Annotated in this window: 84 protein-coding genes and 2 pseudogenes (1 of these 86 running past the window's edge); 5 read left to right on the forward strand and 81 right to left on the reverse strand. The window is 37.4% G+C overall.

Annotation, left to right across the window (positions count from 1 at the left end; genetic code table 11):
• The 3 genes from LFX25_RS19325 to LFX25_RS19335 all read left to right on the forward strand — a co-directional run.
• Positions 1–48 carry the final stretch of a long-chain fatty acid--CoA ligase gene (locus tag LFX25_RS19325; protein ID WP_238731884.1) on the forward strand. Its footprint begins 1,890 nt before the window's first position, so only the last 48 of its 1,938 coding nucleotides appear in the window; its start codon lies off the left edge, out of view; the stop codon is at positions 46–48.
• 173 nt (positions 49–221) lie between these two features.
• Positions 222–641, forward strand: coding sequence for a DoxX family protein (locus LFX25_RS19330; RefSeq protein WP_238731885.1), 420 nt, complete (start codon positions 222–224; stop codon positions 639–641).
• Between the two features lie 51 nt (positions 642–692).
• A complete protein-coding gene (locus LFX25_RS19335) occupies positions 693–932 on the forward strand; it encodes a hypothetical protein (protein ID WP_118957189.1) in 240 nt (79 codons plus the stop codon).
• A gap of 5 nt (positions 933–937) precedes the next feature.
• Here LFX25_RS19335 and LFX25_RS19340 read toward each other — a convergent pair whose 3' ends face one another.
• The 3 genes from LFX25_RS19340 to LFX25_RS19350 form a co-directional block, all read right to left on the reverse strand.
• Complete coding sequence (locus LFX25_RS19340; RefSeq protein WP_238731886.1) at positions 938–1,390, reverse strand: transporter; 453 nt, start codon at positions 1,388–1,390, stop codon at positions 938–940.
• A gap of 178 nt (positions 1,391–1,568) precedes the next feature.
• Positions 1,569–3,125: an NAD(P)/FAD-dependent oxidoreductase gene (locus LFX25_RS19345; RefSeq protein WP_238731887.1), complete on the reverse strand. Its 1,557-nt coding sequence runs from the start codon at positions 3,123–3,125 to the stop codon at positions 1,569–1,571.
• 46 nt (positions 3,126–3,171) lie between these two features.
• Positions 3,172–4,353: an MFS transporter gene (locus tag LFX25_RS19350; RefSeq protein WP_238731888.1), complete on the reverse strand. Its 1,182-nt coding sequence runs from the start codon at positions 4,351–4,353 to the stop codon at positions 3,172–3,174.
• Positions 4,354–4,678: 325 nt separating this feature from the next.
• Between LFX25_RS19350 and LFX25_RS19355 the strand changes: the two are divergent.
• Positions 4,679–5,848: pseudogene (locus LFX25_RS19355) on the forward strand (IS256 family transposase).
• Positions 5,849–5,986: 138 nt separating this feature from the next.
• Here the strand turns inward: LFX25_RS19355 and LFX25_RS19360 are convergent.
• Complete coding sequence (locus LFX25_RS19360) at positions 5,987–6,367, reverse strand: PIN domain-containing protein (RefSeq protein ID WP_238731889.1); 381 nt, start codon at positions 6,365–6,367, stop codon at positions 5,987–5,989.
• Entirely contained in the window at positions 6,367–6,582 is a 216-nt protein-coding gene (locus tag LFX25_RS19365; protein ID WP_218740797.1) for a DUF2191 domain-containing protein, read from the reverse strand. Before LFX25_RS19365 ends, LFX25_RS19360 begins: the two co-directional genes overlap by 1 nt.
• Positions 6,583–6,946: 364 nt before the next feature.
• Between LFX25_RS19365 and LFX25_RS19370 the strand changes: the two are divergent.
• Positions 6,947–7,994, forward strand: a pseudogene (locus LFX25_RS19370) (IS481 family transposase).
• A gap of 51 nt (positions 7,995–8,045) precedes the next feature.
• On the opposite strand, the gene LFX25_RS19375 reads toward LFX25_RS19370, so the two are convergent.
• From LFX25_RS19375 to LFX25_RS19750, 76 genes are all read right to left on the reverse strand, one after another.
• Complete coding sequence (locus LFX25_RS19375) at positions 8,046–8,444, reverse strand: helix-turn-helix domain-containing protein (protein WP_238731890.1); 399 nt, start codon at positions 8,442–8,444, stop codon at positions 8,046–8,048.
• Entirely contained in the window at positions 8,445–8,744 is a 300-nt protein-coding gene (locus LFX25_RS20875; protein ID WP_319937454.1) for a type II toxin-antitoxin system HigB family toxin, read from the reverse strand. It abuts the gene before it with no gap.
• A 307-nt stretch (positions 8,745–9,051) separates the two neighbouring features.
• Positions 9,052–9,354, reverse strand: a complete 303-nt coding sequence (locus LFX25_RS19385; RefSeq protein WP_238731891.1) for a HigA family addiction module antitoxin — start codon at positions 9,352–9,354, stop codon at positions 9,052–9,054.
• 8 nt (positions 9,355–9,362) lie between these two features.
• Positions 9,363–9,644: a type II toxin-antitoxin system RelE/ParE family toxin gene (locus LFX25_RS19390; protein WP_238731892.1), complete on the reverse strand. Its 282-nt coding sequence runs from the start codon at positions 9,642–9,644 to the stop codon at positions 9,363–9,365.
• A 321-nt stretch (positions 9,645–9,965) separates the two neighbouring features.
• Entirely contained in the window at positions 9,966–10,241 is a 276-nt protein-coding gene (locus LFX25_RS19395) for a type II toxin-antitoxin system RelE family toxin (protein WP_238731893.1), read from the reverse strand.
• Positions 10,231–10,473: a CopG family transcriptional regulator gene (locus LFX25_RS19400; protein ID WP_238731894.1), complete on the reverse strand. Its 243-nt coding sequence runs from the start codon at positions 10,471–10,473 to the stop codon at positions 10,231–10,233. Before LFX25_RS19400 ends, LFX25_RS19395 begins: the two co-directional genes overlap by 11 nt.
• 342 nt (positions 10,474–10,815) lie before the next feature.
• On the reverse strand, positions 10,816–11,088 hold the full coding sequence (locus LFX25_RS19405) for a BrnA antitoxin family protein (RefSeq protein WP_135686010.1): 273 nt from the start codon (positions 11,086–11,088) through the stop codon (positions 10,816–10,818).
• On the reverse strand, positions 11,075–11,320 hold the full coding sequence (locus LFX25_RS19410) for a BrnT family toxin (RefSeq protein ID WP_238732083.1): 246 nt from the start codon (positions 11,318–11,320) through the stop codon (positions 11,075–11,077). The genes LFX25_RS19405 and LFX25_RS19410 overlap by 14 nt, the downstream gene beginning before the upstream one ends.
• 386 nt (positions 11,321–11,706) lie before the next feature.
• Entirely contained in the window at positions 11,707–12,123 is a 417-nt protein-coding gene (locus LFX25_RS19415; protein WP_238731895.1) for a type II toxin-antitoxin system VapC family toxin, read from the reverse strand.
• On the reverse strand, positions 12,101–12,361 hold the full coding sequence (locus LFX25_RS19420; RefSeq protein ID WP_238731896.1) for a ribbon-helix-helix protein, CopG family: 261 nt from the start codon (positions 12,359–12,361) through the stop codon (positions 12,101–12,103). The genes LFX25_RS19415 and LFX25_RS19420 overlap by 23 nt, the downstream gene beginning before the upstream one ends.
• A 282-nt stretch (positions 12,362–12,643) precedes the next feature.
• On the reverse strand, positions 12,644–12,985 hold the full coding sequence (locus LFX25_RS19425) for a type II toxin-antitoxin system PemK/MazF family toxin (RefSeq protein WP_238731897.1): 342 nt from the start codon (positions 12,983–12,985) through the stop codon (positions 12,644–12,646).
• Complete coding sequence (locus LFX25_RS19430; RefSeq protein WP_238731898.1) at positions 12,972–13,220, reverse strand: ChpI protein; 249 nt, start codon at positions 13,218–13,220, stop codon at positions 12,972–12,974. The genes LFX25_RS19425 and LFX25_RS19430 overlap by 14 nt, the downstream gene beginning before the upstream one ends.
• A gap of 327 nt (positions 13,221–13,547) precedes the next feature.
• The gene (locus LFX25_RS19435) at positions 13,548–13,748 is read right to left on the reverse strand and encodes a toxin-antitoxin system, antitoxin component (protein WP_238731899.1); all 201 of its coding nucleotides are present in this window, start codon (positions 13,746–13,748) and stop codon (positions 13,548–13,550) included.
• A gap of 3 nt (positions 13,749–13,751) precedes the next feature.
• The gene (locus LFX25_RS19440) at positions 13,752–14,042 is read right to left on the reverse strand and encodes a BrnT family toxin (RefSeq protein WP_238731900.1); all 291 of its coding nucleotides are present in this window, start codon (positions 14,040–14,042) and stop codon (positions 13,752–13,754) included.
• A 304-nt stretch (positions 14,043–14,346) separates the two neighbouring features.
• Positions 14,347–14,772 carry a type II toxin-antitoxin system VapC family toxin gene (locus LFX25_RS19445; protein ID WP_238731901.1) on the reverse strand — a complete coding sequence of 142 codons (426 nt, stop codon included), beginning with the start codon at positions 14,770–14,772 and terminating at the stop codon, positions 14,347–14,349.
• Positions 14,769–15,020 (reverse strand): ribbon-helix-helix domain-containing protein, encoded by a 252-nt coding sequence (locus LFX25_RS19450; protein ID WP_238731902.1) that lies wholly within the window; start codon positions 15,018–15,020, stop codon positions 14,769–14,771. Before LFX25_RS19450 ends, LFX25_RS19445 begins: the two co-directional genes overlap by 4 nt.
• A gap of 417 nt (positions 15,021–15,437) precedes the next feature.
• Positions 15,438–15,902 (reverse strand): hypothetical protein, encoded by a 465-nt coding sequence (locus LFX25_RS19455; protein ID WP_238731903.1) that lies wholly within the window; start codon positions 15,900–15,902, stop codon positions 15,438–15,440.
• Positions 15,903–15,909: 7 nt separating this feature from the next.
• The gene (locus LFX25_RS19460; protein WP_238731904.1) at positions 15,910–16,599 is read right to left on the reverse strand and encodes a hypothetical protein; all 690 of its coding nucleotides are present in this window, start codon (positions 16,597–16,599) and stop codon (positions 15,910–15,912) included.
• A gap of 324 nt (positions 16,600–16,923) precedes the next feature.
• Entirely contained in the window at positions 16,924–17,247 is a 324-nt protein-coding gene (locus tag LFX25_RS19465) for a type II toxin-antitoxin system PemK/MazF family toxin (protein WP_238731905.1), read from the reverse strand.
• Positions 17,241–17,489, reverse strand: a complete 249-nt coding sequence (locus tag LFX25_RS19470) for an AbrB/MazE/SpoVT family DNA-binding domain-containing protein (RefSeq protein ID WP_238731906.1) — start codon at positions 17,487–17,489, stop codon at positions 17,241–17,243. The genes LFX25_RS19465 and LFX25_RS19470 overlap by 7 nt, the downstream gene beginning before the upstream one ends.
• A 357-nt stretch (positions 17,490–17,846) precedes the next feature.
• Positions 17,847–18,686 carry a hypothetical protein gene (locus tag LFX25_RS19475; protein WP_238731907.1) on the reverse strand — a complete coding sequence of 280 codons (840 nt, stop codon included), beginning with the start codon at positions 18,684–18,686 and terminating at the stop codon, positions 17,847–17,849.
• 219 nt (positions 18,687–18,905) lie between these two features.
• Positions 18,906–19,814 (reverse strand): hypothetical protein, encoded by a 909-nt coding sequence (locus LFX25_RS19480; protein ID WP_238731908.1) that lies wholly within the window; start codon positions 19,812–19,814, stop codon positions 18,906–18,908.
• A 253-nt stretch (positions 19,815–20,067) separates the two neighbouring features.
• Positions 20,068–20,469 carry a helix-turn-helix domain-containing protein gene (locus tag LFX25_RS19485; RefSeq protein ID WP_238731909.1) on the reverse strand — a complete coding sequence of 134 codons (402 nt, stop codon included), beginning with the start codon at positions 20,467–20,469 and terminating at the stop codon, positions 20,068–20,070.
• A 1-nt stretch (position 20,470) separates the two neighbouring features.
• On the reverse strand, positions 20,471–20,758 hold the full coding sequence (locus tag LFX25_RS19490) for a type II toxin-antitoxin system HigB family toxin (protein WP_238731910.1): 288 nt from the start codon (positions 20,756–20,758) through the stop codon (positions 20,471–20,473).
• Positions 20,759–20,881: 123 nt separating this feature from the next.
• Entirely contained in the window at positions 20,882–21,370 is a 489-nt protein-coding gene (locus tag LFX25_RS19495; RefSeq protein ID WP_238731911.1) for a hypothetical protein, read from the reverse strand.
• Positions 21,371–21,732: 362 nt separating this feature from the next.
• The gene (locus LFX25_RS19500; protein ID WP_238731912.1) at positions 21,733–22,131 is read right to left on the reverse strand and encodes a type II toxin-antitoxin system VapC family toxin; all 399 of its coding nucleotides are present in this window, start codon (positions 22,129–22,131) and stop codon (positions 21,733–21,735) included.
• A gap of 1 nt (position 22,132) precedes the next feature.
• Positions 22,133–22,366: a type II toxin-antitoxin system Phd/YefM family antitoxin gene (locus LFX25_RS19505; RefSeq protein ID WP_238731913.1), complete on the reverse strand. Its 234-nt coding sequence runs from the start codon at positions 22,364–22,366 to the stop codon at positions 22,133–22,135.
• Between the two features lie 318 nt (positions 22,367–22,684).
• A complete protein-coding gene (locus LFX25_RS19510) occupies positions 22,685–23,041 on the reverse strand; it encodes a type II toxin-antitoxin system HicB family antitoxin (protein WP_238731914.1) in 357 nt (118 codons plus the stop codon).
• On the reverse strand, positions 23,038–23,298 hold the full coding sequence (locus LFX25_RS20785) for a type II toxin-antitoxin system HicA family toxin (protein ID WP_238731915.1): 261 nt from the start codon (positions 23,296–23,298) through the stop codon (positions 23,038–23,040). The genes LFX25_RS19510 and LFX25_RS20785 overlap by 4 nt, the downstream gene beginning before the upstream one ends.
• Positions 23,299–23,581: 283 nt before the next feature.
• Complete coding sequence (locus LFX25_RS19520; RefSeq protein WP_238732084.1) at positions 23,582–24,010, reverse strand: PIN domain-containing protein; 429 nt, start codon at positions 24,008–24,010, stop codon at positions 23,582–23,584.
• Between the two features lies 1 nt (position 24,011).
• Positions 24,012–24,323: a type II toxin-antitoxin system Phd/YefM family antitoxin gene (locus LFX25_RS19525; RefSeq protein WP_238731916.1), complete on the reverse strand. Its 312-nt coding sequence runs from the start codon at positions 24,321–24,323 to the stop codon at positions 24,012–24,014.
• 273 nt (positions 24,324–24,596) lie between these two features.
• Positions 24,597–25,067: a hypothetical protein gene (locus tag LFX25_RS19530; RefSeq protein WP_238731917.1), complete on the reverse strand. Its 471-nt coding sequence runs from the start codon at positions 25,065–25,067 to the stop codon at positions 24,597–24,599.
• A 325-nt stretch (positions 25,068–25,392) separates the two neighbouring features.
• Complete coding sequence (locus LFX25_RS19535) at positions 25,393–26,334, reverse strand: hypothetical protein (protein WP_238731918.1); 942 nt, start codon at positions 26,332–26,334, stop codon at positions 25,393–25,395.
• Positions 26,335–26,560: 226 nt separating this feature from the next.
• Positions 26,561–26,887: a type II toxin-antitoxin system death-on-curing family toxin gene (locus LFX25_RS20880; protein WP_319937458.1), complete on the reverse strand. Its 327-nt coding sequence runs from the start codon at positions 26,885–26,887 to the stop codon at positions 26,561–26,563.
• A gap of 42 nt (positions 26,888–26,929) precedes the next feature.
• A complete protein-coding gene (locus LFX25_RS19545) occupies positions 26,930–27,142 on the reverse strand; it encodes an AbrB/MazE/SpoVT family DNA-binding domain-containing protein (protein WP_238731919.1) in 213 nt (70 codons plus the stop codon).
• Between the two features lie 326 nt (positions 27,143–27,468).
• Positions 27,469–27,732: a toxin-antitoxin system HicB family antitoxin gene (locus tag LFX25_RS19550; RefSeq protein WP_238731920.1), complete on the reverse strand. Its 264-nt coding sequence runs from the start codon at positions 27,730–27,732 to the stop codon at positions 27,469–27,471.
• Entirely contained in the window at positions 27,716–28,162 is a 447-nt protein-coding gene (locus LFX25_RS19555; protein ID WP_238731921.1) for a putative toxin-antitoxin system toxin component, PIN family, read from the reverse strand. Before LFX25_RS19555 ends, LFX25_RS19550 begins: the two co-directional genes overlap by 17 nt.
• A 294-nt stretch (positions 28,163–28,456) precedes the next feature.
• Positions 28,457–29,188 (reverse strand): hypothetical protein, encoded by a 732-nt coding sequence (locus tag LFX25_RS19560; protein WP_238731922.1) that lies wholly within the window; start codon positions 29,186–29,188, stop codon positions 28,457–28,459.
• Positions 29,189–29,398: 210 nt separating this feature from the next.
• On the reverse strand, positions 29,399–29,797 hold the full coding sequence (gene vapC / locus LFX25_RS19565) for a type II toxin-antitoxin system tRNA(fMet)-specific endonuclease VapC (RefSeq protein WP_238731923.1): 399 nt from the start codon (positions 29,795–29,797) through the stop codon (positions 29,399–29,401).
• Complete coding sequence (gene vapB / locus LFX25_RS19570) at positions 29,797–30,027, reverse strand: type II toxin-antitoxin system antitoxin VapB (RefSeq protein ID WP_238731924.1); 231 nt, start codon at positions 30,025–30,027, stop codon at positions 29,797–29,799. Before vapB (LFX25_RS19570) ends, vapC (LFX25_RS19565) begins: the two co-directional genes overlap by 1 nt.
• 297 nt (positions 30,028–30,324) lie before the next feature.
• Complete coding sequence (mazF, locus tag LFX25_RS19575) at positions 30,325–30,666, reverse strand: endoribonuclease MazF (protein ID WP_238731925.1); 342 nt, start codon at positions 30,664–30,666, stop codon at positions 30,325–30,327.
• Complete coding sequence (locus LFX25_RS19580) at positions 30,660–30,896, reverse strand: AbrB/MazE/SpoVT family DNA-binding domain-containing protein (protein ID WP_238731926.1); 237 nt, start codon at positions 30,894–30,896, stop codon at positions 30,660–30,662. The genes mazF and LFX25_RS19580 overlap by 7 nt, the downstream gene beginning before the upstream one ends.
• A 341-nt stretch (positions 30,897–31,237) precedes the next feature.
• A complete protein-coding gene (locus LFX25_RS19585) occupies positions 31,238–31,540 on the reverse strand; it encodes a HigA family addiction module antitoxin (RefSeq protein WP_238731927.1) in 303 nt (100 codons plus the stop codon).
• A gap of 11 nt (positions 31,541–31,551) precedes the next feature.
• Positions 31,552–31,833 (reverse strand): type II toxin-antitoxin system RelE/ParE family toxin, encoded by a 282-nt coding sequence (locus LFX25_RS19590; protein WP_238731928.1) that lies wholly within the window; start codon positions 31,831–31,833, stop codon positions 31,552–31,554.
• 329 nt (positions 31,834–32,162) lie between these two features.
• Complete coding sequence (locus LFX25_RS19595) at positions 32,163–32,513, reverse strand: HepT-like ribonuclease domain-containing protein (RefSeq protein WP_238731929.1); 351 nt, start codon at positions 32,511–32,513, stop codon at positions 32,163–32,165.
• Positions 32,503–32,799 carry a nucleotidyltransferase family protein gene (locus LFX25_RS19600; protein ID WP_238731930.1) on the reverse strand — a complete coding sequence of 99 codons (297 nt, stop codon included), beginning with the start codon at positions 32,797–32,799 and terminating at the stop codon, positions 32,503–32,505. Before LFX25_RS19600 ends, LFX25_RS19595 begins: the two co-directional genes overlap by 11 nt.
• Before the next feature lie 312 nt (positions 32,800–33,111).
• Positions 33,112–33,657 carry a hypothetical protein gene (locus LFX25_RS19605; protein ID WP_238731931.1) on the reverse strand — a complete coding sequence of 182 codons (546 nt, stop codon included), beginning with the start codon at positions 33,655–33,657 and terminating at the stop codon, positions 33,112–33,114.
• 256 nt (positions 33,658–33,913) lie between these two features.
• Complete coding sequence (locus LFX25_RS19610) at positions 33,914–34,333, reverse strand: putative toxin-antitoxin system toxin component, PIN family (RefSeq protein WP_238731932.1); 420 nt, start codon at positions 34,331–34,333, stop codon at positions 33,914–33,916.
• A 2-nt stretch (positions 34,334–34,335) separates the two neighbouring features.
• Positions 34,336–34,581 carry a CopG family ribbon-helix-helix protein gene (locus LFX25_RS19615; protein WP_135595075.1) on the reverse strand — a complete coding sequence of 82 codons (246 nt, stop codon included), beginning with the start codon at positions 34,579–34,581 and terminating at the stop codon, positions 34,336–34,338.
• Between the two features lie 297 nt (positions 34,582–34,878).
• Positions 34,879–35,160, reverse strand: a complete 282-nt coding sequence (locus LFX25_RS19620) for a helix-turn-helix domain-containing protein (protein ID WP_238731933.1) — start codon at positions 35,158–35,160, stop codon at positions 34,879–34,881.
• A complete protein-coding gene (locus LFX25_RS19625) occupies positions 35,157–35,540 on the reverse strand; it encodes a type II toxin-antitoxin system RelE/ParE family toxin (RefSeq protein WP_238731934.1) in 384 nt (127 codons plus the stop codon). The genes LFX25_RS19620 and LFX25_RS19625 overlap by 4 nt, the downstream gene beginning before the upstream one ends.
• Before the next feature lie 314 nt (positions 35,541–35,854).
• Entirely contained in the window at positions 35,855–36,523 is a 669-nt protein-coding gene (locus LFX25_RS19630; RefSeq protein WP_238731935.1) for a potassium channel family protein, read from the reverse strand.
• Positions 36,524–36,754: 231 nt separating this feature from the next.
• Positions 36,755–37,054: a helix-turn-helix domain-containing protein gene (locus tag LFX25_RS19635; protein ID WP_238731936.1), complete on the reverse strand. Its 300-nt coding sequence runs from the start codon at positions 37,052–37,054 to the stop codon at positions 36,755–36,757.
• Positions 37,051–37,386, reverse strand: coding sequence for a type II toxin-antitoxin system RelE/ParE family toxin (locus LFX25_RS19640; protein WP_238731937.1), 336 nt, complete (start codon positions 37,384–37,386; stop codon positions 37,051–37,053). The genes LFX25_RS19635 and LFX25_RS19640 overlap by 4 nt, the downstream gene beginning before the upstream one ends.
• 261 nt (positions 37,387–37,647) lie before the next feature.
• A complete protein-coding gene (locus LFX25_RS19645; RefSeq protein WP_238731938.1) occupies positions 37,648–38,319 on the reverse strand; it encodes a hypothetical protein in 672 nt (223 codons plus the stop codon).
• 234 nt (positions 38,320–38,553) lie between these two features.
• Positions 38,554–38,754, reverse strand: coding sequence for a toxin-antitoxin system, antitoxin component (locus LFX25_RS19650; protein WP_238731899.1), 201 nt, complete (start codon positions 38,752–38,754; stop codon positions 38,554–38,556).
• Between the two features lie 3 nt (positions 38,755–38,757).
• Positions 38,758–39,048: a BrnT family toxin gene (locus LFX25_RS19655; RefSeq protein ID WP_238731900.1), complete on the reverse strand. Its 291-nt coding sequence runs from the start codon at positions 39,046–39,048 to the stop codon at positions 38,758–38,760.
• Positions 39,049–39,369: 321 nt separating this feature from the next.
• Positions 39,370–39,693, reverse strand: coding sequence for a DUF6678 family protein (locus tag LFX25_RS19660; RefSeq protein WP_238731939.1), 324 nt, complete (start codon positions 39,691–39,693; stop codon positions 39,370–39,372).
• Between the two features lie 16 nt (positions 39,694–39,709).
• Positions 39,710–40,174, reverse strand: a complete 465-nt coding sequence (locus tag LFX25_RS19665; protein ID WP_238731940.1) for a DUF3916 domain-containing protein — start codon at positions 40,172–40,174, stop codon at positions 39,710–39,712.
• Between the two features lie 267 nt (positions 40,175–40,441).
• A complete protein-coding gene (gene vapC, locus LFX25_RS19670; RefSeq protein ID WP_238731941.1) occupies positions 40,442–40,843 on the reverse strand; it encodes a type II toxin-antitoxin system tRNA(fMet)-specific endonuclease VapC in 402 nt (133 codons plus the stop codon).
• Positions 40,840–41,070: a type II toxin-antitoxin system antitoxin VapB gene (gene vapB, locus LFX25_RS19675; protein WP_238731942.1), complete on the reverse strand. Its 231-nt coding sequence runs from the start codon at positions 41,068–41,070 to the stop codon at positions 40,840–40,842. The genes vapC (LFX25_RS19670) and vapB (LFX25_RS19675) overlap by 4 nt, the downstream gene beginning before the upstream one ends.
• Positions 41,071–41,355: 285 nt before the next feature.
• A complete protein-coding gene (locus LFX25_RS19680; protein WP_238731943.1) occupies positions 41,356–42,120 on the reverse strand; it encodes a hypothetical protein in 765 nt (254 codons plus the stop codon).
• A 232-nt stretch (positions 42,121–42,352) separates the two neighbouring features.
• Positions 42,353–43,228, reverse strand: coding sequence for a hypothetical protein (locus LFX25_RS19685; RefSeq protein ID WP_238731944.1), 876 nt, complete (start codon positions 43,226–43,228; stop codon positions 42,353–42,355).
• 227 nt (positions 43,229–43,455) lie between these two features.
• Positions 43,456–44,388 (reverse strand): homing endonuclease associated repeat-containing protein, encoded by a 933-nt coding sequence (locus LFX25_RS19690; RefSeq protein ID WP_238731945.1) that lies wholly within the window; start codon positions 44,386–44,388, stop codon positions 43,456–43,458.
• Between the two features lie 237 nt (positions 44,389–44,625).
• Positions 44,626–44,889 (reverse strand): toxin-antitoxin system HicB family antitoxin, encoded by a 264-nt coding sequence (locus LFX25_RS19695; protein WP_238731920.1) that lies wholly within the window; start codon positions 44,887–44,889, stop codon positions 44,626–44,628.
• A complete protein-coding gene (locus tag LFX25_RS19700; RefSeq protein ID WP_238731946.1) occupies positions 44,873–45,319 on the reverse strand; it encodes a putative toxin-antitoxin system toxin component, PIN family in 447 nt (148 codons plus the stop codon). Before LFX25_RS19700 ends, LFX25_RS19695 begins: the two co-directional genes overlap by 17 nt.
• Positions 45,320–45,531: 212 nt before the next feature.
• Entirely contained in the window at positions 45,532–47,790 is a 2,259-nt protein-coding gene (locus LFX25_RS19705) for a DNA methyltransferase (RefSeq protein ID WP_238731947.1), read from the reverse strand.
• A gap of 273 nt (positions 47,791–48,063) precedes the next feature.
• Positions 48,064–48,756 (reverse strand): homing endonuclease associated repeat-containing protein, encoded by a 693-nt coding sequence (locus LFX25_RS19710; RefSeq protein WP_238731948.1) that lies wholly within the window; start codon positions 48,754–48,756, stop codon positions 48,064–48,066.
• 252 nt (positions 48,757–49,008) lie between these two features.
• Positions 49,009–49,281 (reverse strand): BrnA antitoxin family protein, encoded by a 273-nt coding sequence (locus tag LFX25_RS19715; RefSeq protein WP_135686010.1) that lies wholly within the window; start codon positions 49,279–49,281, stop codon positions 49,009–49,011.
• Positions 49,268–49,567: a BrnT family toxin gene (locus LFX25_RS19720; protein WP_135686009.1), complete on the reverse strand. Its 300-nt coding sequence runs from the start codon at positions 49,565–49,567 to the stop codon at positions 49,268–49,270. The genes LFX25_RS19715 and LFX25_RS19720 overlap by 14 nt, the downstream gene beginning before the upstream one ends.
• Positions 49,568–49,908: 341 nt before the next feature.
• Entirely contained in the window at positions 49,909–50,181 is a 273-nt protein-coding gene (locus tag LFX25_RS19725) for a type II toxin-antitoxin system YafQ family toxin (RefSeq protein ID WP_238731949.1), read from the reverse strand.
• Entirely contained in the window at positions 50,178–50,438 is a 261-nt protein-coding gene (locus LFX25_RS19730) for a type II toxin-antitoxin system RelB/DinJ family antitoxin (RefSeq protein WP_238731950.1), read from the reverse strand. Before LFX25_RS19730 ends, LFX25_RS19725 begins: the two co-directional genes overlap by 4 nt.
• A 312-nt stretch (positions 50,439–50,750) precedes the next feature.
• Entirely contained in the window at positions 50,751–51,176 is a 426-nt protein-coding gene (locus LFX25_RS19735; RefSeq protein WP_238731951.1) for a type II toxin-antitoxin system VapC family toxin, read from the reverse strand.
• Positions 51,173–51,424, reverse strand: a complete 252-nt coding sequence (locus LFX25_RS19740; RefSeq protein ID WP_238731952.1) for a ribbon-helix-helix domain-containing protein — start codon at positions 51,422–51,424, stop codon at positions 51,173–51,175. The genes LFX25_RS19735 and LFX25_RS19740 overlap by 4 nt, the downstream gene beginning before the upstream one ends.
• Before the next feature lie 341 nt (positions 51,425–51,765).
• Positions 51,766–52,053 carry a HigA family addiction module antitoxin gene (locus tag LFX25_RS19745; protein ID WP_100755623.1) on the reverse strand — a complete coding sequence of 96 codons (288 nt, stop codon included), beginning with the start codon at positions 52,051–52,053 and terminating at the stop codon, positions 51,766–51,768.
• Positions 52,054–52,064: 11 nt separating this feature from the next.
• Entirely contained in the window at positions 52,065–52,343 is a 279-nt protein-coding gene (locus LFX25_RS19750) for a type II toxin-antitoxin system RelE/ParE family toxin (RefSeq protein WP_238731953.1), read from the reverse strand.
• Positions 52,344–52,433: the final 90 nt, after the last annotated feature.

Raw genomic sequence — 52,433 nt, forward strand, 5'->3', positions numbered from 1 at the left:
GTGGTGGCGGATAAGTACAAAAAGGAAATCGAAGAGATGTATCGATGAACATCCTCTCGTCTTTTTAAAAAAAGAGAGAGTGTTTCGAAAGGATGCCCGTTGCGGAACGTTCGGTTCCCATCGGGCTTTTTTATTTTTTAACGCGGACAAAAACCTTCCAAAGATGTAACCCTTGCGTTGCTGCTTCGAAGAAGTTTGCAAGAAACTTAGGAGACTTGTTCTTGCAACCATCGGACCCTTCCCGCAAAAAAATCCTTCTCTATCTTCTGCGAGCGATCGTCGCATTTATCTTTTTACAAACCCTCTTTTATAAGTTCACGGCCGCTCCCGAGTCGGTCGCAATCTTTTCCAAATTAGGGGCGGAACCTTGGGGAAGAATCGGAACGGGGATCTTGGAACTTGCCGCGTCGATCCTACTCTTTCTGTCCGACCTGCGTCTGCGTTGGACAGGCGCCTTGCTCGGACTCGGTTTGATGTCGGGTGCGATTCTTTCCCATTTGTTCGTGATAGGAATCGAACAGGAAAGCGACGGGGGACTTTTATTTTTTCTCGCGCTCGCAAGCGCGATCATATGTGCACTGCTTTTGTGGCTGGAGAAAGAAACTCTAACGGACGTTTTGCGGAAACGAAACCGAAAATAAGCTTTCCTAGATTCGGAATCCGATTAAACTCTCTACAGGACGGAGGGAATTATGGGAGAAGAACAGGCAAAAATTCACGCGCTGAATAAGATCGTATCGATCATCGACGAAAAGGCTTCCATTTATCGAAACGAAAGAAAGTCCATGCCTTCCGCGCGCGCGATCGCGGAGAAAAAACTGATTCTCGACTTGATCGACGATGGAATGAAGCTGGCAAAGACGATCCAACCCAAACCGGCCGAACTGATCCGAGACCTCGAAACTCTGAATAAGCAGTTTATGAATCTCTAATGTTTTTACTTTGCCGCGTTCTGGCCGAAATTAAAAAGCAGAATCGCGACAAACGCGGAAAGAATCGAAAGGTAATGATATAAATTCACTTTTTCCGAAAAAAGAAAAACGCCCACGAAGATGGAAGTCGTCAGAATCGAAAGCACCGCATAAAGAATATAATACGAAGCGCCGTATCTGCTGTATAAAAGATAAAAACCCAAAAAAGTAAAATACAACCCCACTCCGCTGATCCAAAAATAATTTCTGTTTTCGATCAGATATTCCTTCAAACCTTCGGGCTTGTAAAAGAAAAGGGAAACGATCAAAAGCGCGATGCAGATCAATAAGGTGGGAATGAGAAATAAAAACGGACCGACCGTGAGCGTGGATTTCTTTTGACCGTACGCGTAAAACGCGTTTCCGATCGCCGCGATCGAAGCGAATAAAAAAGGAAGAATGGCTGCGTTGAATTTCATCTAAGAAAATCTCCCGAAAATCGATGAACCCAAATTGAATCGATTCTCTCCGAAGGAAAGAAAATTCTCCGCGGATTCATTCTGATTCTTAGATCGAATTCAAAACGGTTTCAGCCGATCGATTGCAAAAAAACAAACACTAGCGGCGAAAAAACGGACTCTCAGAAATGAAAGTGAATTACGCGTTGGCGTTTGTGCAAGCGAGTGCGGATCGAATCCCGTCCATCGCAGCGGAAACGATTCCACCCGCGTATCCCGCACCTTCTCCGCAAGGAAACAAACCTTGGATGCGGATATGCTGTAAGGAAATCGGATCTCTTGGAATACAAACGGGAGAAGAAGTTCTCGTTTCCGGAGCGTGAACCACCGCATCGTTCGTAAGATATCCTTTCATCGAACGGTCGAATTCTTGAAATCCTTTCCGAAGCGATTGATAAACGAAGTCGGGAAGAACTTCCTGCAACGCCACGGAAGTGATTCCGGGAGTGTAAGAAGTTTTCGGAAGGTCGGCGGAAATTTTTCCATCCACAAAGTCGGCGAGTTTTTGTGCGGGCGCTTTTTGAGTGCGACCGCCCGCAATCCATGCCTTGTGCTCGATCGATTTTTGAAATTCCATCGCCGCTAAAGGACCGTGTTTTGCGAACGGTTTGAAATCCTCTGGTTTCAGTTCGACAACGATTCCCGAGTTTGCGGTCGGTCTCGCTCGTTTGGAGGAAGACCAACCGTTCGTGACGATTTCTTCCTGTTTCGTAGCGCAAGCGGCAATGACTCCGCCGGGACACATGCAAAAAGAATAAACTCCTCTTCCGTTGATTTGTTTTACGATGCTGTAGGGCGAAGGCGGAAGATACGGACTGCGAACGTCGCAGTTGTATTGAATCGAATCGATGAGCGATTGTCGGTGTTCGACTCGGACTCCGACCGCGATCGGTTTCAGCTCGAGTTCGATTCCTTTTTGATAAAGAAGTTCGAATACGTCCCGAGCGGAATGGCCCGTGGCAAGTATTATGTTTTTTGCATGGAACTTATCTCCGTCCTTCGTAACCACGCCTTGAACGGAATTTCCGTTTAATAAGAAATCGGTGACCCGTTTTTCGAAATGAACTTCTCCGCCCATTTCCACGATCTTCTCACGGATTTTCCGGACGATCTTGGGAAGTTTGTTCGTTCCGATATGAGGATGAGCTTCGACGAGAATGTCCTTGCTCGCACCGAAGCCGACGAGCAACTCGAGAATCTGACGAACGTTCCCTCTTTTTTTGGATCTCGTATAAAGTTTGCCGTCCGAATACGTTCCGGCTCCGCCTTCTCCGAAACAATAATTGGAATCTTCGTTTACGTTATGATGAATATTTACTTCTTTTAAATCAAAAGGACGTTTGGAAACGTCCTTACCTCTTTCTAAAAGGACGGGTTTGAACCCGGAAAGAATCAACTGAAGAGCGGCGAAAAGACCGGCAGGACCCGCTCCGATCACGATCACTTCCTGCGCGTTCGATACGTTCGGAAATTCGGGAAGCGGAATCGGAGATTCCACAAAATCTTCCCGGATAAAAACGAGAAGTTTCAGATTGAAGTAAACGGTTCTTTGTCTCGCGTCGATCGAACGTTGAACGACCTCTATATGACGGATCTCTTGTGCGTTAATCTTCAGCGTTTTAGAAACGAAAGCCGTGAGGGCTTCGTTTTCTCCCGCGACTTCCGGAAGAACGCGAAGCTGAAGTTCTTGGATCATAAATAGACTAGTTTTGGAGAATGCGCTTCAAAACAATCGTATTTTCTCAATCGATAGGCAGCTTCGGCAGGAAAAACAAAATCAAACAAGCCAAAGAATGCAAGCCCGCGACAAATAGACTCAAGGAAATTAAACCGAAGTGCAAAAAAGGTGCGACCAACGCCGTTCCGCCGGCAGTCACGGTGATGATGGAAAGAAGAATCAAGGAAGATCCCCTGTTGTCGTCGCCATTCGCAGCGATTACTCCTTTCAAAAACCCGGTCGGCCCGCGAAGACCCAAACCCAAATTCATTAAGGGAAAAATTGCGAGAATCCAATTCGGATCGTTATTTCCAAAAATTGAATATACAATCAACAGAATAGAGGCGACCCAAGATAGAACCGTTCCGAATAGGAGAAGATTCTCCGATTTGATTTTTTTAGTAAGAGAAGAGGAAGAAACGGCTCCGGAAATGAAAAAAGCGACTCCGATGGTCTGCATCAACGCGAACTTGGAAATATCGGAGTTCATCGTTTTGACGATCACCACCGGTGCGCCGAATACGAACACGAGAAGCCCGCCCAAATTCAACGCCTGACTCAAAGAATATCTCTGAAACGTTCCAGAACGAAGCAGGTTCAGATAAGAACCCTGTTTTCCGTTAGTCGAAACGATCGAAGAACCGTCGATTTGAGAAATCAAAAATACGAACGCCAAAGCGGCGGAAAGAAACGCGGTAACGAAAAAAGAATACTTCCAAGTACCAAAACTCAAAAGCCAAACGCCTATGATCGGAGCGAATGCAGGCACCAAGGACTCGACGCTTCCAAGAATGCCGAGCGCTTTGGTGGCCCCCTTTTCGTCGAACAGATTCTTTACGATACCGGGCGCTAAAACCGCGGGTGCGGAAGAAGCCATTCCCTGCAAAAAGCGAAGAACGATCAAAGTATCGAGATTTTGAGAGAGGGAACAAGATAGAGAGGCAAGCGCGTATAACGTAAGAGAAATAAAAAGAAGGTTGGATGTGCTGATATTGGAAGAGACGCTTCCGAAGACGATCATACCGAGCGCAGTTCCAGCGATAAAAGAAGCGATGACGAACTGAGAGCGTGTCTGATCCCCGCCTAAAATGTCCGGTAAGGAGGGAATGCTTGGGAGAACCAAATCGATGCCCGAAAGTCCCAAAACGGAACCGAGTCCGAGGAGCACACAAATCAAAAGCGGATTTCTATTTTTACCGGCGTTCATTCTAATTCTACTACTTCCATCTTTCTATGAAATCAAATCCAAAGATTAAAATCTAATCTCAGAAAGCAAGGATTAAGAATGACACGCGGCTTTCGCAAACTTCGAATTTATAAAAACGAGCAACTTATGAAAATTCAAAATTAAAACAAAAGGAAGAACGTTAGGAAATTATGAATTTCGAAACCGTTTTGTCCTTCAGATCCTTCGTATTTCGATTGTTGTTATCGATGGCGATCGGCCACAATTACTTCCCCTCGTTCCGGAAACGATCCTTTTGCCATGAGGGCAGAAGAAGAAAAATCACACCTGAAAGTAATCCAAGTAGATGAGACTCAACTCGGGGAAAGACTTGAGCGAACTTGTAAGAGGATCAGTGGAAGAAACACTGAACGCTCTGTTAGACGCAGAAGCAGACAAACTCTGCCAAGCCACCAAGTATGAAAGGAATCCGGATCAAGTAGATACACGAGCGGGTTCGTATAATAGAAACTTCGAAACAAAAGCTGGAAAAGTAAAGTTAAAAGTTCCGAAACTTAGAACAATTCCGTTCGAATCGGCGATCATCGAAAGATAAAAACGCAGGGAGAGTTCCGTAGAAGAAGCTCTCATGGAGATGTATCTTGCGGGGGTTTCGGTTCGAAGAGTCGAGGACATCACCGAAAGTCTTTGGGAATAAGGGTCTCACCTTCAACGATCAGCAAACTCAATCAAAAAGTTTTTGTTCAAATCGACGAATGGAGAATCCGTCCTCTCGAAGATGAATATCCTTACGTTTACTTGGACGGGTTGTATCTTAAAAAATCCTGGGGTGAAGAAGTTCGTAACGTAGCGATTCTTGTAGCCATAGGAGTCAATTCAGAGGGCTATAGAGAGGTTCTGGGCCATGGAAGTAGCCAGAGAAGATAAGGAAAGTTGGCATGCTTTTCTAAAACATCTAATGGATCGAGGTCTTAAGGGAGTAAACTTAGTGATCTCTGATAAGTGTTTCGGTTTAGCTGAATCGATTCCTTATTTCTTTCCTGAATCCAAATGGCAGAGATGTATCGTTCATTTCTACAGGAATGTATTTGGGAAAGCTCCGAGGGAATCCTTTAAAGTCATTTCTCAAATGTTTAAGGCGATTCATTCTCAAGAGAACAAAGAAGAAGCTTTAAAGAAAACCAACTTTGTGGTGGAGAGATTGATCGAAATGAAATTGAAGGAAGCTTCCAAGATTCTCTTCGATGGAATCAAAGAGACGCTGGCTTACATGGACTTTCCGTCTGAACATTGGAGAAAAATTCGTACAAACAATCCTTTAGAAAGGATCATTAAAGAGATCAAGAGAAGGACAAAGGTTGTCGGAGCTTTCCCGGATGGGAAGTCGGCTTTCATGTTGGCGACTGCCCGTCTTTGGCATGTCGCTTTTACTAAATGGGGAACTAAAAATTTCAAAGTTCACGGCTTGACATACTTGAGAGCCTTATCTGAAATTCTAATTGTGCGAAACTTTTAAGACACTATCGACGCGGTTGGCACGAGGTTCGAGGCGTCTTAGCGAACCTCGTGCAAGCCGAGTGACAAACTAAGACCGTAGTGAGTGCGAACGTGAACCCCGAATGGCAAACGAAGCGAGGAGACGAAGTGCCTGCTATTATTTCGAATTAAAAATCTTTTCAGGGCTTAAGACTTTTAATATTTTCTTATCCAAAGTCCAAAGTTTTAAATTTCTTTTCATTGCTTCATTGATTATTACAGAATCAATTAGTCCAACGCCTTTATCTTTTAGCTTCTGATCGTATGAAAGCTTTCCTGCTTCAAGAAAGCTATTTTCCGCAGTCAAAGTATTCAAATTTTCCCAATACTCCAATATAAATGAAACTTCTGATTTACTTTTACAGCCTTGGAGAAGTTCTCCAAAGATAACTTCATGCACAATTATTTCAGAAGATTCTATTAAATCTCTTAATTCACTAAAATATGGTTCATTTCTTTTGAAAAACTCGATCCAGATCGAAGTATCAACTAATATCATTATCTATCTCGATTTAGATTTCGTATATTTTCGCTACTAAATCCTTTCTGGAAAGCTAATGGTGATTTATCTAATTTCTGATTTAGTTTCTTAATTTTTGCCTGTTTTAACCATTCAGAAAGTGCCTTCTGCAACGAATCTGTTATATTCTTTCCGCCGGAGTATTTCTGAACTTCCGTTATTAAATCATCGGGTAAAATAGCTGTGACTTTCATACGATTCATGATACGATGTATTTTCGTATTTTGCCAGCCTTTTTTATCATTCTCTCTAATTTCTTTATCTCTCAAAACTTAATTCTAAAATCCAGTTTTGCAGGCATTTCGCATAACGAAAGAGTCTCCTCGACGTTTGCGGTTCTGAAGCGCGCTAAACGCGCGAAAGAATTGGCACAAGGCTTAAGCGAACCTTAGTGAGCGTCTTGCAAGCCGAAGTCACAAAGCAATGTGCGAAGCCGTAGTGAGTCCGAGCGGGGACCGTGAGTGACGAACGAAGCGAGGAGGCGAAGTTAGACGAAGTGCCCTTAATTGCAATAGTTAGAACGATCTTACACTCCTTAATACAAACAAGGAGAAAAAGATGACAACAGCACAAAAGATAATCAAGAACAAGATGGGTCTCTTGAAGTTAGCAGAGACTCTGGGAAACGTATCCAAAGCTTGTAACGTGATGGGTTATTCACGCGATAGCTTCTATCGTTTTCAAGAGTTATACGAGAAGGTAGGAGAACTCGCACTCCAGGATCTGAGTAGACGCAAACCGAATCCTAAAAATCGTATCGAGCCAGAAAAAGAAGAAGCGGTAAAGAAGATGGCGATCGACTTTCCTGCCTATGGACAGCAGAGAGCATCCAATGAATTGAAAAAGCAAGTGATCATAGTTGCTCCTGCGACTGTTCGAAGTGTGTGGGCTCGTCACGATTTGGAAACTTTTCAAAAAAGACTGAAGGCTTTAGAGGCTGCAATGGCTCAAGGCAATTCCCCCGTATTAACCGAATCACAAGTCCAGGCATTAGAAAGGAGGAAATTAGAAAAACAAGTTGAAGGTGAAATAGAAACAGAACATCCCGGATACTTGGGATGCCAAGATACGTATTACGTGGGCACAATCAAGGGTGTAGGAAGGATTTACCAGCAGACCTTTATCGACTCTCTAAAGTAGCGATGGTAAAACTTTACGACAGAAAGAACACATTAGTCGCCTCTGATATGTTAAACGACAAAGTGCCCCCTGGTTTGAGGAAGAAGGCGTTCGCTTGTTGAGGATTCTAACTGATAGAGGAACCGAGTATTGTGGAAATAGGGAACATCATGAATTCCAATTATTCCTTGCTGTGGAAAATATAGACCATTCGAAAACAAAAGCAAGACATCCTCAATCGAACGGCATTTGTGAAAGATTTCATAGAACCATTCAAGATGAATTCTATGCAGTTGCTTTCAGAAAGAAGGTATACAATTCGATTGAGGATTTGCAAAAGGATTTGGATCAGTGGATCGAGTCGTATAACTATGAACGAACACATCAAGGCAAGTATTGTTTTGGCAAAACTCCGATTCAAACTTTCCTTGACGCAAAAGAATTAGCTAAGAAAAAGTATCTCGACAACTTACAGTTTCCGTTATAAAAAGAACTAAGTGTAAGATCTTATTTTGGCTATTACACATTAAACTAGAGATTAAGCTCTCGCCTTACTTTTCGAAATTGAACTGTTCTTAATCTTATAATCTTTTATCAGTATCTCAGTAGGTATTCCTAAATTTTGATTAATTTTTCTGATCATTTCTAAAGTTAATTTTCTTTTTTTGTTTAGAATTTCCGTCGCCCTACTTCGACCACCAATCCAATTTCCCAAATCTACATTCTTTAGATTCTTCTCTTCCATTACCGATTTAATTGCTTCAATTGGATCTGGATTTTCAATCGGATAACGCTTATTTTCATAAGCGTCAACAAGCGTTATTAAAATATCTAATTTGTCATATTCAGGAGTATTTTTTTTTGAGTCCCAAAGTTTATCAATTTCTTTAAGAGCAAACTCATGGTCTTTCACAGATTTTACTGGTTTAATTTCCATTTAAATATCCTCGGCATTAATTTTATCATATTGTTCATGTGTTCCAATAAAGCGAATGAAGACAGTTTGTAGATTATAATGTATCTTTACAATTAGCCTATATTTATTTCCATGAATGTTAAAAACGACTCTACTATTTCTTAAAATACTTGCGTTTCGATACTTTTCTTTAATTACGCTTGGAGAAGCCCAAATTGATTTAGAAGCTTCTTTAAACCACACTTCAATTGGTATTTTTGAATCTAAATATTTTGGATTTTCATAAAAATCTCTTAAAATTTTTCGTGAGATTATCCGCACATCGTCATTTTTTCATGTTACCATTTTGGGAACAACATTTTTCACATCATTTTGAATAAATTCCAAAGTATTATCTTGTCCGGAATTGGAGAAAATTTAGCCCAAAACTTTCGTCTAACGAAAGAGTCTCCTCGACGTTGCGTCTCCGAGCGCTTACGCGCGAAGGAGTTGGCACGAGGTTCGAGTGAGCCTTAGCGAACGTCTCGCGAACCGAAGTGACAAAGCAATGTGCCGGAGGCCGGAGTGAGGGTTGCATTAGCAATCCCGAACGAAGCGAGGAGACGAAGTTATACGCCGTTTTGAATTTTTACACGCTGATAAGCTCTTTGTAACTTTTGATTTCTTTTAATTCACCAGAAATCTTTTCTCTTTCTTCACGAATCTCGTATTCGTCTTGGATACCCATCCAAAACTCAACGGAATTACCAAAAAACTTAGAAAATCGTAACGCTGTATCCGCAGATATTCCTCTTTTGCCATGAATGATTTCACTAATTCTTGTTGGATTTAATTTGGTTTCTTTGGCTAAGCGGTAAGCAGTTACATTCATTGGTAAAAGAAATTCCTCGTAAAGAATTTCACCAGGATGCACATTCGGTATTTTTTTCATAATCGCTCCTAATGATAATCAACAATTTCGACATCGTAAGCGTTACCATCTTTCCATTTAAAGCAAATACGCCACTGGTCATTTATACGAATACTATGTTGACCTGCCATATTACCGGAAAGCTTTTCCAAATGATTAGCAGGTGGAATCTTCAAGTCTTCTATTTGCTTTGACCTAGCAATCATTACCAATTTTCGATATGCAAGCGATTGAATTTGAGTTGGTAGTTTTTTAGAAAACTCTTGATTCCAGATTTTCTCAGTTTCCTTTGATTTAAAGGAGTTAATCACGATATATATTCCTGAATAACAGTAATACTGTCAAGCAGGAATATCGCATTTCTATAACTCAAAAACTGCTTTTATTAACTTTTGTGAGATCGTCGCTTTACTAGAGAATTTCTCAAAATGGCGTATAACGACGTAGGTTTCTCGACGTTTGCGGTTCTGAAGCGTGCCTAAGCACGCGAAAGAATTGGCACGAGGTTCGAGCGACCTTAGTCGCGTCCCGCGAACCGAAGTGACAAAGCAATGTGTCGAAGACCGTAGTGAGGGTCGCATCAGCGATCCCGAACGAAGCGAGGAGACGAAGTTAGACGATGCGATCGCAGGCTACTTGTAACTATCCTTTCGTTGATCAATATCAACGAAGATGACTAATAATTCATTATCTTCTATTAGATAAAATAATCGATATTTTCCAATTCGATATCTATAGAGGCCATCGAAATCACCTTTAAGTTTTTTTATATTAGGTCCAAAGAATGGATTCTTTTTTAAAATCGGATAAACGTAGTCGGTCAGCTTCTTTTGAAGTTGAGAAAATTGACGATCTTTTAACTTACTTTGAAATAACTCTGTCTCTGCTATTTTATATTCAACGGACAACTTTATATTTTCCCTGGGCTGCTTCCTTAATACCTTTCTTTAAAGATGAAACAAGTTGTTTATCAGAGAGAATTTCATCCATTTCTTCATCTGAAGCATAGAATTCGTTCGTTAAATATTGAATTGTTGCGTTTTCAACGAAATTAGAAATTGTCCTCCGCTCTCCTTCTGCAGCTTTTTTGAAAATATCATAAATTGGATCATCAATTCTTAGAGTAATCGTCTTTGACATATTTGAATACCTTCATTTTTATTCAAAATATATCATTATAATTCTTTTGTCAAACCACTTTTGAAACCAAAAAGCGTTCTATAATCTATTTTCTTTTCAAAGCTACCTTTTACTGTAAAGTTTAGCGATCGTGTCGCCTAACGAAAGAGTCTCCTCGACGTTGCGTCCCTGAAGCGCATTTGCGCGAAGGGTTGGCACGAGGTTCGAGCGAGCCTTAGCGAGCGTCCCGCGAACCGAAGTGACAAAGCAATGTGGCTTTAGCCCGGAGTGAGGGTTGCATTAGCAATCCCGAAGGAAGCGAGGAGACGAAGTTAGTTGCAGTAGTGGCTTTAGCTACCTACCCTATCTTTTAAGCTCTTCCTCTACTTTATCTGAAAGCAAAAGTTTTATTAAAGATTGATACGGAATGTCTTTCTTGTTCGCCATAACTTTCAATCTATCAATTAGTGCTTCAGGCAATCTAAGTGAAATCATTTTTGTTGTAGGCTTTAAATTCGGAAAAGATACTTTTTTTGCCTTCGAATAATCGATATAGTCAGTAGAATCATTCTTTGACCAAAAATCAATTTCTGCACTCTCTGTTTTTAAAGACGGTATTTTTTTACGAGTTTTCATAGACTTTTCTTTCCCGAAGTGTCATTTCACGAACTGAGATAGGACGGATCTTATCTTTACGAATCGTTATTACTGCGAACAACTTTCTCCCTGAATTCGTAATCCCTAAAACGATATATCGATCTTCTTTTCCTGAATGGTAATCATCCGGTATTACAAGTAAAGGATCGTTAAAAAAGATTTCTTCTATTTCACCTGGCTTTACTTTGTGCTTTTTCCAGTTCTTTTCAATATTACCGAAATCTCAGTCAAAACCTGTAATTTGGCTTAAATCCGGTAATTCCATTTGTATATTCCTAAAATATACGAAAGAAAGTGAGTTTCAAGCAAAATTAATCACATACTCTCCGTTTTTCTTCCAATTCCTTTTATAGAGATTTTAAAATCAAACGCTGCTTTCAAATTTATTTTTGCCACTATTGCAACTAACGACGTAGGTTTCTCGACGTTTGCGGTTCTGAAGCGCGCTAAACGCGCGAAAGAATTGGCACGAGGTTTGAGTGAGCCTTAGCGAACGGTCACAAGCCGAGCGACAAAGCAAATGTGCCGAAGGCCAAGCGAGGGTTGCGGAGCGATCCCGAACGAAGCGAGGAGACGAAGTTAGGCGCTGGGTCGCGTTTATACTTTTAATAAGTTTTGTAAAAACTTTCCTTTTAATGTTTTATAAATAGAAAAGTCTGAATCAATACTAATAATCCGTTCAATCCCTTCTCTTTCCGCTATACACATTAAAGATGCATCGGCTAAATCCATAGGCAAGTCAGAATATTTTTTCATACGATTTTTTATATATCGAAGATCTTCCAAGCTTATATCTAAGACTTTTATGCTTCCTCTTTCAATCCATTCTAAGAAATCAGATTGGGCTTCTATTGAAAAAGAAAGTAAATAAACGGCCTCAGTAACGACTGGCCACGATGAAAATAACGAACCTTTATAAGATTTAATAAATTTGTATGTTGATTTGTGAAATTTATCGTTAGAATTGAATAAAGCAACAATTGGACCAGAATCAATTAGAGCTACGTTTTGCATTCTTATCTTTAATTGATTGATGAAGATATTTTTTTCGATTTTGAGCTAAATCTGAAATGCCAGAAGAATGCTTTCCAAACAAATCTTCTCCTAACTCGAATGGAGTTTTTATACGTCCATGATTTTTAATATACTCTAAAATGGAATCTTTAACTATTTCTGAACGACTTTTACCTTCAGATTTGGCAAAAGAATCCAATTTTCTTTCTAAATCAGGTGGCAAACGTAAGCTTATCATTTTTCATATGTATTACGAATATGTATGACGGTCAAGGAACTTATTTGATCGAAAAGGCTTTTATTTCAAGCCAATTCGCGACCTTGCGCCTAACGACGTAGGCTTGCCGACGTTGCGGCCGCAAGCGCATTAACGCAACGCGGTTGGCACGAGGTTCGAGGCGCCTTAGCGCCGGCTCGCGAACCGAAGTGTCAAAGCAATGTGCGGAGCCGGAGTGAGTCCGAACGGGAACCCGTGAGTGACGAACGGAGCGGCAAGCCGAAGTTAGACGAAGTGCCCTTATTAATCTAAACCGGTAACCAGTTTAAGCCCTACTTCAACTTCATCTAATTTATTTAATTTGAGTTTTCCTGCTTTGTTAAGAAATCTTTCTTTGTCTAAAGTCACAATTTGAGAAACATTTACGACTGAGTCTTTTGATAAATCTGAATCTTTCTTGCTAATTAGAACGTTACCTGGTGCTTCCGAAAGATTCAGATTTGATGTAATTGCAATTGAAACTATTGTATTAATATTACTTTGATTAAAAGAATCATCTTGAATTATGAGAACAGGACGTTTAAATCCAGGTTCACTTCCAAAAGGAATTCCTAAATCCACCCACCAGATTTCACCACGAATCATTTTTTAAACTCTTGCGAAGCGATTCAATGGATAAATCAGTAATATTATTTTTAGTTTCTTTGGACTTGTTATTGTAAATTTGATTCAATTTCTCAGTTACAGATTCCTTACTATGAGATTGAATAAATTCTTCTAATGCTTTTGCAAACAATTGGCTACGTGGTATTCCAAGTTTCTTGGCTGTTTTCTCAGCAGTCTTAAATAGCTCATCAGGAATTGAAATTGCCGTTTTCATATTCTTGGTATAACTTTGGTCATACCAATGTCAACTTTAAAATAGACTGATTTTTGGTCCAAATTTAGAAAATAAGCCGACGCATTGTCTTTTGGTTTCTTCTTCAATATCAAGCTAAGCTTAGGGCATTTCGTCTAACGAAAGAGTCTCCTCGACGTTGCGTCTCCGAGCGCTTACGCGCGAAGGAGTTGGCACGAGGTTCGAGTGAGCCTTAGCGAACGTCTCGCGAACCGAAGTGACAAAGCAATGTGCCGGAGGCCGGAGTGAGGGTTGCATTAGCAATCCCGAACGAAGCGAGGAGACGAAGTTAAGCGATGGTGGCGTTAATTAAATTAAGGAATTGTGTAATTCCATTTCTTTTTGTAAGATCGTATTAACAATTGTACTAAGATCTTTATTCTTCTTAAGTGCGATTTTCTTATAGTATTCTTCTAATTGCGGATCAAGATATACCGGAAAATGAAGATCCTTTAAATCCCGTGAGTAAACACCACGCTTGCCTTTTGAAAAATCGTATTCTTCTCTCATATATTAGATATCAGCTGAGTAGTATTGAGCTTTTTCTGAATTTGTAGCTGGCCTCGCCGATATGATCCTTATTATTTCTTCATCATTTTGTGATCGATCAACAAAAATTACGACCGCGATAGTAATATTTTCAATTGTCCCAAGTGCAATTTCTCTTACTTCATCAATAGAATGGTCTGGATCAGAAATGTAAATCGTTCTCGGGTCAGCAAAAACTAATGATGCTTCTCCAAATGAAAGACCATGCTTTTGAATATTTATCCTTTCTTTTTCAAGATCCCATTCAAAGCGCACTTTAATAGTATAATCGATATACTAAATATTTGTAAAGTCTTTAATTTTTTCTCTCATTGGCTTTTATCGAAAGATATTTGTATTAAGATTCAAGTTCGCCACTGTCGCTTAACGAAAGAGTCTCCTCGACGTTGCAGCCGCAAGCGCATTAGCGCGACGCGGTTGGCACGAGGTTCGAGCGACCGTAATCGCGTCCCGCGAACCGAAGTGACAAAGCAATGTGGCTTTAGCCCGTAGTGAGGGACGCATTAGCGATCCCGAACGAAGCGAGGAGACGAAGTTAGACGATCGTGCGTGCTTTAATTTAAGCCTTAATCATTTCAGAATTAAGAATATTTAATGTTTTTCCTTTTTTCGTTTTGTAAAAAAGGAAATCACTGTCCAAAGTTAAAATATCTTTAATTCCATATATTTCGGAAAGGCTAACAAGAGAAGCATCCGTAAAATCCATCGGGCGATCTGAATATTTTTCCATATAATAATATATAAATGGAAAATGCTCATTATCTTGATTTAAAATTGTAACCGCTCCGTCTTTAATCCATTCAATGAATGAATTCTGAACTTGCTTATTATCAGATAATAAATATGAAACTTCTGTTACCACGGCAATAGTCGTAAATAATCTTCCTTTGAAATCCTTGAGAAACAATCTGATGCTGTTACAATAAACATCTGATTCATCGAAAAAGGCAACAATAGGTCCAGTATCAATAATTGCTTTTATCATTTGCCTTTTTGCTTTTTCAATATTGCATCTTTAATATACTTTTGATGATTTACCGATTTATCTGAAATCTCACTCTTATATTGACCAAAGTATTTTTTACCCAATTCATAGGCCGATGGCTTTTGCGCAAAATTATCAATGTAATAAACTAAAGACTCTTTAAGAACTTCTGATTTGCTTTTATTTTCAATTTTAGCTACTTCTGACAGTTTCTTTTCTAATTCCGGGGGTAATCGAAGACTAATCATAAAAAACACCTTTTGTATTACGAACGTAATACATTTTCAAATTCGGTCAACGAAATTTTTACACTTTTTCGAATTACAAAAATGAATTTATAAAGACATTTTCATCGCAAAAGTCATTTCGCACGCATGTCGTCTAACGAAAGAGGCTTCTCGACGTTTGCGTTTCTGGAGCGCGCTAAACGCGCGGAAGAATTGGAACGAGGCTTGAGTGAGCCTTAGCGAACGATCACAAGCCGAGTGACAAAGCAAATGTGCCGAAGGCCAAGCGAGGGTTGCAAAGCAATCCCGATGCGCCGCGAGAAGCCGCAGTTAGCCGAAGTAGCGCCTGATCGGGAGCCCACGGACGGGCGACTCGGGGACAAATGCTATATTTTTTATATTTTGTTTGCTAAATTTACAATTGGAAAATTTCGGTTTTTATTCTTTTTTCAGATAATATTCGTGAATTAAGATAAAATTATCTCGAATAGTTTTTATCTGTTCCCCTATAGTATCGAGACCACTCACAGTTTCTTGTGGAAATAACTCTAAAGCTATTGTTTCAGGATTCTTGTTTTTTTCCATTAATGTGTTGTGGATCGAGTCGTATAATTCAAGGTAAAAACAAGTTAAAAGCATTGTTCGGGACCGACTGAGCCGAATTTTATGATTTCTAATCATTACATCGATTAGTTGAATAGTTCTAATGATAGAATTTATAGTTTCTTGAATGTGATTTTTATTTTGTAGGCTTTCCTTTCCCCAAAATGAATTCGCTTCCTTTGCTTTTGTTGCTATAACATTCATCAACAATAACTTAAGCTGAAACTTCGGTCCGATGAAAGCAGCATAGAGTGCCACCAAAAAAGCTAAAATGGAAATTATGATTGGAAGCCAACTCATATTCTTATTAAGACTTTCTATCCATTTTCATATATTTGCATGAACATTGTATTCCAAATTGACTTCCAACATTGCTTAAGTACCAAGCTTTATCTGCACATTGATTTTCTGTATCGGAGGCTTTTGGAGGGAATTGTTTCAACGAACCTTGCACAAAAGATGGTGGCAGATTAGAATTTCCAGTTGCAACGCAAATTGACCAATAGTGTGGCTTCGTATAAAGCTCTTTCTCTTCTTTTTCTTTCGCTATTTTTTCGTTTAATTCCGCTTGCTTATCATCTGCACTTTGAGCAGTTAGAACAGCATTTAAGTTTTCACAATAATACATTTGGCCGGGAAACTTTTTGCCAGCATTGCACGAGTAAGCGTTATTACAAAATACAAGGTTTGCTCCTTTTGCAAAGGATTGATTTTTGACATCATTAAGTAGATCCTCAGTAGTCGGTGACTGTGAAGGAGAATACTCAGCTTCAGGTGCATCTCCGAGGTAGGTACATTTAGAGTAGACTGAACTTGGGTTTTGAACGTTTTCCTGAAGAGATTTTAGAAATGAATCGTAGCTTTTAACTTTATCGCCGACACGCATAAAAATTTGAACATTTCTTGCTTCAGGCCTAAGCTCATAACTTTTGCAATAAAATAGCACTATTGATACTATTATATACAATAGGCAAATTAACATTTTATTTTTCTTCATGTGTTCATTCTCCAAACTTCATATACACAATAATTCTATAATAACTTTTAAATAAGAATTTTTTTTACTCTCGAGCGAGCCAGGACGGCTGGCTTAAATTTTTGCGCTATTTCGGCTAACGACGTAGGTTTCTCGACGTTTGCGTTCCCGAAGCCGCTTGCGCGCGAAGGGATTTAAACTCAACTTGAGTGAGCCTTAGCGAACGTCTTGCAAGTTGAGTTTAAAAGCAAATGTGCCGGAGGCCAAGCAAGGGTCGCATTAGCGATCCCGAACGAAGCGAGGAGCCGCAGTTAGACGACGGTTTTTATCAAGTTGATTGGAATGCTAATCAACCAACATTTCTTTTATAACCAGTTTCAGTTTATGAACCGTTTTAGGATCTATTTTCCCTAACTTTTTTATCAAACGCGTTTTATCCACTGTTCGAATTTGATCTAATACAACCCAACCTTTTTTTCCTTGAAATGTTAATTCAACTCTTGTGGGATAAGATCGAGATTTAGTTGTCATTGGTGCAATAATAATTGTTCCAATAGTTTTGTTCATTTCATTAGGTGAGATTATTACACAGGGTCTTGATTTTTTGATCTCATGTCCAATAGTCGGATCCAAATTTATTAAATATACCTCGTATTGAGAAATCACCATTCCCAATCCTTATTTGATAAATCTATTGAATCAGGAATAAGTAATTTATCATCTTTATTAGATGACATTGTCTTAAACTGTTTTTCCCACCCTTCTCTCGGTTTCGATTTCAGAGGAACAATAATTAGTTTATTATTATCGATTAGTAAATCTACTTCTTCTTCAATATGACATTCTTCTAAAACTGCTTTAGGAATCCGAATACCTTTAGAATTGCCTATTTTTACAACTGAAGCTTTCATAGTAATTACTATGTAATTACATCAAAATTTGTCAACCAAAAAGATATTGTTCTCTTGCCTTGAAGGCATTGGAATTGCGAACAACCGATTTCTATACTAAGTATCTTAGGAACTTTAATTTCAAAAAGATATTTAAAAACTGTCGTCTAACGACGCAGGTTTCTCGACGTTTGCGGTTCTGGAGCGCGCTAAACGCGCGGAAGAATTGGCGCGAGGCTTGAGACGCCGTAGCGTCGTCTCGCAAGCCGAGTGACAAAGCAAATGTGCCGGAGGCCGTAGTGAGGATCGCATGAGCGATTCCGAAGCGCCGCGAGAAATCGCAGTTAGGCGGCGTAATCTCATTTTCTTACTTCTAACCTAATCCTTTCTCAAATCATTAGAAGCTTCCATTTTCTTTTCACCTGTATTGATTATTAAAGCAAAAAACTTATCAGATGAAAGCCCCGCTATTAGTGATAAAAATGCTAAGCTATAAGGATTGAAAAATCCAGGATCAAATGAAGAATTCAAAAACAGTATTGCCTTACCACCAATAATCGCAATATATGCAGCAAATCCTGTTAAGAAGCCGAGAACCGCATTTGATAAGTTAATACTTTGCTGCTTACGAAAACTATGTATAAAAGTGCCTACGATAGCAGATGATATCATTAAAGCAGAAAGCAACGCTTGATATGAGAATGTTTCTATCGGATTTATCGATATTGCTTTAACTTTGATAGTCGCCGATTTCGATTCGAGTAACTTCGATTCTACTTGCATTTTAAACTCTTGAAACCCTTGTTCAGAACTCACTCCAGAATGCTGCTTAGAATATTCATCTAAATAATTCAAAGTGTCTTCTAAGCTTTTAGTAACCTCATAGCTTTTTCTTTCTTCCGCCGTCATAGCCATAATATGCTTAATTGAATAATATGGAGAGCCTGTAATACTTAGGTCTTGAATTGTATTCAACTGCCTTTTACTTACATTCAGCTCTTGCTTAACTTCATACTCAGAAGTAGTAAATTGAGACTCTCGAATCTGTTCCTCTAACAATTTAATTTTCTTTTCCAGAGACTTAATTGCATTGGATCGCGATTCAATTTCTGCAAGAGCGGTAATTGCCGAATAAAATGAAAGAATCAGAAATAAACTTGCTACAGAAACGTTTGCTATTTTTCTAATTATTTCCAAATATCTTAGGTAATTCTTCATATCAAGTCTCGTTTAGAGATTATGCCGCCTAACGAAAGAGTCTCCTCGACGTTGCGTCCCTGAAGCGCATTTGTGCGAAGGGTTGGCACGAGGTTCGAGTGAGCCTTAGCGAACGACTCGCGAACCGAAGTGGCAAAGCAATGTGGCTTTAGCCCGGAGTGAGGGTCGCATTAGCGATCCCGAACGAAGCGAGGAGACGAAGTTATGCGATGTGCCACTTTATTCAGTAACCGTCAAACGCCCAATGGTTTTTGTTTTTATTTCTAAAATCTGATTTTCAGGAAATTCAGTGATAAAAAAATCTTTATCGATTGTGTTATTGATTTTGTTATATTTCTTCAATATACCAGTTTTATTAACAAGATCTATTAAAATATATTCCTTATAAATCGAAAATTCAGCGCGGCCAATTTCTTTACTTTGGCCTATGTTATAAAATAATAATACAAGAAGAATAGGAGAAAGCACTGGACCGAATAAGAATAAAGCTCGAGAAAGATTTATAGATTTATCTATCGTGGTTTTAATTTTTTCAACCTCTTCGAAAATAGAAGCAGAATCATTTTCCATTGCCTCGATTGCTTTCGTAATTTTCTTTTTTTTATTTCGACTTATACTTAAATCAGATGCCTCTAACTTTAATCTATCAGTCCTTGTACGTGCATCATTGGATTTCTCATAAAGTTCTTGTGCTCGCCTATCTAAATCTTCATAAGCGCGTAGATCTTTTCCTACTTTGTACAAAAGGATAGAGATTTGCATTAGTGAAAAGAATTGAGAGACTATCAGATAATAAATGGAGAGGCTAAATTTGTAATATAGAAATACCAAGGCAACGGGGAATATTAAAATAAGAATACTTACTGCCGAAATTTTGTTTTTTATGGCGTTAACTATTTTAAAATCTAATAAATTCAATACTGTTAGAATAAGATAAAAAAACAAAATTATGACAGCCATCAAAATTACAAAAGTAAATGGATATATCAATTCCCGATAATCAATTTGAATAAATTCGGCTGGAATTTTGTAATGATCAAATTTGCCTAGTTTGAAGATGAACGCTAATGTATAAGTAAATCCAGTAAATAATATTACCAAGAATGCTTCAGGAATTCGATTAAACACTTTTAATATACCGAACTAATTAGATATTTTGCCGCGATGAAAACCGATGTGGCATGTCGCATAACGACGTAGGTTTCTCGACGTTGCGTGCCCGAGCGCTTGTGCGCGAAGGGACGATGAGATTCGCTCGTCTTTAAACATCAAAGCGAACCGAAATCGAGCAATGTGGCGAAGCCCGGAGTGAGGGTTGCATTAGCAATCCCGAACGGAGCGAGGAGACGAAGTTATGCGTAGTCGCTTTGATATTAAAACTTTAAATAAAAACAGCAGGAGAAACATTAAATCTTTTAGACAACGCTTTAACTTGTCTTACATTTAATTCCCTTTTACCATTCAAAATTTCAGATACAACGCCTTGACTACCAAGCTCTTTCATATCTTTTTGAGAAAGTCCACGCTCTTCCATTAAAGACTTTAAAATTTCAATCGGATCCGATTCAATCTCTATGAAGTGATCGGATTCATAGGATTCAACAATGTTGCCAATTGTTTCCATCAATGGAGCTAATGAATGCTTTTCGTCGTTGCCTACTTCATCAATTAAATCATCTAATATTTCTACGAGTTTTTTATATTGCTTTTGAGTTCTCGGATATGAAATAACCTCTTTAATCTCAGGCCATACGTTCTTTACTTTTTCTAATTCAGCAATCATTTCATACCTTCCATTTTCCCTTGTCATATTCTGAATGAGTTAGGATTTCTCTAATATATACTTTTTTCCTATTAAAGTGAATAGCTGCAATAAGTCTGAAATTATTACCAGATATGTTAAAAACGAATAAATTTTGTACAATATCTGTTGAAGGAAAAACCTTTCTTAAATCTGAAAAATTACCAAAATCCGTCTTACTTAAGACTTTATACCATAATTCCAGTGAAGATCTTGATTTAGGATATTGTTCAATAAATTCTGTAATTTTTCGCCTACTGATTACATGCACAAATCACAGAATATCTCATATTGAGATATTCTGCAAGATTTATTTCATTCTTCAGAGAATTATTTTAAGCGATCCCGAACGAAGCGAGGAGACGAAGTTATACGCCGTAGGCTTTAATTTTGATTACAACCCTATGACCGCTGAAATTGAATAAACTATTTCTTTTTTATCTTTGTTTTTTGTTAATGTAAAATATTCACCGAATTCATTTTTCGATAAACTTATATCTTTGTTTATGATATTTTTTTCATTAGATTTTTTGAGTATGCTTAAAATTTTTGCAATATTTATGCTATATTCGTTGTGTTTCTTGATTATTGAAAGTGATTTTTGAATTTCCAAATAATAATCTATCTTGTTATTAATGGGAAATTTGAAAGTATATTCAATCCAATAATTTTCACATCCTTTATTCTCAATAATGATGAATTGTTGATTATTGAAAGTAAAGGATTCAGTAAAAATTTGTTTTTGATTTGAAAAAGTAGTTCTAATTTTTATAGGAAAATTAGAACTGAGGGTTGCGACAGGTTCTCCCCTCTGACATTCTTCTGCTAATAAAATGTTTAAATATGAAAGAATTGATAATATGAGAAATATGATATATTTCATGATGTTTTTCTTAAATAATAAAAACGGATAGGACCATCTTTGAAAGATTATTCTAAAATTTTAAGAATCATTAGAATCATAGAGTATTTTTAATGATATAAATTATTGCATTTTTTATGATTTTTTAAAAAAAATATTTTTATAATATTTATTCTGCCTATGGCGTATAACGACGTAGGTTTCTCGACGTTCGCGGTTCTGGAGCGCGCTAAACGCGCGGAAGAATTGGAACAAGGCTTGAGACGCCTTAGCGTCGTCTCGCAAGCCGAGAGACAAAGCGAATGTGCCGAAGGCCGTAGTGAGGGTCGCACTAGCGATCCCGAACGAAGCGAGAAACCGCAGTTAGACGACGTGCGCAAGAATCACCAAAGCGTCTTTAACCCTTGCGATTTATATTTTTTCATTTCCGAATCTTTGCTTATCAATGTAAACTTTCTTAAAATACACTGCCAAATCAACATTCTATCAAACGGATCGCGGTGATACGTCGTTTTTAATTGATCATATGTACTTGCATCGACCGATTCAAGATTAATAATCTCAATATTTGATTTAGAGAGAAATTCAGGAATTTGAGATGGTTTTATTCCTGAAAGATTAAGTTTGCCTAATCTAAATTTCAAAGAAATTTCCCAAAGGGAGACCGTACTAACGCAGATCCGGTTCTCTGAGTTTTCTATTGTTTCTTTAACTTTCTTACTTAACAGATTCGATGAACCGATAGCCCAAAGAATGACGTGAGTATCAAGCAAATAATTCATTCTAACTTAAGAACTCTTCTTCGGAAATCTCAAAATCTCTCGCGAAAGAAATTTGCAGCTTCCCATCCAATAATCCAATTTTTCTTTTCTCTTTCTTTTTACTTTGCATTGGAACAATCATGGCAATAGGTTTCTTTCCCTTACCATATAATATTCCTACATTTTCACCATTTTTAACCGATTCTAAGACTTCAGAAAAATGCGATTTAAGTTCACCGACCGGATATGATTTCATATTTAGAATTTATTCATTCTTGTCTACTTGTCAAATATTAATCCGCTCAGAATTTTAGAATAAAACGTAAAAAAATCACCTTTCAACGAAAGGTATTTATTATAAAATCTTTTTAAAGTGTTCACTTTGCGCATGTTCGTCTAACGAAAGAGTCTCCTCGACGTTGCGTCCGCAAGCGCATTAGCGCGACGCGGTTGGCACGAGGTTCGAGTGAGCCTTAGCGAACGGCTCGCGAACCGAAGTGGCAAAGCAATGTGCCGGAGGCCGTAGTGAGCGCGAGCGGGAACCGTGAGACGCGAACGAAGCGAGGAGACGAAGTTAGCCGAAGTGTGGCGTTTTGAGATCAGTAATTTCTTTTTCTAAAGCTCTCTGAACTAATTGATTCAAAGAGATACCTTCTCTCAAAGATTTTCTATAGACGCGTCTATGAAGCTCTGTCGGTATGCGAACATTAAATGAACCTTTAAAAGATTTCTCTGGACTTTTTTTAGCTTTTTGACATAAAATTAAATAATCGTCTACTGATTCTTGAAATGCCTTCTTTAATTGTTTAACTGATTCACCTTCAAAGGAAACTAAATCTTCGATTCCTTCTATTTTTCCAAAAAATATTTCATCATCTGCATCAAAATGAACAGAGCCTAAAAATCCGTTATACTCGATAATATCTTTCATTTTATATAGCCCTCCGATTTTAATTCGTCTAAAATTTGATTTATCTGGTACGACTTCAAAATATTTTTAGGATGAGGTTTATGAAGTCTTATTATATGTTTGGTTTCTGAATGAATCCAAGCGACTCTTGAACCAGAGGATTTGCCGGAATTGCTTTCATTATATCCATAACTAGAGAGTAGCTTTCTAAGCTCATCGTAAGAGAAATCTCTTGGTTTTCCTTTGAATCTTTCTACTAACTTTTCACCCTTTGACACAGTCCTATTCTAAAGCTAATTCTCAGAATTGCAACTAATTTTTAGTGGCATTTTCATCCCAATTTCGAATGCAAAAGGCAGCCACATTTCGTCTAACGAAAGAGTCTCCTCGACGTTGCGTGTCCAAGCGCTTGTGCGCGACGCGGTTGGCACGAGGTTCGAGTGAGCCTTAGCGAACGTCCCGCGAACCGAAGTGACAAAGCAATGTGGCTTTAGCCCGAAGTGAGGGTCGCATTAGCGATCCCGAACGAAGCGAGGAGACGAAGTTATGCGAAGGTTTCGATTACAAAGTCTTAAAGCTTAATTCTTGTGCTATCTTATTGAAATCTTTGTCATACGAAAAAATAAGTAACTCTTCCCCGAGTTCATTGCGAAACTCAATAGCCGTTGACAAATGTAAAGCATCTAAAGTCCTGCAACCAGAAAGTAAATCTTCGTTATTCAGATTTTCCATTGTAGAAGAATCTAAATTTTTGAGATTTATCTCCTCGAGCAGTTTATCGAGTTCCGTTAATTTTCTCTCTTTCCAGCCTGTACCAAGTTTCTTTTTATTATGAAAGTAAGCCCTTTTAATACTTATTTTACATTCTGCTTCCAATAATATCGAACTTACTCTGAGTTCCGTTGCCTTCCAGATTGAAATCGATTTATCTAAAGTTGGTTCTTGAAAGATAATTGATAGCAAAACACTTGAATCTATATAGACTATCATCTCAGACACGATCAGAGCGAGAATCTTTGTGAATGGCTTCCCATTCTATTTTTGACATACTTTTAGGATGCTTTTTGACTATTGAATCAATCTGCGACTTATTTCTTTTCGCAAGCTTAATCTTTCCTATTCGATTCTGCTCTTCCAAATATAGGTATAAACGTTTCTTTGAATCTTCTAAAAATTCAGACGGTTTTTTAATCTCCGCTATTACTTGCTCATGCTCTGTAATAACGATTGTTTCCCCGGCTTTTACCAAGTGTAAATATTTACTTAGGTTATTTTTAAGATCCCTAATTCCAACAGATTTCATGCTCTAATTATAGCCACAGTGGCTCTTTTTCAAGCTGTTTTTTATCTCAAATAAAATTTTGCTAAACTTTCGCCTAACGAAAGAGTCTCCTCGACGTTGCGTCCGCAAGCGCATTAGCGCGACGCGGTTGGCACGAGGTTCGAGTGAGCCTTAGCGAACGGCTCGCGAACCGAAGTGGCAAAGCAATGTGGTTTTAGCCCGTAGTGAGGGTCGCATGAGCGATCCCGAACGAAGCGAGGAGACGAAGTTATGCGACGGTTTGAGCTCTTTCAATTATTTTACAATACAATAAATGTTATAATCTTCGAGTTCCTTGATAAATTTGTATTCATTCGAATTTGGATCATCCGTTGATGTCTTATAACTTTTATCTTTTGATGTATCTACCCAAATAATGATAACGAAACGATAACCTAATCTATAAATGAATGCTTGGCCGATCGCTTCGCGGATGCTTGCACCAGTCCTAATCACTTTCACTTCGATCGCGATTCCGTCATTTGCGATACTCATATCCGGCCTATGGTCATGACCAAATGCTGTTATTCTAGTCATAACTTGCTGAATATTTCTTTGATCTATGAAATCATCGAAATTTGGCTGTAACGCGCCGGAAAGTCTATCTTCAAATTTTCGTTCATCATCGGAGTTAATATCTAGAGATACGCGCTGAACGATTTTAAGTATTTTTTCTACACTTTCCCAATAGTAACCAGTCTTTCTACTCGCTAAAAATACAGACATTTTGAATTAACTCCTTTTGAGGCACTTGGATTCATAACATATTTCTGATAAAATGATAGGCTAATTTTTAAATACCAAACGGTTTAATATTTAATTAGCAATTTTATATCTTTCCGAATATTTTCCAAACTGTCGCATAACGAAAGAGTCTCCTCGACGTTGCGGCTCCGAGCGCATATGCGCGAAGGAGTTGGCACGAGGTTCGAGCGACCTTAGTCGCGTCTTGCGAACCGAAGTGGCAAAGCAATGTGCCGGAGGCCGGAGTGAGGGTCGCATTAGCGATCCCGAACGAAGTGAGGAGACGAAGTTATGCGACGGTTTCACTTTATTGAATGTCTTTTAAGAGAATATTTTTTACCTTGGTTTGATTATCCATTGCTTCTTGAGTCCCGATAATTTTTGCATTTTTAGTCACCATATAATTAAGCTTAAATTCTTCTATAATTTCATCATAAATAAATTGAATAAAAATAACTTCAAATAACTTATTTGCTTTTTTCGCATAACTTAAAGTAAGCGATACCTTATCTTTATTTAATGCTTTGATAATAATATCCGGATTGTCAATTTCTTTAAAATAATATTGAACAATAGGAGTTCCTTTAAGTTTAAATAAATAAGAATCAATTTTATTAGGATTTTTTCTGTTTAAAACTGATTGCTCGAATATCGCTTGGACAAAGTAATAAAATAATTTTAGCTCTTGAAGAGCAGAATCAAGAACTGCATCTCTGATTTTATCATGAAAATATGCATATATTAGAGACGAAAAAGTTATAATAACTTCAGGAGGTGCATCTAGTGATTTATTAAACTGATGCAAGAAATTGAAATTATAATTTGAAGTTTTCTTAACTTGATCAACAATATTCTTTTCAATATTTTCTCTTTCCTTATAATGATTTCTATCTAACGTAAGAAGAGTTATTTCGTCTTTTTCTATTTCATTGTCTTGCGGCGACATTGGTGATTCCACTTTATCACCTTCCAGAATCACTAAATTCCCTAAATCCGGGTCCTTGAAGTTGGATGTCTTATCAAAAATATCTTGAATTCCATATAATTCGTAATGCCCGTCATCGGCTCTGATAATTTCCACACTCTCAATTCGACCTATATATGGAAGGGATGAGTCATGCAGTAATCCAACAAATTTTGGAATCTTTGCTTCATTAAATTGTCTTTGCGCTGATTGCAAAGCTTCCAGTGTAAAAATATCTCCTTGGAGATCCTGTCGAGTTGTCATCATTAATATTTTTGTTTTCATTCAAAATCCTTTGAAACTGTCGCATAACGAAAGAGTCTCCTCGACGTTGCGGCCGCAAGCGCATTAGCGCGACGCGGTTGGCACGAGGTTCGAGTGAGCCTAGCGGACGGCTCGCGAACCGAAGTGGCAAAGCAATGTGGCTTTAGCCCGTAGTGAGGGACGCATTAGCGATCCCGAACGAAGCGAGGAGACGAAGTTATGCGCTGAAGCCCCTTCTCTATCAAAATTAAAGTTTTAATTTTTCTAAAGTCTTTATAATGCTTTCTAGTGAAACGCTTCCATCAGCGATCCCAATCGTAAGTTCATATAATAAATCGTCTTGGTCTTCTATTTCAATTCCGTTTAGATCGAGAAAGATAAGAGCGGACGCAAGTGCTACGCGCTTATTTCCATCAACAAAGGCGTGATTTTTACATATATAAAATAAATATGCAGCAGCCTTTTGTATTAAGCCTGTATGAAATTCTTGATTATCAAAGCTCGAAAGTGGTTGAGAAATTGCTGACGCAACCGTAAGAACCGCCGTATTCTTCGATCTGGTTTTTATGAATATATAATACTTCTTCGTAAGTTAAATATCTAATCGAATCGGCGTTCATTCAGCAAGTAGCTTAAGTGTCTTGCCATGTTTCTTGTTTATTTTTCCAAGACTGGCTTCTAATTTTTTATCAATCGGAGTGATTATTAAACTTTTACCATCGGTACTAATATCCAATGAAGTATCTGAAGTAATATGTAAAAGTTCAAGTATTGGTTTTTCTATAATTAAGGCTGAACTGTTACCATGTTGAATCAGTTTTTTGACCATTGCTTTACCCGTTACAACATAGTATATACAATAGTATTACCGATGTCAAATAAGATTTAGATTCTCCCCCATTTTTCCCTCTGTGAAATTTTTGTTATGCAATCCAATTCTGGGGCTTTTGCGCATAACGAAAGAGTCTCCTCGACGTTGCGTGCCCGGAGCGCCTGTGCGCGAAGGGATTTTAACGAGGCTTGAGCGAACCTTAGTGAGCGTCTTGCAAGCCGAAGTTAAAAAGCAAATGTGCCGAAGGCCAAGCAAGAGTCGCGAAGCGATCTCGCAGCGCCGTGAGAAACCGTAGTTAGACGACGTGCCCCGATTATTAGATATTATAATTTATCCCAAGCAGGAATTTTATCGTCGCTATTGATCTGAGAAAGAACATTTCTAAAATCTGCGAAAATTTGTTTCTTAGTTTTACCTTTGTAATATTTTTCAAAATATTGAGAAGTTTCAAGATCTTGAATTTCTTTTGTAAATGCGTAAAGTGCTAATTGATTTATTGAAACACCCTGCTCTTCAGCCACTTTCTCAATTTTATGCTTCAATTCAGAAGGAATTCTAATAGTCAATACACTAGCTTTTGTTTTCATAATTCTCCCTCCAATAATTCATAAAATTCGACGGTGTTATAACTTTCAAATCTTGAAATTTTAAATCGTTATCTATTAGATAATCTTTTACGTTACTAGTAATTAAATAATCCGCGTTACAGGCTATTGCAAGTTCGACAAAATGATTATCATCCTCATCGCGCAGGTTTGGACGAAAGGCAAAATAAATCGTTTGCGGATAACTTGCGTAAGCAATAAATCCCAATATCTTTTTTATTTCTTTATCGTTAATTCCTAAATCTGCTTTTGAAGTCCGCCTATTTAGCACTTCTTCATATTCTTTAAAGACTGGTATCGATAATCCTAACTTAATTTTCTGATCGAAAACTAATTCCAGAATTGCTCGGGAAGCCCCTTTTTTTGCTCTTAACGCTTGATAAAGAACATTTGTATCTAAGACGACTTTCAATTTCTGTATGATAGTATATACGCTATCATTTGTCAACAGCTAATTTAGGCTCTCTACGCAAGATTTGGGGCATGTTCGTCTAACGAAAGAGTCTCCTCGACGTTGCGTCCCTGAAGTGCATTTGCGCGAAGGGTTGGCACGAGGTTCGAGGCGCCTTAGCGCTGGCTCGCGAACCGAAGTGACAAAGCAATGTGGCTTTAGCCCGTAGTGAGGGTCGCATTAGCGATCCCGAACGAAGCGAGGAGACGAAGTTATGCGTAGTGCCAAACATTAAACAGCAATTTTTCATTAAGATTATTCGTTAAAGAGAAATTTGTGCAAAGCCTCGCGAATAACTGGTTCTTTAAAATGCTGAATGTAACTTTCAAAAAATAAATTTACTTTATCAACAAAGTATTTAGCAATTTCACGATTAGAAAAATATGAATATAAATCGAGCCCCATTTTTTTATCCGCTATTAAACCTCTACGAATAAGCGGCTGCAATTTATCTTTTCCAGGATAATCAGAATAAAATACACCAATAAAGATGACATTCCGTTCATCAAATAATGAACTTCTAATTTCTTCTTTTCTATCTATTTTAATATTATAAGTAAGTAAAGACGGATGAATTATTGCGTTTCTAATTTGTCTTAAATCAGCCCAAATCGATTCAAAATTTTGAATAAATTTTTGACTTTCAATATTCATTAAAGATGAAAATGCTTTTAAGATTTCTAATGGATAAAATTTTCCCATCCTTACAATCTTAATAATTTCCTGAAAACGATTAATGAATGGAGTAATATCATAATCCGCCTTAAATAAAATATCTTTATCGAATTCGAGCGCCCTATCAAATTCGAGAATCTCTCTTGCATAAACTTCAACCGCAGAAGTTAGTAAAGAGTAAATTGGAAGAATACGGTCATCATAATTTATGCCTTCTTTAGCTGAATCAGTAATAAATTCGGCCAAATCTAAATATCTTCTTCTGATATTTACAAGACCAATATCAACTATTTGATTTTTATCTTCTGACATTTTCACATTTGGCATTACGCATAACGAAAGAGACTTCTCGACGTTCGCGTTCCCGGAGCGCCTGTGCGCGCAGGGATTGACGGAGGCTTGAGCGACCTTAGTCGCGTCTCGCAAGCCGAACGGCAAAGCGAATGTGGTGAAGCCCGTAGTGAGTCCGAGCGGGAACCGTGAGTGACGAACGGAGCGAGAAGTCGTAGTTAGCTGAAGTGGCTATTGGGTCCAATCTTCGATTTTTAAGTCCTTAATTCTTTTAAATTCTTTTGTATTATTAGTTACAAAAATATAATTATTAGCAATTGCTTGAGCTGCAAGAAGCATATCTATTGAACCAATTACGCTTCCCCTTTTTTCTAAGTCAGCCCTAATGAACCCATAAGACTCAGCATCTTTATCAGAAAAAGAAAGTATATTAAAAATTGTTAAAAATTCAATCAGTGCAACTTTGTTTTTTTCCCTATGTTCACTTTTCTGAATTCCAAATTCAAGCTCCGCGACGGTTAAAGAAGAAATAAATAAATCTTTATTTAATTTTTTCTTAAGGTTTCCCAAAAGAACCGCGTTTTTCTTTTTAATTAGAAAAATACAAATATTGGTATCCAAAAGATACATTAAAACTTTTCTCTTTTATCGGATTTCGGTTGTTCTCTTCCCTCCTCCAGAAAATCATCTGAAAATCCATTTAATCCTTCTAAAAATACGTTCCAGGCCTTATTCTTAGGAACTAATATTACCGCTTCTCCAACTTTTTGAATAAGGACATCATCTCCGGTAAATTGAAATTCTTTTGGCAATCTGACCGCTTGACTTCTTCCATTTATAAATAATTTTGCTGTTTGCATTAAACTTTCTCCAAAATTAATATATATCAAGATATATACTTGTCAAGGGATTCTTATCGGATTTGTTTTAAATTACAACAAATTTATAGCCATTTCAGCTAACGAAAGAGTCTCCTCGACGTTGCGTCCGCAAGCGCTTGTGCGCGACGCGGTTGGCACGAGGTTCGAGTGAGCCTTAGCGAACGTCCCGCGAACCGAAGTGGCAAAGCAATGTGTCGAAGACCGTAGTGAGTCCGAGCGGGAACCGTGAGTGACGAACGAAGCGAGGAGACGAAGTTATACGCAGTTGCCCATTTATTAAAATAATAATAACTTAATATTATCTAAAACTTCTTTCAAAGAAACTTTATTGACCGATTCAATAAACTCTGCTTCACGAATAGTCCAATCTAGGTTTTTAACTTGATCGGAAAGAACTACTCCATCGATTTTCCTTGATTTAATCAACACTTCGAATGGATAACCTTTAATTTTACTTGTAATTGGACAAAATATTGCTAATCCAGTTTTCGAATTGTATTCCTTCGGTGATAATACAAGTGCAGGTCTACGACCTTTCTGTTCATGACCTGCTTGAGGAGTAAAGCTCAACCAAACTATATCTCCTTTCTCAGGAGTATATCTTTTACTCTTTACCACGCTTCCTTACCTATCGAATTACCAGTAGATATTTCAGAATGAAGATTTTGTTTTGTAATTTTAGAGAGTTTTTCTTCCAATGAGGCCTTTCTCATTGGATATATTACAATCTTATCCCCTTCATATTGTAATTCAACGTGGCTTCCGTCATTTAACTCTAATTCCGTTGCCATTGCTTTTGGAATTCTAATTCCTAAGCTATTTCCCCATTTTTGAATAATTGATTCCATAAATCCCTATATATACATTGTATATACTTTTGAAAATTTGTCAGTAATTTTTTAGAGTCAAATTTAACGATTTCGAAATGAATTTCTTTCTTTAAGATTTGTAAGGGAAGTCACAACTATCTACATATTTTTTTGGGCTATTGCAACTAACGACGCAGGTTTCTCGACGTTTGCGGTTCTGGAGCGCGTCGCGCGGAAGAATTGGAACTCGGTTCGAGCGACCTTAGTCGCGTCTCGCGAACCGAAGTGACAAAGCGAATGTGCCGAAGGCCAAGCGAGAGTTGCGGAGCAATCTCGAAGCGCCGCGAGAAGCCGCAGTTATGCGAAGTTGGGCAATAAATTCAACCAGTTCTTTGAAGCGTTTGAATATTATCTAATTTGAGCTTTAACTTCTCTTTCTGTTTTCTTATTTCTAAATCATTTTGAAGATTTATCCAAAATTTATCAGACATTCCGAAAAATTTAGCCAATCTCAAAGACATATCGATTGTGATTTTACGCTTATCGTGCAAAATCTCTAATACTGTAGAAGTGGAAACATGTAGCTCTTTTGCCAGTCTATATGGAGTTACTTCTAATGGATCCAAAAACTCTTCTCTGAGGATTTGAGAGACTGTGGGTGTCGGAATTCTTTTAGTTTTCATAATAAGTCTCCTCAATGATAATCAGCGATAGACACATCAAAGCAATTTCCATCAGCGAATTTAAATGTAATTCTCCACTGGTCATTTATCCTGATTGAACAATAATTCTTTAAGTTCCCTTTTAAATGCTCAAATCTATTAGCTGGTGGACTCTTTAAATCTTCTTCTTTTTCAGCATTTTCTAGAATGAGAAGTTTGATTAGCGCCCTACTCTGTATTTCCGGAGGAATTTTCTTTGAGAATTCTTGATGAAAAATCCTCTCAGTTTCTTTATCTCCGAAAGATTTGATCATTTATCCATATAGTCGCATTGCGGATATATCTGTCAATCCGATATACTTTAATTTAACTTTAAAAATACTATGACGAGGAAGACAAATCGAACATTTTTCTACTTTCTAAAAAAAGTCTTTTGCCCAATTTCGCATAACGAAAGAGTCTCCTCGACGTTGCGTCTCCGAGCGCTTACGCGCGAAGGAGTTGGCACGAGGTTCGAGTGAGCCTTAGCGAACGTCCCGCGAACCGAAGTGGCAAAGCAATGTGCCGGAGGCCGGAGTGAGGGTCGCATGAGCGATCCCGAACGAAGCGAGGAGACGAAGTTAAGCGACGTTGTGATTTTTAGTTAATCAAAAAGAGTTTTTTCTTTTGATATAATTAAATTAATTTGAATTTCTAGATTGGGAATTTTAGTTATTACCAAATCCCAAACAATATCATAATCCACTACAAAGTAACCATGAATTAAGCGATTCCGGGTAGCCGACAGCTTTTTCCATTCCACATCGGAATATTTTTTCTTGAATGAATCTGATAGTTTATTAGAAGCCTCGCCTATTATCTCAATGCTTCTAACGAAAGCTCTTTTCATTAAATCATCAGAAACGAACTGATCACGATTTAATTTTTTCGATTCAATCTGTAAGAAAATAATCTCTTCTTTAATGTGATTTATATAACCTAAATCAGATTTCAATAAGAATTGCCTCAGAAAGTATAAAATCTCGTAAATCTTTAGTAAGAGACTCTTCAGTTAATAGATCAACGTGAGTATTTAAAAGATCTTCCAATCGGAAGGAAAGATCCATAAAGCTATCAAAGTTTTTCTTACCAGAATGGAATTGAACAAGAATATCTACGTCACTACCTTCATGATTTTCATTTCTCGCAACGGAACCAAAAAGCAAAAGTTTTTGAACTCCTAAATTTAGGAGTTCTTGCTTATGTTCGACTAATATATCTTTAACTTCGCCGGAATTCATACTTACTAATGATTTGTTCAGTAATTTTCTTTTCTCGCTTAATAAATGTCAAGATTATTTAGATCCGGCAATTTCTAATCTACTTTCATTCTAAAGTGATTTTTCTCACAATGTCGCTTAACGAAAGAGTCTCCTCGACGTTGCGTCCCTGAAGCGCATCTGCGCGAAGGGTTGGCACGAGGTTCGAGGCGCCTTAGCGCCGTCCCGCGAACCGAAGTGACAAAGCAATGTGCCGGAGGCCGGAGTGAGGGTCGCATGAGCGATCCCGAACGAAGCGAGGAGACGAAGTTAGGCGAAGTGATGCAAAATACACTACAAGCATCCTTCTACTAAATTTAATTCGGGATATCTTCCAACACTAATTGATGTAATATTCTTATTATTTGTCTCAAAAATAATTCCATAATTTTTATCTGATTTATCCACTGGCTTATAAGTATATTCCAAGTAGTTTGTATAATGCCCGCGCGTTTCTTCTAACTTTTCTTTATATACACTTTTTAATTTAGCTAATGAATCTCCTATTTTAATGCCAGAAATTGTTTCATTCTCTGGCTTGTATAAGTAAATTCGTGCAAGTTTCATGTTATTTTTAGCAGGTCCAGTAAACATAAAGCCCAAGCTAGAAGTAGAATTTTTGAAATAATAGAAAGCGCAATTTTGCTCTACTAACGGATCCTCTTCTATTTTCAATTTTTGACCTGTCACTTTTTCAATTTCAACAACACTCATACCAATAAGAATTTTACCAACGCCACGAATGTGAATTTTGTATTTCTCAACGGTAAGCGGTAGATCCTGTGCAAAGCCAATTTGAGCATAACAGACTGCTAAAAGTATTAGTATTTTCTTAATCATAAAACATGTTTTCCTGTAAAAAATTGCATCATTTCGCCTAACGAAAGAGTCTCCTCGACGTTGCGTCTCCGAAGCGCTTGTGCGCGAAGGAGTTGGCACAAGGTTCGAGGCGCCTTGGCGCCGTCCCGCGAACCGAAGTGACAAAGCAATGTGTCGAAGACCGTAGTGAGTCCGAGCGGGAACCGTGAGTGACGAACGAAGCGAGGAGACGAAGTTATACGCAGTTGCGGAATTTCGCGACACGGATGTCGCTGAATTAAGTTTCGTTTCTTACTTTAATACTTAAATACTCATCTGGAGTAATGATGTTAAAGTTCTTAATTTTCTGAAGAGTTAATAAATCTTTGTCTCCAGTAATTAAATAGTCTACTTTTGCTGCAAAAGCAGACTCCAGAATGTGATAATCATCTCTATCTCTTAACTCTAAATAATCTTGAATAGGTTTATTTTTAACAAGCGCAGTAATATCTCTGATTTCAGATAAAACAATCTGAATAAAATTATCATCAAGTTTGAATTTTGGTTTAGAGAGTGTAGATTCAATCTCAGCTAATATTTCTTTCGAAATATATCCTGTAAAAACCTCATCAATTAAATCTTGGAAAACAAGCCTTGGTTTTCCTCTAAATAAAATAGCAGAGATGTAAATATTAGTATCTAATAATACCTTCAACATTATTAAGAAGCATTTCTTTTATTTCTAACGGATTTAATTTCATTAAAAACATCCTTTTCAGAAATATTACTTCGATCAGTAACTTTTGAAGTGAAGTCAAAGATGGCTTGCCATCTAGTTTTTTTCTCAATATACGCTCTAGCGGCTTCACGAATCAATTCTGACCTGGACCTGTGTTCCCTCTTTGCAATTTTATCGATTTCTTTTAAAAGTGCTTTTTCAAAGGAAATATTAACAGTCTGATTCATAATCTAAATAATATACAATGATTGTATGCTTGTCAACCTAATTTCATCCTTTTCGCCCCTACTTCTCGCCACATGGATGTGGCGTCTCCCCCGCAATTGCGTATAACGAAAGAGTCTCCTCGACGTTGCGTGTCCAAGCGCTTTAAGCGCGCCGGACTTGGCACGAGGTTTGAGCGACCTTAGTCGCGTCCCGCGAACCGAAGTGACAAAGCAATGTGTCGAAGACCGAAGTGAGGGGCGCATTAGCGATCCCGAACGAAGCGAGGAGACGAAGTTAGACGGCGTCTGCTTTCAAGTTCAAGCAATATGCTTGCGAGATTTAACCTTTACTTCTAAATCTAATGCGTGACAGACTTTCAAGAAAGTAGCTAAATTGCAGTTAATTCCATTTTCAATTTTCGAAAGTTGTTGCTGAGTCACGTGAGCTAATTTCGCTAATTCAGATTGAGAAAGCCCTTTCTTTTCTCTTAAATCATGTAATTCCAAAGATAAATTAATTAGTTCTTTTTCTTCTTGAAACTTTTCTTTGAATTTCGCATTTTTAATTTTAGATTTTAAATGTGTTCTGAATGATTTCATGATAATAACTTCCCTATTTCTTTTTCCGGATATTTTTTAAGAAACTTCTCTCTTCTCTTCATTGCTTTATCAATTTCAGTTTTCGGAACTTTATCAGACCGTTTAATAAAATGATTCGTTAGTATAACATAGTCTTTATAACAGAAGAAATATAATATACGAACCTGATCGCCGGAAAGTTTAATTCTTAGCTCATGAATTCCGTTTTTTAAAATATCAGCGTAAGGTCTTGGTAAATTTGGACCTAATTCTTCAAGTTTCTCGATCCAAGCTAATATCTTTGCTTGATTTCGTTCATCCTTAGAATTGATAAAAGTTTCGATTTCACTTTCTTCGTTCTCAGATTCCGAGTAATAGTAAACTTTCCATTTTCTCGCCACAAATCAATTTACATCATATAAGATGTATTGTCAACCGCGAAATAGTCAAAACGACTTTAAATAGTAAATCAAGTTGCAAGTCCATTTTTAGCAGATGCCGTCTAACGAAAGAGTCTCCTCGACGTTGCGTCTCCGAGCGCTTACGCGCGAAGGAGTTGGCACGAGGTTCGAGGCGCCTTAGCGCCGGCTCGCGAACCGAAGTGACAAAGCAATGTGGCGAAGCCCGTAGTGAGGGGCGCATTAGCGATCCCGAACGGAGCGAGGAGATGAAGTTAGGCGTTCGTTGTCGCTTATTAAAGTATTCCTATTACTGATTACTTTCCATCATTGGATTTCGATGATACAAACCAAGAAGCGACGAAGCCGGTGAAAGTTCCAAACAAACCAACTCCGGTCGTCATTAAAATCGCCGCTATCAATCTACCCTCAGTTGTAACAGGAAATCTATCTCCATAACCTACTGTTGTAACCGTTGTATAAGACCACCAAAGAGCGTCTTCCGCAGTCTTAATATTACTATTCGGATCATCTTCAACCTGAAGAATTGAAATCGACGAAAAGATAATAATTACAAACGCGATTAAAGCAACAGAAGAGAATGCACCTTGTGCCTTATTTTTAAAAATGAAATGAATTAAGTTTTTTGTAGATCGTAATGCTCTAAGAACTCGTAAAAGCCGAATTAACCTGAATAGTCGCCCTGCCCTAAAATAATCTAAAGTAGGAATACTCGAAAGCAAATCGATCCATCCCCATTTTAAATACGAGAGCTTGCTTTCCGCAGTGAATAACTTGTATGTAAAATCAAAGATGAAAAAGATGCAAATCAGATTATCGATAAAATTTAATAATCTTTCTAATTCTGAATCAAGTTTAATGAAAGAACTTAGCAATAACGCCGTTAAAACGTAAACAGATAATACAACCGTCGCCAGATCGATAATTGCGAAAGGAACTTGCCTTTGAGTTTCTTCATTTTCCATTTAATCTTCTTTAATGATTATTGCGACAATGACGCCTAACGAAAGAGTCTCCTCGACGTTGCGTCCCTGAAGCGCATTTGCGCGAAGGGTTGGCACGAGGTTCGAGCGACCTTAGCGCCGTCTCGCGAACCGATGTGACAAAGCAATGTGGCTTTAGCCCGAAGTGAGGGTCGCATTAGCGATCCCGAACGAAGCGAGGAGACGAAGTTATGCGAAGTGGCTGATTGTTATTTAAGCGTTTTTACTCTTTAAATGTATTACTGGCTCAGCATCCAGTGCTTTTGCAAGTCGGTTAATCAATGACAATGATAAGTTCTTATAATTTCCTGATTCAATGCGTGCTATCGCTGGTTGAGAAGTGCCAATTTTCTCTGCTAAATCCTTTTGAGTCAGATTTCTCTTTTTTCTCAATTTGATAATTTCTTTGGCTAAAGTAAACTCATTGGAAAGAGCTTCATAATCTTTCTTAAAATCTTTATTTTTCAGCTCTTTATTTAGAAGTAAATCAAAGCTTTTCGTCTTAAGTTTCATACTTGCTCTCCTCTATAAGTCTTCATCAACTTGAAGGCCTTAGTCAATTGATCTTTACTCGTCTTTTGCTCTTTCTTTATATATCCTGAAGTTAAAATAACAACGCGATCTTTCTCAAAGAAATAAAAGAATCTACAAATATTAGAACCCTGTTTAATTCTTAGCTCGAAGAGCCCTTCGTAACCTTGAATTTTCTTAGAAAATGGTTCTCTTAATTCTGGCCCAAATTCTCCTAATAATTCAATCGTTCTAAATGCTTTGGCTTTAAGTTTGTTTTCCAGTTTTAAAAGAAACTCTTCCGCAGGTTCTAATAATTGGATTTTAAACTTCACTATTCAAATATATCAAATTTGATATATTTGTCAATCCCAATTTCAATTTAGTTTTCAGCCATTTCGCATAACGAAAGAGTCTCCTCGACGTTGCGTGTCCAAGCGCTTTAAGCGCGCTGGACTTGGCACGAGGTTCGAGGCGTCTTAGCGCCGGCTCGCGAACCGAAGTGACAAAGCAATGTGTCGAAGACCGAAGTGAGGGGCGCATGAGCGATCCCGAACGAAGCGAGGAGACGAAGTTAGGCGACGGTTCGTATGTGTTTAATAATCTGCCTCGTACCCATGTCCATTTTTTCCATAAAAAATAAGCCATTTTGCAAGGGAAAAAAGAATATGTAATTTTGCATCCATTGAATCTTCTTCACTTTTTGGTGGAATCCTTATTGATTTTAGATATTCTAAATTATGTTTGATTGCTAATTTGTCTGCAATATCCATAAGTCTATTTCCGTAATCTAATGCTTCGTGAGACAGTTTAGAAATCCATGCTTCAGATGTTAATTTTTCACCGATTAAATCTTCACAATCTCTGAGAAACTCACCTCGAAACACATTTGCATCAGCGACAGGAGATTGATACATTGGAACACCCTCAAGCTCTTTTGCTAATTCTATTACATAGTATCCATTGTAATTTTGAAAAAATTCTTCTTTTTCTATAGATTTGTCAGTTGTTTCATAAAGAGAATTGAGCCACATATTTGCTTCGAAATCTCTTCCGACCATAGGAGCTTTTATGGTTTCGAATGGTGAAATTTGTAATTCATTCCAAATAACCAAAAGCTGTTCGAATGTATTTTCTTTTTTTCCTAATAGTTTCTCGATTAAATTAATTTTTTGTTTTTCTCGACTCTGAAGAATATTAAAGATTTTGATGTATTCGTTTTCGTATCCAGGTTTAGGCCTACCTAAAGGTCTCATATCTAATCCCATATTGATCTCATTATATATTAAATTTTCGAACTGTCGCCTAACGAAAGAGTCTCCTCGACGTTGCGGCCGCAAGCGCTTTTGCGCGACGCGGTTGGCACGAGGTTCGAGGCGCCTTAGCGCCGTCCCGCGATCCGAAGTGACAAAGCAATGTGGCTTTAGCCCGGAGTGAGTCCGAACGGGAACCGTGAGTGACGAACGAAGCGAGGAGACGAAGTTAAGCGATGGTGGCGTTAATTAAATTAAGGAATTGTGTAATTCCATTTCTTTTTGTAAGATCGTATTAACAATTGTACTAAGATCTTTATTCTTCTTAAGTGCGATTTTCTTATAGTATTCTTCTAATTGCGGATCAAGATATACCGGAAAATGAAGATCCTTTAAATCCCGTGAGTAAACACCACGCTTGCCTTTTGAAAAATCGTATTCTTCTCTCATATATTAGATATCAGCTGAGTAGTATTGAGCTTTTTCTGAATTTGTAGCTGGCCTCGCCGATATGATCCTTATTATTTCTTCATCATTTTGTGATCGATCAACAAAAATTACGACCGCGATAGTAATATTTTCAATTGTCCCAAGTGCAATTTCTCTTACTTCATCAATAGAATGGTCTGGATCAGAAATGTAAATCGTTCTCGGGTCAGCAAAAACTAATGATGCTTCTCCAAATGAAAGACCATGCTTTTGAATATTTATCCTTTCTTTTTCAAGATCCCATTCAAAGCGCACTTTAATAGTATAATCGATATACTAAATATTTGTAAAGTCTTTAATTTTTTCTCTCATTGGCTTTTATCGAAAGATATTTGTATTAAGATTCAAGTTCGCCACTGTCGCTTAACGACGTAGGTTTCTCGACGTTTGCGTTCCCGGAGCGCTTGTGCGCGAAGGGATTTTAACGAGGCTTGAGCGAACCTTAGTGAGCGTCTTGCAAGCTGAAGTTAAAAAGCAAATGTGGCAAGGCCCGCAGTGAGTCCGAGCGGGAACCGTGAGTGACGAACGAAGCGAGAAACCGCAGTTAGCCGACGTGGCTATCAACGCTATAGCATTTTACAAATAATTCAAGATTTGATCTTTTTGATAGCCGTAGATTGTTATTATTTTATCATTTATTTTACCGGGAACGTGAATTGCTTTAAGATCCGCTAAAACTTGTTCAAATTTCTCTTCTTCAACGACTTTGATTTCTAGTAACTCGATCGTTTTATATCCACCTAATGTAAAATGATAAAACCACTCACCATCCCAATTTGAAATGTGTTGAGTGTAAAGATCTTTTGTTCTCCAATAAACGAGGAAAGAGTAATTTACCATTAGAAGTTTAATTTCTTTCCATTTGGTTTCATTCATTACTGATAAATATTCTTCTGACATATGTTATAAAATCTTGCTATTCAAGCTCGCCTATGACTAATAATTCATCTTTCCAAACGACATCACCATCGTATATATTTTCCAAGTAGTATTTAATACTGAATCTTAATGGAATATTATACATTGATTTAATATCGAATTCGTTTGTTTCTATTAGGATCCATACTTGCTCTTCATCATTCCGGATAAAAAAGCTATTAAAATATTCTTTATTGAAAAAGATAATTATTTGAGATCTAGACAATTCCTGCTTACAGATAATACAAACCACTTTGCAAAATACATTCCCAGAAGGCTTTAACGTAGATAAATATTCTGAGCGATTAATGAGTGTTTGAATTAGTAGTTTTCTTGCTTTTTTCGGCGTTCTCTTCGAATCGGCAAATGATTTTTTTACAGGTATATGAAAATGCCAAAATTCCTTGTCTGAAGATCCTTCTGGGAACTCCTCAGTAAGTTTAATAAGTGTCGCAACGAGCACCCTACATTTCCGCCTTAAGCCTCTTGTTTTCTTTTTCATATTTTGTATAAAATTCATCATTAGCCATGTCGGCTAACGAAAGAGTCTCCTCGACGTTGCGGCCGCAAGCGCATTAGCGCGACGCGGTTGGCACGAGGTTCGAGTGAGCCTTAGCGAACGGCTCGCGAACCGAAGTGGCAAAGCAATGTGGCTTTAGCCCGTAGTGAGGGACGCATTAGCGATCCCGAACGAAGCAAGGAGACGAAGTTAGACGCTGGTCAGCATCTTTTAAAGCCAGTTTTCAATTTTAAGATCTTTAATCCGATTAAATTCCTTCTCATTGTTTGTCACAAGAGTAAGTTTATTCGATAACGCCTGAGAACCTATTAAAAGATCGAAAGGGCCAATTGGCTTCCCTACTTTCTCTAATTCTACTCGAACTTTTGCAGCTTTATTCGTGTCTTCACTAACAAATGGAAGAATATTCAAATAACTTAAAAAATCTTCTAAGACTCTCGAATTCTTTTCAGAATGTAGACTTTTCTGAACACCATACTTCAGTTCAAATTCTGTAATTGATGAAATAAAGATATTTTCAAATTTGATCTTTTTGAATTTTTTATAAACCGACTCTGGCTTTTGATTAATTATATAAATGCAAATATTTGTATCTAATAAGTATTGAATCATATTCTATTTCGTTTGTCATACTCCGCTGGTTGATTTCGATCAATTACAAGATCATCTGAGAAATTATTAACTGCGTTCCAAAATCTATCAACGGCATCATCTATTGGTGTTAAAATAACATTATTCCCGTCTTTCCTTATATAAACCTCTTTACCTTTAAAACGATAATCTTTAGGCAAACGAATTGCCTGACTGTCACCATTTTTAAAAATTTTAGCCTTGTTCATATATATTTAAGCATATATATAATAAAACAAGCGTCAATGATTTTTTCGATAATTTGAATAAAATAATTTTGAAACTATAAATTGGGAAAAACAGGAATTTTTGCTGACTTGCGTCTAACGAAAGAGTCTCCTCGACGTTGCGACTCCGAGCGCCTCTGCGCGAAGGAGTTGGCGCGAGGTTTGAGGCGCCTTAGCGCCGTCTCGCAAACCGAAGCGGCAAAGCAATGTGTCGAAGACCGTAGTGAGGGTCGCATTGGCGATCCCGAACGAAGCGAGGAGCCGCAGTTATACGCCGTCGCTTTCTATAAATTTCAAAACAAGTGACATTGGCTCAAAAAATATATCAATTCGCGTTGCGATCTTATCGACTCGATACGCTTTACCTATACCTGCAATAAATATATCTTTTGAATCTTTAGGGATGTAAAATATTGGTGACCCACTTAGGCCATTTAACTCTGGAAGAGAGCTACCATCAGATCTTTTTATTGGAATATAGTAATTATAATAGCCTAATTCGTTCTTAACGAAATCAAGTTGGTGGACAAAAATCGAACTTTTAAGACGTCTTAACTTTAATACGAATTCAGTTTTCGAGATTAAATACCCAGCTACAATTAAACTGTCGCCTTCCTTGAAATCATCTTTGGAATATACTAAACTATGATCAAATATAATCGGCAGATGCACTAACTCCTGCAAAAAATTGTCCGATAATTTAATTGTGCAAAAATCGATATCAATCAAATCCTTTAATACTTTATTTTCGTTAATTATGACTGGTTGGTTTAGCGTTCCAGTGATATTTACAAAGCGGCCCTTATCGTGCGTATAAAATTCTTTTCCATTATCCTTTACTACGTGATTTGCTGAAATTAGAAAGTGATCCTTTCTATGACCTAAAATAAATCCAGTCCCTATTAAAAAATACTGTTTATCTCTTTTAACGAAAATTGGCACAACTACGTTTTGATAGAATGATTCGATAGAGCCGTTAAACTTTTTATCATCAATTCTTAATTTTCGATAAATGTATTTATTTAAGTTCATAATGTCTATTTAATATAAAGCGATGGCGTATAACGAAAGAGGCTTCTCGACGTTTGCGTTCCCGGAGCGCTTGTGCGCAAAGGGATTTTAACGAGGCTTGAGCGAACCTTAGTGAGCGCCTTGCAAGCCGAAGTTAAAAAGCAAATGTGGCGAAGCCCGAAGTGAGTCCGAGCGGGAACCGTGAGTGACGAACGAAGCGAGAAACCGCAGTTATGCGCAGTAACATGTAACCTTAAAACTTTGGCTCATCAATCAGACCTTTCGGGTACAAATCGTAGTTAATTTGATTATTCGTATCAAAATTACTTGTTGAGTTTTCAACAATTGTATTCCATGCTTTCCGTAAATTTTCATGTGCGTTCTTAGCATCAGCGATTCCAGAAGTCAATGCCGCAGTTATAATCAACAATTGAGCCAGCTTTGAAAGGATTATACTCCATTTTGGCTTTTCCTTAACAGTTTCCTGCTTAAGTTCTATTATTGTTTCCGAAATTATCTCTAATGTTTGTTTATTCTCAGAATGTAGACTATTGATTACCTCTAATGCATTATCTAAATATACTAATATTCTTCCTTTGTCTGACTTATTAAGATCAAAAAGACCATCGATCGTAACTGCATTTTCATCACGACCTGAGTAAACTTTTGCGTCAAAAATGCTAATCCCAATTAATTGTGAAATTCTTTGCAAAGCACTTGCAATATCTAAGAGTGTTGTTCTATTGAATCGAGTATTCTCTTCATATTTAAATAAGAATAAATTAAGAATCCATCGAGAAATGACTGGCAATGATCGGAAACTCACTCCGCCTGATTGAGTTAATGAGGCAACAACGGACATATTTTGTCGTAATGCAAATCCATTTTCAATTGTATAAAGGTCAGTCAACTTTTCACTATTAATCTTTCTTAGCATCGAGGTAGTAATATGAAATACCTTTTCGAATTCATTAATAATCCCATCTCTATTCAAGATAGTTAGTGTCTTTGCGTTTATTGAGCGACTACAATCAAGAAAGTATTGTTCGGAAAATTTCAATTTATCTATTATTTCATATTCAAATAGATAGGGTTCCAAAAATTTTTGAAGCTGTTCTTTAGTGATCATTTTATATTAGTATTTATTACCCATGTTATTGCGCATAACGACGTAGGCTTCTCGACGTTCGCGGTTCTGGAGCGCGATAAACGCGCGAAAGAATTGGAACGAGGTTCGAGCGACCTTAGTCGCGTCTCGCGAACCGAAGTGACAAAGCGAATGTGCCGAAGGCCAAGCGAGAGTTGCGAAGCAATCTCGAAGCGCAGTGAGAAGCCGCAGTTAGTCGACGTAATGAATTATAAGACATTACTTTTGCCCTGGTTACATTCAAAGCAAAGAGTTTGAAGATTTTCTATAGCTGTTTCACCACCTTTACTCCAGGGTAGAATATGATCTACATTAAGTTCTATATCGGGATTTTTAGAAGGGGATTTTCCGCAGGCTTGGCAAGTAAATCGGTCTCGTTTCAGTATAAAAAATCTTAACCTCAAATTAATTTTTCTAGGGCTTCTTTTTATTTTAATCTCATTTTCACTTGTATGAATCGGAGGTTCCAATTTCGCTAACTGGGATTCATTTGGACCAACATCTTCTGATATTGATTCGGTTTCTTTTTCAAAAGAGTCCGAATCGATAAATTTTACAAATGATTCTAATGCAGCTTTCCAAGATCCAAATTTATTTTCATATGAGCTGACATGATATTTAGATAGTGGCTTAGCCACTTCCTCGTATCGAGGTTGTCTGCCTAAATAAGTCCAAATATTTAAGATATTCTCTAAGTAGTCTTCAACGGAAGTATTATAATGCCTTCCCACTTCCAAATTAGCTTTTTTCTTTGCATTATTCCATCCGCCAAAACGTTTAATTAAAGTAGTAGACCCATATTTCCCATACTCGTCATACTCAGAAATTGTAAGCTTAGTATTATTTAATTTTAAAGCTACTTCTTGAATATCTTTAAGTAAAAATTCATCTCTAATAGAATTTTCTCCGTATTCAATGCCATGGATACTTGCTTCAGTATTTAATCTTGCTTTATGCAGCGCTCTCTCCCAACTCCCGAATCGTTTCTTAGCCGTTTGGTAGGAATATTTTGCCCCATTTTTCTTTGAATAGTCTCTGATCTTTAATGAATCTTTTTGCAAATTTTTTGCTACAGACTGAAGGTTTTCTATAATGTCCAGATCCGAAATCTTTTGATGTAAATCTCTTAATTCGAATTTCATACATTTTTCTTGTTAAATTTGATTTTCATTATGTCGACTAACGAAAGAGTCTCCTCGACGTTGCGTCCGCGAGCGCCTATGCGCAACGCGGTTGGCACAAGGTTCGAGGCGCCTTAGCGCCGTCCCGCGAACCGAAGTGACAAAGCAATGTGGCTTTAGCCCGGAGTGAGGGTCGCATGAGCGATCCCGAACGAAGCGAGGAGCCGCAGTTAGACGACGTGCCCCGATTATTAGATATTATAATTTATCCCAAGCAGGAATTTTATCGTCGCTATTGATCTGAGAAAGAACATTTCTAAAATCTGCGAAAATTTGTTTCTTAGTTTTACCTTTGTAATATTTTTCAAAATATTGAGAAGTTTCAAGATCTTGAATTTCTTTCGTAAATGCGTAAAGTGCTAATTGATTTATTGAAACACCCTGCTCTTCAGCCACTTTCTCAATTTTATGCTTCAATTCAGAAGGAATTCTAATAGTCAATACACTAGCTTTTGTTTTCATAATTCTCCCTCCAATAATTCATAAAATTCGACGGTGTTATAACTTTCAAATCTTGAAATTTTAAATCGTTATCTATTAGATAATCTTTTACGTTACTAGTAATTAAATAATCCGCGTTACAGGCTATTGCAAGTTCGACAAAATGATTATCATCCTCATCGCGCAGGTTTGGACGAAAGGCAAAATAAATCGTTTGCGGATAACTTGCGTAAGCAATAAATCCCAATATCTTTTTTATTTCTTTATCGTTAATTCCTAAATCTGCTTTTGAAGTCCGCCTATTTAGCACTTCTTCATATTCTTTAAAGACGGGTATCGATAATCCTAACTTAATTTTCTGATCGAAAACTAATTCCAGAATTGCTCGGGAAGCCCCTTTTCTTGCTCTTAACGCTTGATAAAGAACATTTGTATCTAAGACGACTTTCAATTTCTATACGGTAGTATATATGCTATCATTTGTCAATGGCTAATTTAGCCTTTCCACGCAAGATTTGGGGCATGTTCGTCTAACGTTTCCGAGATAGCCGACGTTGCACGACGGCGGCGAACTTGCTTAGCAAGTCTCGATGCCGGAGTAGCAATGTGCCGCAGGCCGAGCGCCAGCGATGCGGTTATCTCGTGTTAGCCGATGGCGCGATTTTAAGAAAGATTAAAAAGGGTTGGTTGTGATTCTTCTCTTTTTAATTTCCAAGAATCTTCGTTAACTCTCTCGGCGATGTCTTCTAAAACTGAGAGTATGGTTTGCTTTTCTGGCGTAATTCCATTTTTTAAAAGAGGTAAGATATAAAGAATAATTTCATCAAAGTGTGTTGATTTGTTTTCTCGTTGCATTCTGGTTAGGAAGCTAATCAAATAATATTTTATTCTTAGTTTTACATCTATATGAGTTTTGAATTTCATTCCTTTTTTAATTGTGAAAATTTCAGTAGCTTCATTGTAATCAAAATTTTCTAAGAGAATAGGTGTAAGATCAGTGTATTCTTTTTTCAATAGATCTAAAAAACCCAATTCTAGGCCTTTTATAATTAATTCATCATTGATTTGTTCTAATGTAGCGCCATTATTTTTTGCAATTATGCCTTCAATGGTTTGCATTACTATTGTAGCTATATTCATGCCTAAGTTTGCTTTTAAGATTGCTTTTGGATTTGTAACTTTTCTAAAATTTATAATTAATTGGCCCGATAAAACTGTAAATGGATTTTGTCGTTTCTTAAAACTGGTTTGTCCGTTTTTTTGAGGAACTGCTCCGACGTACTCAAAGCCGCAACTTTCAGCTGTATCTATAATTAGATGCCAGAATTCTGGATCTTTATGTGCAAACACAAAAGATAGCCATCTATCAAATTTTAAAACACGATACATTTCTTTAATGCTTTCAGCGATTAAATTGTTATAATTTTCTTTTGTTTTTTCTTTCTCTCCGCCTTCAATGGCTTCCTGTTCATAATCTTCTTCTGAGACTGGTAAGTCGAGCCAAGCATTCCACATAACTGATAAGTCTAAGTATGGTATTTTTTTTCCGTAAGGAGGATCTGTATAAATATAATCAATGCTTTCTTTAGGAATTGTTTTTAGATTTGTGGCTGTTCCTTTTAGAATTTCGATATTATTAATTGTAGTTTCATTAATAAAATATTCCATTTCTCTTTTTGCATCAGCTAATCTTTTAAATTTAGTTTCGAAGATTTCCATTAATTCTAATTCGCCCGGATCAGGTGCCATTCTATAACGATAATAACGAAATGGGGCACTATCACCACCACCTTCACTTTTAGTATAATGAAAAGTTAAATTAAATTTATTAACGCTACTTGAAAAAGCTACCATTAGTGAATTTTTTATATTTTCATCTGGTTCTTTCTTGATTATGGATTTTAATAGCGCTAATTGAGCTAATTGTTTATCACTAAATAATTGCTCAACAGTTTCAACATCGGAACCTTTCGGTAAAGGAAATCCTTTCGGATAGGGATATTTCTTTAAAGCTGCTTTGATATCTTCTTTGGTTTTCGGTTCTTTTTCCAAATATTCTTTTTTAATTTTTTGAAAGGAATCTGACAGGAATGCTAATTTAATTGGGCTAACCAACGACTTTACTATAAAAACTGCCATTGGATTTAGATCAATGCTTATTGCCTTTCGATTGTTCATTAAAGCTTCAATGGCTGTGACTCCGCTGCCGCCAAAAGGGTCCAAAATTATGTCGTTGGGTCGACTGAAATTTTTTATATAGTCAGAGACTATATTCCAGGCTTGTTTTGTAAAATACCCATGTACTCCGAAATGTCTTTTTGCTTGTTGCTTTCTAACCGGAATTTCATCTAGTAAAGGTCGTAATTTATAATCGAATTCTCCAGTTTTAGCGATAGTTAATGAATCATAGGAAAGATTTTTACCAATTTGAAAACTATTAGCAGATAATAACATTGATAGTTTTTCCCAAGAATGTTCGATTTCTTCTATTTGAAATAAAAGGATTGGTTTATTTGTTGATTCTCTTCGATATAGAGCAAATTCAAGACCATTACATAGAGCGAAATATGTGCTGCGGATTTCAGGATGTGATGCATAACTGTAAACTTGTCCAATATTATCTTCATCCATTATGTTGATGTCTGGAGATTTTGCATCTAGAGTTAAGGCATAATTTTCTTCTATTAAAATTAGATAATCTGGAATTAGCTTAATTGGAATTTTCTTATTACTGCCGATTTTCAGAAATGGATGCTCTAACGTTTTACTTCTTATAATTTGTCCTTCTTTGTATCCGAGAGCATTCAAAATAGGAAGTATTATTACTTCTCTAACGCTGTCTTCTTTAAATTCATTATTTTCGTGTAATTCTTGAAAGTTCAGATTTCCGAACAGGGTTTTTGAATTAATTTTTGCAGACATTTTTTTTATTTCGGTTAATAGTTATTATTTAATGTAAATTTGCAAGCGCTTTCGGCTAACGACGCAGGTTTCTCGACGTTTGCGGTTCTGGAGCGTGCCTAAGCACGCGGAAGAATTGGCGCGAGGTTTGAGCGACCTTAGTCGCGTCTTGCAAACCGAGTGACAAAGCAAATGTGCCGAAGGCCAAGCGAGAGTTGCGGAGCAATCTCGAAGCGCTGCGAGAAACCGCAGTTATCTGCTGGTGGCGGCTTCTGTTTCGATTTTATATGTTTCTTATTTCTTTGGATATTCTAAATTACTTTTAGCGAGATTATGCTTTGAACAAAGCACTTGTAAATTTTCCAAAACCGTTTCTCCACCTTTTGACCATGGAATAATATGGTCAAAATGAATATTATCACCTGTTAAAGTTATACCGCAAAGTTTGCATTTATTTCCATCACGCATTAAAACTTGAACCTTTAATCGCTCACTCGGATACCTTTTGGTTTTATGTTTTATTATAGGTTCACTTGTTAAATCATTTGGAGAACTCTTTCCTATCAATTCTTCTACAGAATTTTCATCACTGGGAGTATTAATAAATTCAATAAACGATTCTAAAGCCTTTCTCCATGTTCCGAATCGTGAAACATATTGTGCGCGGGGGTATTTAGAGATAGGCGACTTAATATCTCTGAAAACTGGTTGCTTTCCTATTTTAAGCCAAACATATTCAATATTTTCAAATAAGTCTTTTTCTGAAATATTTCTTAAATGAACTAAACTTAAACCTGCTTTTTCTACTGCTTTGTTCCAACCACCAAAACGAACGATAATTGTCCCAGATGTGAATTTGCCACCGTTGCTGTCATAGTCCCGCGATGAGAGCTTGGTCACGCCGAGTTTGGCGGCGACATTCTTAACGTCGTCAAGTAAATCATTATCTGGAATATTTCTATGAAAATCCTTCAATTGATATTTCATATTTGTCCTTGAAACACTTTCTAGTTAGTTCGAACTGCCGCCACTTGCAGATAACGAAAGAGTCTCCTCGACGTTGCGTCCCTGAAGCGCATTTGCGCGAAGGGCTGGCACGAGGTTCGAGGCGCCTTAGCGCCGTCTCGCGAACCGAAGTGACAAAGCAATGTGTCGAAGACCGAAGTGAGGGGCGCATGAGCGATCCCGAACGAAGCGAGGAGACGAAGTTAGTTGCAGTAGTGGCTTTAGCTACCTACCCTATCTTTTAAGCTCTTCCTCTACTTTATCTGAAAGCAAAAGTTTTATTAAAGATTGATACGGAATGTCTTTCTTGTTCGCCATAACTTTCAATCTATCAATTAGTGCTTCAGGCAATCTAAGTGAAATCATTTTTGTTGTAGGCTTTAAATTCGGAAAAGATACTTTTTTTGCCTTCGAATAATCGATATAGTCAGTAGAATCATTCTTTGACCAAAAATCAATTTCTGCACTCTCTGTTTTTAAAGACGGTATTTTTTTACGAGTTTTCATAGACTTTTCTTTCCCGAGGAGTCATTTCACGAACTGAGATAGGACGGATCTTATCTTTACGAATCGTTATTACAGCGAACAACTTTCTCCCTGAATTCGTAATCCCTAAAACGATATATCGATCTTCTTTTCCTGAATGGTAATCATCCGGTATTACAAGTAAAGGATCGTTAAAAAAGATTTCTTCTATTTCACCTGGCTTTACTTTGTGCTTTTTCCAGTTCTTTTCAATATTACCTAAATCCCAGTCAAAACCTGTAATTTGGCTTAAATCCGGTAATTCCATTTGTATATTCCTAAAATATACGAAAGAAAGTCAGTTTCAAGCAAAATTAATCACATACTCTCCGTTTTTCTTCCAATTCCTTTTATAGAGATTTTAAAATCAAACGCTGCTTTCAAATTTATTTTTGCCACTATTGCAACTAACGAAAGAGTCTCCTCGACGTTGCGGCCGCAAGCGCATATGCGCGATGCGGTTGGCACGAGGTTCGAGGCGTCTTAGCGCCGTCCCGCGAACCGAAGTGACAAAGCAATGTGCCGGAGGCCGGAGTGAGGGTCGCATGAGCGATCCCGAACGAAGCGAGGAGACGAAGTTAAGCGACGTGCCGCATCGTTAAGATAAAATTAATCGAATAAATCCGAATGTGTTCCAGTTCTTTCAAATATGATTAAATTGCCTTCTAACTTGTAGATCAAAAGCCAATCAGGTTCAATATGACATTCACGTCGATTCTTATAATTCCCAGTTAACTTATGATCTTTATGCTTTGAACTTAGTGAAATCCCATCAATCAGTAGCGACATGATTTCTTTAAGTTTGCCTAAGTCCTTTTTGCGCTTTTTCTGTAACTTAATATCTTTATTGAATTGAGTTGTAAAGCTAGGATTAAATTTCATATTCCCAGCTTCGTGAATAATTCCTCTTTAGATTTAAAAGACTTTATTCCTTTCTTTTTATCAGTGGCTTCAAAAGTCTTTTGCGTTACTTTATTTGGTAGTTTAACTGGAAATGGTAAACCTTTACTAAGTTTAATTTGATGATAAAAAATATTGATAGCTTCTGAAGCAGAAATACCTAAATGGTCGAGTATGTTTTCTACGTCCTTTTTTAAATTCCCTTCAACTCTCGCCCGAATCATTGCTGTTTTTGCCATGACAATTACCTTTAATTTAATTGTTCCCCAATTGAGATACATTGTCAATCATTACTTTGCCTTAAAAATACTCAAACAAAATGATTTTAATTATCTGATAAATCGCGGCATGTTCGCTTAACGAAAGAGTCTCCTCGACGTTGCGGCCGCAAGCGCATTAGCGCGACGCGGTTGGCACGAGGTTCGAGCGACCTTAGTCGCGTCCCGCGAACCGAAGTGGCAAAGCAATGTGTCGAAGACCGTAGTGAGGGTCGCATCAGCGATCCCGAACGAAGCGAGGAGACGAAGTTAGACGATCGTGCGTGCTTTAATTTAAGCCTTAATCATTTCAAAATTAAGAATATTTAATGCTTTTCCTTTTTTCGTTTTGTAAAAAAGGAAATCACTGTCCAAAGTTAAAATATCTTTAATTCCATATATTTCGGAAAGGCTAACAAGAGAAGCATCCGTAAAATCCATCGGGCGATCTGAATATTTTTCCATATAATAATGTATAAATGGGAAATGCTCATTATCCTGATTTAAAATTGTAACCGCTCCGTCTTTAATCCATTCAATGAATGAATTCTGAACTTGCTTATTATCAGATAATAAATATGAAACTTCTGTTACCACGGCAATAGTCGTAAATAATCTTCCTTTGAAATCCTTGAGAAACAATCTGATGCTGTTACAATAAACATCTGATTCATCGAAAAAGGCAACAATAGGTCCAGTATCAATAATTGCTTTGATCATTTGCCTTTTTGCTTTTTCAATATTGCATCTTTAATATACTTTTGATGATTTACCGATTTATCTGAAATCTCACTCTTATATTGACCAAAGTATTTTTTACCCAATTCATAGGCCGATGGCTTTTTCGCAAAATTATCAATGTAATAAACTAAAGACTCTTTAAGAACTTCTGATTTGCTTTTATTTTCAATTTTAGCTACTTCTGACAGTTTCTTTTCTAATTCCGGGGGTAATCGAAGACTAATCATAAAAAACACCTTTTGTATTACGAACGTAATACATTTTCAAATTCGGTCAACGAAATTTTTACACTTTTTCGAATTACAAAAATGAACTTATAAAGACATTTTCATTGCAAAAGTCATTTCGCACGCATGTCGTCTAACGAAAGAGTCTCCTCGACGTTTCGTGTCCAAGCGCTTTAAGCGCGCCGGACTTGGCACGAGGTTCGAGGCGTCTTAGCGCCGTTTCGCGAACCGAAGTGACAAAGCAATGTGGCTTTAGCCCGTAGTGAGGATCGCATTAGCGATTCCGAACGAAGCGAGGAGACGAAGTTAGGCGATCGGTTTGGCTGTATTTAAAATCATACCTAAGCAGAAATTGGAAATTTAATCACATTCTTAGGTTTATCTTGTAAAGCATTCCATAAATCTAATTTAGTCTGCATATTAAGCCAACTTTCGGGAGAAGTATTAGTCGCTAATGCAATCCTAATTGCTGTTTCAGGAGTAATTGAACTTTTGGAATTGACGATCTCAGAAAGTGTTTTACGTGATATCCCTAAATCTTTTGCCGCTTCTGTAATAGTCAAACCCAATGGTTTGATTACGTCTTCCAATAATACTTCCCCTGGATGCGTTGGTTTTCTTTTATTCATAATAGTTACTTCTAATGATAATCTTCGTAATCGACTAAGATTGCGTTTTCACCTTCGAATTCAAATATAATACGCCAATTTCCATTTACCCAGACCGACCATCGATCTTGCTCCTTACCTTTAAGTTGATGCAATTTAAATGAAGGTAAATCCATATCCTTTGGATTTAATGAAGCGTCTAATCTATCTAAAATTCTACCTAACTTACCTGCGTGATCCGGTTGAATTCCTTTCTTACTGCCGGTTTCAAAATACTGCTCTAAACCTTTATGTTTAAATGAAAGTATCAATCGCCTCCATTGTAACCCAATAGGTTACAATGTCAAACAATTTAATGATTTAAATCCAAATTTGCCAAACTGTCGCCTAACGAAATAGGC

This window comes from Leptospira sanjuanensis (assembly GCF_022267325.1).
Classification (GTDB): domain Bacteria; phylum Spirochaetota; class Leptospiria; order Leptospirales; family Leptospiraceae; genus Leptospira; species Leptospira sanjuanensis.

What these genes read in the sequence shown, in the direction of transcription:
- LFX25_RS19550 (WP_238731920.1), bottom strand. Translation starts at nt 27,732, where the DNA reads ATGAAAACAAAAGCTAGTGTATTGACTATTAGAATTCCTTCTGAATTG.
- LFX25_RS19560 (WP_238731922.1), bottom strand. Translation starts at nt 29,188, where the DNA reads ATGTCAGAAGATAAAAATCAAATAGTTGATATTGGTCTTGTAAATATC.
- LFX25_RS19715 (WP_135686010.1), bottom strand. Translation starts at nt 49,281, where the DNA reads ATGAAAACTCGTAAAAAAATACCGTCTTTAAAAACAGAGAGTGCAGAA.
- LFX25_RS19445 (WP_238731901.1), bottom strand. Translation starts at nt 14,772, where the DNA reads ATGATAAAAGCAATTATTGATACTGGACCTATTGTTGCCTTTTTCGAT.
- LFX25_RS19650 (WP_238731899.1), bottom strand. Translation starts at nt 38,754, where the DNA reads ATGAGAGAAGAATACGATTTTTCAAAAGGCAAGCGTGGTGTTTACTCA.
- LFX25_RS19505 (WP_238731913.1), bottom strand. Translation starts at nt 22,366, where the DNA reads ATGAAATCATATCCGGTCGGTGAACTTAAATCGCATTTTTCTGAAGTC.
- LFX25_RS19405 (WP_135686010.1), bottom strand. Translation starts at nt 11,088, where the DNA reads ATGAAAACTCGTAAAAAAATACCGTCTTTAAAAACAGAGAGTGCAGAA.
- vapB (WP_238731942.1), bottom strand. Translation starts at nt 41,070, where the DNA reads ATGAACAAGGCTAAAATTTTTAAAAATGGTGACAGTCAGGCAATTCGT.
- LFX25_RS19585 (WP_238731927.1), bottom strand. Translation starts at nt 31,540, where the DNA reads ATGAAAACTAAAAGAATTCCGACACCCACAGTCTCTCAAATCCTCAGA.
- LFX25_RS19545 (WP_238731919.1), bottom strand. Translation starts at nt 27,142, where the DNA reads ATGGTCAAAAAACTGATTCAACATGGTAACAGTTCAGCCTTAATTATA.
- LFX25_RS19510 (WP_238731914.1), bottom strand. Translation starts at nt 23,041, where the DNA reads ATGAAAGATATTATCGAGTATAACGGATTTTTAGGCTCTGTTCATTTT.
- LFX25_RS19680 (WP_238731943.1), bottom strand. Translation starts at nt 42,120, where the DNA reads ATGAACTTAAATAAATACATTTATCGAAAATTAAGAATTGATGATAAA.
- LFX25_RS19690 (WP_238731945.1), bottom strand. Translation starts at nt 44,388, where the DNA reads ATGAAATTCGAATTAAGAGATTTACATCAAAAGATTTCGGATCTGGAC.
- LFX25_RS19455 (WP_238731903.1), bottom strand. Translation starts at nt 15,902, where the DNA reads ATGAGTTGGCTTCCAATCATAATTTCCATTTTAGCTTTTTTGGTGGCA.
- LFX25_RS19520 (WP_238732084.1), bottom strand. Translation starts at nt 24,010, where the DNA reads ATGATAGTCTATATAGATTCAAGTGTTTTGCTATCAATTATCTTTCAA.
- LFX25_RS19740 (WP_238731952.1), bottom strand. Translation starts at nt 51,424, where the DNA reads ATGATTAGTCTTCGATTACCCCCGGAATTAGAAAAGAAACTGTCAGAA.
- LFX25_RS19535 (WP_238731918.1), bottom strand. Translation starts at nt 26,334, where the DNA reads ATGAAAACAAAAATATTAATGATGACAACTCGACAGGATCTCCAAGGA.
- LFX25_RS19475 (WP_238731907.1), bottom strand. Translation starts at nt 18,686, where the DNA reads ATGAAGAATTACCTAAGATATTTGGAAATAATTAGAAAAATAGCAAAC.
- vapC (WP_238731923.1), bottom strand. Translation starts at nt 29,797, where the DNA reads ATGTATCTTTTGGATACCAATATTTGTATTTTTCTAATTAAAAAGAAA.
- LFX25_RS19630 (WP_238731935.1), bottom strand. Translation starts at nt 36,523, where the DNA reads ATGGAAAATGAAGAAACTCAAAGGCAAGTTCCTTTCGCAATTATCGAT.
- LFX25_RS19430 (WP_238731898.1), bottom strand. Translation starts at nt 13,220, where the DNA reads ATGAAAACGGCAATTTCAATTCCTGATGAGCTATTTAAGACTGCTGAG.
- LFX25_RS19500 (WP_238731912.1), bottom strand. Translation starts at nt 22,131, where the DNA reads ATGAATTATTTGCTTGATACTCACGTCATTCTTTGGGCTATCGGTTCA.
- LFX25_RS19745 (WP_100755623.1), bottom strand. Translation starts at nt 52,053, where the DNA reads ATGAATAAAAGAAAACCAACGCATCCAGGGGAAGTATTATTGGAAGAC.
- LFX25_RS19725 (WP_238731949.1), bottom strand. Translation starts at nt 50,181, where the DNA reads ATGAAATTTAATCCTAGCTTTACAACTCAATTCAATAAAGATATTAAG.
- LFX25_RS19420 (WP_238731896.1), bottom strand. Translation starts at nt 12,361, where the DNA reads ATGATAAGCTTACGTTTGCCACCTGATTTAGAAAGAAAATTGGATTCT.
- LFX25_RS19365 (WP_218740797.1), bottom strand. Translation starts at nt 6,582, where the DNA reads ATGAAAGTCACAGCTATTTTACCCGATGATTTAATAACGGAAGTTCAG.
- LFX25_RS19525 (WP_238731916.1), bottom strand. Translation starts at nt 24,323, where the DNA reads ATGAAATCTGTTGGAATTAGGGATCTTAAAAATAACCTAAGTAAATAT.
- LFX25_RS19495 (WP_238731911.1), bottom strand. Translation starts at nt 21,370, where the DNA reads ATGAAATATATCATATTTCTCATATTATCAATTCTTTCATATTTAAAC.
- LFX25_RS19360 (WP_238731889.1), bottom strand. Translation starts at nt 6,367, where the DNA reads ATGATATTAGTTGATACTTCGATCTGGATCGAGTTTTTCAAAAGAAAT.
- LFX25_RS19450 (WP_238731902.1), bottom strand. Translation starts at nt 15,020, where the DNA reads ATGATTAGTCTTCGATTACCCCCGGAATTAGAAAAGAAACTGTCAGAA.
- LFX25_RS19645 (WP_238731938.1), bottom strand. Translation starts at nt 38,319, where the DNA reads ATGGGATTAGATATGAGACCTTTAGGTAGGCCTAAACCTGGATACGAA.
- LFX25_RS19345 (WP_238731887.1), bottom strand. Translation starts at nt 3,125, where the DNA reads ATGATCCAAGAACTTCAGCTTCGCGTTCTTCCGGAAGTCGCGGGAGAA.
- LFX25_RS19735 (WP_238731951.1), bottom strand. Translation starts at nt 51,176, where the DNA reads ATGATCAAAGCAATTATTGATACTGGACCTATTGTTGCCTTTTTCGAT.
- LFX25_RS19710 (WP_238731948.1), bottom strand. Translation starts at nt 48,756, where the DNA reads ATGAAATATCAATTGAAGGATTTTCATAGAAATATTCCAGATAATGAT.
- LFX25_RS19425 (WP_238731897.1), bottom strand. Translation starts at nt 12,985, where the DNA reads ATGATTCGTGGTGAAATCTGGTGGGTGGATTTAGGAATTCCTTTTGGA.
- LFX25_RS19660 (WP_238731939.1), bottom strand. Translation starts at nt 39,693, where the DNA reads ATGTCAGAAGAATATTTATCAGTAATGAATGAAACCAAATGGAAAGAA.
- LFX25_RS19375 (WP_238731890.1), bottom strand. Translation starts at nt 8,444, where the DNA reads ATGGAAATTAAACCAGTAAAATCTGTGAAAGACCATGAGTTTGCTCTT.
- LFX25_RS19400 (WP_238731894.1), bottom strand. Translation starts at nt 10,473, where the DNA reads ATGTCAAAGACGATTACTCTAAGAATTGATGATCCAATTTATGATATT.
- LFX25_RS19385 (WP_238731891.1), bottom strand. Translation starts at nt 9,354, where the DNA reads ATGAAAAAAATACCGAATGTGCATCCTGGTGAAATTCTTTACGAGGAA.
- LFX25_RS19465 (WP_238731905.1), bottom strand. Translation starts at nt 17,247, where the DNA reads ATGGTGATTTCTCAATACGAGGTATATTTAATAAATTTGGATCCGACT.
- LFX25_RS19415 (WP_238731895.1), bottom strand. Translation starts at nt 12,123, where the DNA reads ATGCAAAACGTAGCTCTAATTGATTCTGGTCCAATTGTTGCTTTATTC.
- LFX25_RS19615 (WP_135595075.1), bottom strand. Translation starts at nt 34,581, where the DNA reads ATGAATCAGACTGTTAATATTTCCTTTGAAAAAGCACTTTTAAAAGAA.
- LFX25_RS19610 (WP_238731932.1), bottom strand. Translation starts at nt 34,333, where the DNA reads ATGTTGAAGGTATTATTAGATACTAATATTTACATCTCTGCTATTTTA.
- LFX25_RS19530 (WP_238731917.1), bottom strand. Translation starts at nt 25,067, where the DNA reads ATGTCTGTATTTTTAGCGAGTAGAAAGACTGGTTACTATTGGGAAAGT.
- vapC (WP_238731941.1), bottom strand. Translation starts at nt 40,843, where the DNA reads ATGATTCAATACTTATTAGATACAAATATTTGCATTTATATAATTAAT.
- LFX25_RS19705 (WP_238731947.1), bottom strand. Translation starts at nt 47,790, where the DNA reads ATGTCTGCAAAAATTAATTCAAAAACCCTGTTCGGAAATCTGAACTTT.
- LFX25_RS19590 (WP_238731928.1), bottom strand. Translation starts at nt 31,833, where the DNA reads ATGATCAAATCTTTCGGAGATAAAGAAACTGAGAGGATTTTTCATCAA.
- LFX25_RS19605 (WP_238731931.1), bottom strand. Translation starts at nt 33,657, where the DNA reads ATGATTAAGAAAATACTAATACTTTTAGCAGTCTGTTATGCTCAAATT.
- LFX25_RS19600 (WP_238731930.1), bottom strand. Translation starts at nt 32,799, where the DNA reads ATGAATTCCGGCGAAGTTAAAGATATATTAGTCGAACATAAGCAAGAA.
- LFX25_RS19695 (WP_238731920.1), bottom strand. Translation starts at nt 44,889, where the DNA reads ATGAAAACAAAAGCTAGTGTATTGACTATTAGAATTCCTTCTGAATTG.
- LFX25_RS19580 (WP_238731926.1), bottom strand. Translation starts at nt 30,896, where the DNA reads ATGGAATCAATTATTCAAAAATGGGGAAATAGCTTAGGAATTAGAATT.
- LFX25_RS19635 (WP_238731936.1), bottom strand. Translation starts at nt 37,054, where the DNA reads ATGAAACTTAAGACGAAAAGCTTTGATTTACTTCTAAATAAAGAGCTG.
- LFX25_RS19460 (WP_238731904.1), bottom strand. Translation starts at nt 16,599, where the DNA reads ATGAAGAAAAATAAAATGTTAATTTGCCTATTGTATATAATAGTATCA.
- vapB (WP_238731924.1), bottom strand. Translation starts at nt 30,027, where the DNA reads ATGCAAACAGCAAAATTATTTATAAATGGAAGAAGTCAAGCGGTCAGA.
- LFX25_RS19335 (WP_118957189.1), top strand. Translation starts at nt 693, where the DNA reads ATGGGAGAAGAACAGGCAAAAATTCACGCGCTGAATAAGATCGTATCG.
- LFX25_RS19435 (WP_238731899.1), bottom strand. Translation starts at nt 13,748, where the DNA reads ATGAGAGAAGAATACGATTTTTCAAAAGGCAAGCGTGGTGTTTACTCA.
- LFX25_RS19340 (WP_238731886.1), bottom strand. Translation starts at nt 1,390, where the DNA reads ATGAAATTCAACGCAGCCATTCTTCCTTTTTTATTCGCTTCGATCGCG.
- LFX25_RS19730 (WP_238731950.1), bottom strand. Translation starts at nt 50,438, where the DNA reads ATGGCAAAAACAGCAATGATTCGGGCGAGAGTTGAAGGGAATTTAAAA.
- LFX25_RS19470 (WP_238731906.1), bottom strand. Translation starts at nt 17,489, where the DNA reads ATGAAAGCTTCAGTTGTAAAAATAGGCAATTCTAAAGGTATTCGGATT.
- LFX25_RS19485 (WP_238731909.1), bottom strand. Translation starts at nt 20,469, where the DNA reads ATGATTGCTGAATTAGAAAAAGTAAAGAACGTATGGCCTGAGATTAAA.
- LFX25_RS19350 (WP_238731888.1), bottom strand. Translation starts at nt 4,353, where the DNA reads ATGAACGCCGGTAAAAATAGAAATCCGCTTTTGATTTGTGTGCTCCTC.
- LFX25_RS19685 (WP_238731944.1), bottom strand. Translation starts at nt 43,228, where the DNA reads ATGATCACTAAAGAACAGCTTCAAAAATTTTTGGAACCCTATCTATTT.
- LFX25_RS19720 (WP_135686009.1), bottom strand. Translation starts at nt 49,567, where the DNA reads ATGGAATTACCGGATTTAAGCCAAATTACAGGTTTTGACTGGGATTTA.
- LFX25_RS19620 (WP_238731933.1), bottom strand. Translation starts at nt 35,160, where the DNA reads ATGAAATCATTCAGAACACATTTAAAATCTAAAATTAAAAATGCGAAA.